Consider the following 57,671-nt stretch of genomic DNA (forward strand, 5'->3'; position numbering starts at 1 on the left):
AGTGATGTTGAAGAGCCTCAAACAAAAACAGAGGAGTAGTGCATTTAATAGCTGGGCTTGGTAATCCTGGTAGTCAATATGAGTTAACTCATCATAATATTGGTTTTATCGTTATTGACGCAATTCACAAATATTGGAATTTTCAGTCATTTTCTAAGAAAGCCGATTACTTGATAACCTCTGGCATAATTAATAATAATAAAATCATGCTGATAAAACCTTATTCATTTATGAATAATTCAGGTATTCCTGTTGCAAAAATAAAAAATTTTTACAAATTATCGCTAGACAATATTGTTGTCATACATGATGATGCTGACTTAAAATTCGGAAGAATAAAAGTAAAAAAAGGCGGTAGCTCTGCTGGACACAATGGACTTAAGTCTATAGATAGCTTTATTGGTAACGATTATTGGCGTTTGAGATTTGGAGTAGGTAGGCCTGAAAATCGGAAAAGCTTAGCAGATTATGTATTATCAAAATTTGAAAATTTTGATAATGTTATCCTCTTAGTGGAAAAAATAGCAAAAAATATACACCTAATGCTACAAGGAGATATCTCAGCTTTCATCAACTCGGTTGAGAGTGAAACTTTAGTATAGCAATTGAATACTGCCTAATACAAGCATCTAGATTAGAATACTGATTCTTCTAGAAGTTGTTCACGCTCCTCTTCTATTGCAATAGAGTTATCGTGATTTTTAAATAAATCTCTGATTTTTGTTTCTATTTCATTTGCAATTTCTTTATTCGCCTTGAGGTAGCTTTTTACATTTTCTCTTCCTTGCCCAAGACGCGTATTGTTATATGAATAATAAGCGCCTGCCTTTTCAAGGACACCAAGTTTTGCTCCTATATCTATTATTTCCCCAAGTTTTGATATGCCTTCATTATACATTATATCAAATTTTGCCTCTCTAAATGGAGGAGCGACTTTATTTTTTACAACTTTAACTCTCGTTTCATTACCCGTAATATTCTCTTTATCCTTTATCGCACCAACTTTTCTTATATCAAGTCTTATAGAAGTATAGAATTTTAACGCATTTCCACCAGTGGTAGTTTCAGGATTTCCATATACTACTCCTATTTTCATACGAATTTGGTTGATAAATATCAATATACAGTTTGCTTTTGAAACTGCAGAGGTGAGCTTTCGTAGCCCATGACTTAGAAGTCTTGCTTGTAGTCCCATGTGCTGGTCGCCCATATCTCCTTCAATTTCAGCTCTTGGAGTTAGTGCTGCAACAGAGTCAATAACTATTACATCAACTGCACCAGAACATACTAAATACTCAACAATATGCAACGCTTGTTCTCCAGTGTCTGGTTGTGAAATCACTAAATCATCGGTGTTTACTCCAAGTTTACGAGCATATATAACATCCAGTGCGTGCTCCGCATCGATAAATGCACATAAACCTCCTTTTTTCTGTGCTTCAGCAATTACATGCAAAGCAAGGGTAGTTTTACCAGAACTCTCAGGGCCAAATATCTCAATTATACGTCCTTTTGGCAATCCCCCAACACCCAGAGCTGAATCAAGTGCAATCGACCCTGTAGATATCGTGTCTATTTTTTCTACAGGGTTTTGCTTTAGCTTCATTATTGCACCTTTACCGAATGCTTTTTCAATTTGACTTATTGCATTATCTAGTGCTTTTTGCTTATCATTATTTCTTTCTTCTGGATTATGTGCCATGGATCATTTATTAACTTGTATAGTCTCCATGGTAATTGAACGCAACCAATCTGCCAAGGGTTTTTTAATAACGAAGAACGTTATACCAAATTCCATTACTAATCGAACAAATAAGAAACATTACAAACTCGTTTAATAGTAGTGCTGGAAATACTGACAATAAAATTACACAGAACATCTGCAAGTAAGCCTATGGTATCGTAGACTCTGTTACGTAAAGTATTGTATTTGATATATTGCCACAACCTCTCAACAGGATTCAGTTCCGGTGAATAAGGAGGCAAGTATATAATGGTAATGTTTTCCTGAAATTTCAAACTTTTTGATCTATGCCAACTTGCACAATCCATTACAAGAAAGGCTTTTTTCGTGCCTAAATCTTTCGACATCTGCTCCAGAAATATATTCATACAATCAGTGTTTACATATGGAGCAAGTAGGCTGATTTTCTTACCACTTCTTGGATTTACCGCACTGTAGATATAGAAATTTTGTCTACCAATTTTCATTTTAACCTGCGTTCTGACCCCTTTTTTAAACCATCCGTGTCCGATTTTTGAATGAGTTCCAAATCGTGATTCATCAAAAAAACATCTCTTTTTCAGGGTGGGAATTGACTATTTTATTGAAGTATTTTTTAAACTCTTCTTGCTTGTTTTTATCTTGTTTATGGTGCATTGGCCTCGGTGTTATATAAGAAAATTTCATCCTTTGTATCTCACGGTGCACTGTTGATTTGCTAATGTTTAGGCCAAATTCCTCTGAGATTTTTATCTGCACTTCCTTAATAGTAATATTTGGATTTCTTTCTACCCATATTTCAATTTGCTCACGTTGATTTTTCTTTAATTTGCTTTTTCTTCGCCGCTGAGACGGGGCAAATAATCTTTCTACTCTACCAAATTTTAGATGCTTTATCCATTCAGTCAAAGCAGTCCTTGAAATTTTACATATTCTTGCCACAGCGCTTATACTACTTTCTTTTCCTGCTATCACCGCTTGTAACTTTTTTGAAACATATGCGTTATTTCTGACCTTTTTTAACATTTCTTTCGCCAAATTTACAACTTTTTCGTCTAATAGTTTTGACCTTAATGCCATTTATACCTCTCTATTTTATCTACTTTATTATCACTTCTTTCCCATTATTGTCTATCTGTTCTTTGCATAGTGGGAATTGGTATTAGTTACCTAAAATTAGATAGATAGACTTTGTAGTGCGATACAAAATAACGATAGAATACAATGGTAGTAGTTTCTCTGGCTGGCAAAAGCAACAACACTCTGCTAACTCAATTCAGGAAACCATAGAAAACGCTATATTTAATTTCAGTGGCGAGAGAGTCTCTTTGCATTGTGGTGGCAGAACTGACACAGGGGTTCATGCTTTAGAGCAAGTTGCTCATTTCAATATGGAAAGGCAATTTGAGCTTTACAGAATAAGAAATGGAATAAACTATCACTTAAAAGCGATTCCTATAGTTGTGCTTAGTGCAGAAGCCGTAGATGATGCATTTCATGCGCGATTTTCAGCAAAAAAAAGATATTATGAATATAGAATAATTAATCGCTACGCTCCTGCAGCTCTGGAAATCGGTTATGTGTGGCAAGTATTTAACCCACTTGACGTAAACATCATGCGTGAAGCTGCTAGACACCTGCTTGGAAAACATAATCTTTCAAGCTTTCGCTCAAAAGATTGTCAAGCTACAAATCCGGTCAGAACAATCGATGATATTGATATAGTACAAAACGGAAGTCACATATACATCAAAATATCTGCGATTTCCTTTTTACATAACCAGGTGAGGATTATTGTTGGTACTTTAGTTGAATTTGGAAAAAATAGAACTAATCCACAAGAAATGCTAAACATATTAAGTCAATGTAAAAGAAACGCTGCTGGAATCACTGCACCGCCTCACGGCTTATACTTAGTAAAGATAGATTACTAGCTTAAGTCCTCATTGGCATTACTATATATAGTGCACTTGGATCATCTTCATCAGTGATAATTGTAGCGCTATTACCATCTGATAAGCTAAATTTACACTTGTTTTCTATACAGGATAAAACATCAAGCAAATAACGAGAATTAAATCCTACTTCCATAAGAGCTCCATCGTAATCCACTTCTATAGACTCAGTTGCATCACTACACTCTTGGGAATTTGAATGTAGAGTTAATAAATTCTCTTGCAATGAAAATTTAATTGATTTTATTTTATCGGACACAACAACGGAAACTCGGTCTATAACACTAGCAAGTTTGCTACTCTCAACAATCATTTGTTTATCTTGAGACGTTGGAATAACGGCTTTGTAATCTGGAAAAGTTCCATCTATCAATTTTGATATTAGAATATACTCACCACATGTAAATTTGATTTTTCTATCTGAAAGTTTTATATTTATCTCATTACAATCATCCAATACTTTCAACAGTTCCATGATAGTTTTACGTGGAATGATCACCCCAAATTCTCCGTTGATATCTTCAGGTTTAGGCCTTTTTATACATGATAAACGGTGGCCATCAGTTGCAACGCAGTACAGAAATTGCTCATCTGTATGCAGATATATCCCATTCAAATTATACCTTGTATCATCTAGCGACACAGCAAACTTCGTTTTAGTCAACAAGTCTACCAAATCTGCACTTAGTAGAGTGAAATCGTATTGATGATCACCTTCTTCAAGAACAGGGAAGTTATTTGAAACTACGTTCGGTAAAGAAAAATTTGCATTTCCACAGGATATCAATAATTTTCCTTGATTATTCATTTCAAAATTGACATCCAAATTAGTTGGCAATTTTTTCACTATATCATGTAAAGTATGTGCTGAGATTTTCACTTCTCCTTCTGCTGATACATTTGCAGTAAGTGAGGCAAATATTGAAATGTCAAGATCAGTAGCCTTCAATTTTATGCTACCATATTGTGCTTTGATATTTATACACGCTAAAACATCTATCGCGTTGCGCCTTTCAACCACTCCACTTACCCTGGATAGCGTATTTAAAAGGCTTGCACGACTTACACTAAAACGCATTTGTTCACACACAGAACTTTGTTCTTTGATTCCTATATCTACAATTTTTGACATATTAATTCTCAAAAATATATTTTAAATGATATTCATATTCTATGTAAAGTGATATCCATATTTTTGTCTGAGAGACAAAACAGCCTATCTTATACTTTAGTGATCAATAATTTACTTTGTATGGCATAAGTCATGCATTTTTTGGTACGCTTTTTGAAAGCCAAGCAAGGAATAAGTATCATCAACATTTGCTGTTTTTACTTTTCCATTAACTACCATTGATAATCCCTGCTTCATTTTTAGAATCAAATCTTGGTCCATTTTTGTATCATCTGTCCACGCAAGACTTCCCTGTATTATTGGCAATTGATATTTAATTTTTTTATCGATATTGAGAACTACAGGCTCATTATTATACTGAAAGCCAGAAGTGACGCTCACCTCATCTGCTTTTTTATCAACGTAACTGACCATTACATACGGCTTGCGATCGGCTGTATAATGTTCACTTTTTTTCTTAGGATGAGATACAATATAACACACTTTTTCACCATCTTCCAATGCAGTATACACAAACCAGTCTTTATATTTTTCGCTCAGTTGTACATTACTAACCGATGCAAGAGTGTCTATTGAAAGAAATATTAGAAATACGAAAAGACTACGCATGTAAACCGAATTTCAAACTCTCTGATTTTATATGTTGTTTTACCTTACTCATCGCTTGCTCAGCCAGCTGTCTTATTCTTTCTCTTGAAACACAATATTTTTTGCTAAGCTCATCCAAAGTCTGAGTATTCTCAGATAAATATCTGCTAATGAAAATGTCTCTTGATCTTTCATTAAGACTTGCCAGCGCATTGCTTAAAATTGTTTCTTTTAATGCCTTTTCTTCATGATTCTGGTAAGCTACTTCTTGACTAACTAAATTACACGGAATCATATCTTGTAACTCCTTTTTAGAGTCATCACCTATTTTTATACAATTATTTAACGACTGATCCTTACAAGCCAGACGATAGCTCATCTGTACAACATCTTCTTCAGATACAGAAAGCTCATTTGATATTGCTTTTATTTCTTCTTTACTCAAAGTTTCTCTGTTTGTGTATTGTAAAATTCTTTTTTTTATTTTACGTAAACTAAAAAACAATCTCCTTTGTGCTTGCGTTGTACCTATTTTTACAAGTGACCAAGATTTTAATATAAAGTCTTTCATTGAAGCTTCAATCCACCATACTGCATAAGTTGAAAAACGAAATCCCAAGTCAGGATTGAACTTTTTCACTGCATGCATTAAACCCATATTTCCTTCCATGACCAGGTCCATCAACAATAGACCGTAATTCTTAAATTTCATTGCAATTTTTACTACCAAATTCAAATGGCTAGTAATCAACCTGTGAGCAGAAGAAATATCCTGGTATTCTTGCCAATTTTTTGCTAATCGCACTTCCTCTTCTTGGGAAAGCATAGGAAATTTTCGCACTTCAGCAATATATTGCATGAGATTAGTGCTACTATTAACACATAAATTTGCTACTGGGGTCAACATAATAACTTAAATTAAAACTCTATACATATAATATATTGATTTTCAGTGAAAAATTCAAGCTTTAATTAAAAAAGCATAACTTTATATCTAGTTGAGATCTTAACAACAGCTACCTAAATGTAGAATTAAAATTGCCAGCGTGTAACGATAAAAGCTACATTAGATAAATAATGTGTTATTCCAGTGCTCAAACACTGGAATTCACATTTCTTTTTTCTAGATCCCAGTGTCATGCTACTTGAATGACAAGAAAAACCCACTGGGATAATAAGACAAAGATAGACTAGAAATTAAACGCTAGTCCAGCTTCTGCACCAAAAGTGCTGTAAACAACATTTTTGATACCAGTATCATCCTTATCTGCCTTATCAAAACTAGCACCATAAGAACCGAAGTAACGAGCTCCAGCAAAGAGTTTGATTTCTGGAGTTACATCATAGCTAACACCAGCCTTTGCTTGATAAGCAAAACCAAATCCTTTTTGATCTTTAACTGAATCAGCTTTTGAAGGATTGCTGATATATGCTGCACCAACACCAACACCAACGTATGGAGTGATAGGCATATCTTCAATCGCTATATCGTAATAAACGTTAACCAATCCTGAAAATGCTGTTAAACTGTCTGCAACATTTGTTTCAGAAGCATTTACTACAGCTGTATCTTTAGCCAATTGTGAGTAAAGCCCTTCAACATCAACTCTAATGTCATCCATTTTATAACCAAATGCACCACCACCAGCTATAAAAGATCTTGTTAAGGGACTATCCTTTTCTTTACCTGTTACATTTTTAATACCATCAACTTTTGTATAAAAAGGTAAAATTTCACCGTTGTATTGTAAACGAACGTAGTAGCTAGTTTCTTCATCACTTATTGGACCAATAGGGTCTGATGAAAAAGCAGAGTTTGATAGGCTTAGCAACGTCACTAAAGCAGCTGCCGAAAAAAACTTTTTATAATGCATAATTGCCCTCGTTAAAAAAATTAAAATTCCACTTTAGCAGTCTAAATAATAACTAAAGTTAAGTCAAGTGCTAACTTAATAACACAAAACCTTCTGTATCTTAACTAACTTTTAGGAAAATACAAAGATTTTATTAATTAATAAATAGAGTTACTCTACTTTTTTTACTCTTGATCTTCTGACACCTATTTCACTAATGTCTTTTTATCTTCTGATCTGCATTCATCATTGTGAATTGCTGCATATTCATGCAGTAATATGAATGTACTTCATGGAAGTACTAGTACAAAAGGAAAACACTTAGTTACTGCATTAAGGCAAACTTCAGTAGTAAATTTAAAAAGGAAGTTTAAATCCAGGTGGTAACCCCATCATACCTGCAAGATCAGAGGTTGCATTTGCCATATCTTCTTCTGCTTTTTTGATGGCATCATTAAACGCTGCTGTCACTAAATCTTCTACTATGTCTTTTTCTTCATTTCTCATAAGCTCTAAGTCTATGTTTACCTTTTTAGCTTTATAGCCACCTATTTTTATAACTTCCACTAATACAGAAACTTTGCCACCACCAGAAATACCTTGAAACTCTTTTCCAATATATTTTTCTTGGGCTTCCGCAAGCTTTTTTTGCATTTCTTGCGCTTGCTTCATTATTTGACTGAAATCCACAACCTACTCCTTATTTTCTATATTAACTACCTTTGCACCTTTAAACGTATTTAATATATCCTTAACTACAGGTGCATAATTTAAATTACTCACTTCCCTATTCATATAACTCGTATCAACTATAATAACCCACTCCTGATTAGTGGCTTGATTTAAGTAACTTTTCAAGTCATTACAAAAATTACTGTTCAAGTTAGATACAGCTTTTAATTTTAAATACCCAAATTTACAATCTATTAATTTTAGATTACTACACAGTTGTTTGTAAAGATAAATTTGGTTACTCCGCCTTAATAGTTGCAAAATCTTATCAAAATCGTAATTTTGTTGTTTATTTTTCACATGGATCCCAGTGTCACGCACTGGGATGACAGAGTGGGGTTTTTCCACATATTTTTTTGGATCCGAGTAGTCAGCTACTTGGATGACAGGGGGGGAAGGTGCAACAGGTCTGCCCTGTCTATTTCCTTGCTCTACATTCTGTGAAAGAATTTTTTTGATCACCTGTTCCGGAGAAGGCAAATCAGAAAGATAACAAAGGCTAATTAATATCATTTCAGCGGCAATTTCATTGCATGTTGAAACCTTTATATCTTGAATACCCTTAAGCAGCACCTTCCACAATCTCGAAAAAAATATTAAAGACTTTTTTGTACTCAAATCTTTTACTTTGCTCTTCTCATATTCTGTATCAATCTCTTTTGTAATTAAAAAACGGCATATTAACTGGATTGTTTGCAGCAGATCTTCAAAAATATTGAGCGGATTTGCTGTTTTTACCACATTGTCGAATACTAACAAAGCCTTCTGTAAATCACTATCTAATACTGCTTCCAGTAGATCAAATATAACGTTTCTATCTACTAGACCAAGTATGTCTGTAACACTTTGAGTGGATATTGTACCATCTTTGCTATATAGCAATGCTTGATTCATCAAAAATAAAGCGTTACGCATTGAATTGCTACAGTGGTGAGCAATTAATTCCGATGCTTCTTTTTCAATAAAATAATTTTCTTTTTGTGCAATATCATTTAAACGCTCCATTATCTTAGCTGAAGGAATGTTATGTAAGTCAAACCTTTGACAACGTGCAATAACAGTTATTGGTATCTTTTTTATTTCTGTAGTTGCTAGAATAAACTTTACGCTAGATGGTGGTTCTTCTAGAGTTTTAAGTAATGCATTAAATGCATTACTGGATAACATGTGTACTTCATCTATAATGTAAACTTTAAATTTAGAACTTATTGGTAAATAGCAAATATCTCCCAAGATCGCTCTAACATCCTCAACACTAGTGTGACTTGCCGCATCGATTTCAACTACATCTGGATGGCTTGAATTTTTTATTGCCAGACAACTTGTACATGATCCACAAGGTTCAAAAGTTGGCCCCAATGAGCAGTTCAAACATAAAGCTATTATTCTTGCAGTGGTGGTTTTACCAATTCCACTGCTACCAGAAAGCAGTATAGATTGTGGAATTTTGTTGAGAGTAAAAGCATTTTCTAGTATACGCACCAATATATCTTGACCTACTAAATCTTTAAAGCTACTAGGACGATATTTTAATGCTATGTTCATAGCCTAGAATAAAACAAATAGTACAAATAGGTATGCAACCCAAAAAGATTCTGATATGGTTGCTTCATTTCTGACCTGACCAAGTTACAGAATTTTTGCCTGCATACCTTATCAAAGGTTATACTTTTTTTTTTTTTTAGCAAGGTATATTCTATATTAGTCTTATAATTTATATGTTAGACCTTTTGCAACATTACTTTGGAGTAAACAGCCGTTACCTAAAATACTCTTCTTCTGTCATCCCAGTGTCCAGACACTGGGATCCAGAAAACTTAATTTTAAATGAATACATTAGGCTGTTGTATAATAAGAACTGGATTCCAGTGTCAATCACTGAAATGACACCCTTCCGGTGGGGATTGCTCTCAAACTACAATGTTCGTACAGTTGTACTGGGATTCAAGTATAAAAATATTTGGAAATTATACAATGGACAATGGATTCTAGGAATATATGTTAAAAGTAATGTCCATAATGAAATAAGCTGGATTCCAATGTCACGTACTGGAATGACAACATATAGGTATTGGAATAACAAAAGAGGAATATTATGATTTTATATCATTTTCCTCTTTGTCCATTTTCACGAAAAGTTAGAGCTCTTCTCAAGGAAAAAAAGCTGAGTTGTGATTTGGTATATGAAAATCCATGGGAAAAGCGGAATGAATTCATGGAGATCAATCCAATCGGACAAGTACCAGTATTAATAGATAATAACTTTGTAATAGCGGATAGTAATGCCATTTGTGAATATATAGAAGAGATTTACAATAGTAACGTCAAATTACTTGGTTCATCAACTATTATTAAGTCTAAAATACGCGCTTTAATCAATTGGTTCGATAGCAAATTTTACAATGAAGTTACTAAGTATATTATGAATGAAAAAGTAATTACTAACCGCAGCCCTGACTCTAGATTTCTTCATGCAGCTCAGCATAACCTGCCTTACCATATGGAATACATCGAACACTTAATTAACAAGAACGTTTGGCTTGCAACCGATAAGTTCACTTTAGCCGATATTACTTTAGCATCACATATTTCTATAATAGACTACGTAAATAGTTTTCCCTGGGAAAAAAGTAAGATTTTAAAAGAATGGTACTCCATTGTTAAATCAAGGCCTTGTTTTCGCGAAATATTATTAGAGAGAGTTTTTGGCTTAACTCCCCCTAGACATTACGCTGACCTTGATTTTTAACTTGCGTTAGTTTTAAAGCTACAGTCATTCCTTCGTCAGTAGGAATCTTACTATTACCCACAAATATAAATGGACATAAAAATAAAGTATTACAACATTAAAGTTTGCAAACATTGAGGGTAAAAAATGGCAAACAGGAATAATGAATGGGCTGAAAATGAATTTGGAGATGCTGTACTTGGAGATAAAAGGTTAACTGACCGATTAGTAAATATTGCTGATAGTTTTACAAGTTTACCTGAAAGCTCAATCAATCAGGCGTGTGGAAGTTGGTCAGAAGCAAAAGCAGCATATCGTTTTTTTCAAAATGAGAACGTGAAAGAAGGCGATATTCTAGCTTCACACGTTGCTAAAACAGTTGAAAGAACAAAAGCCCATAAAAAAATTTTTGTGATCCAAGATACAAGTTATATTTCATACACAGACCATGAAAAAACAAGTGGATTGGGAGTTATTACAAGAAAACATAGTCAAGGTATTATAATGCATACAGCTCTAGCTGTTAGTATAGAAGGTTTGGTACTAGGGATACTAGATCAAAAAATTTATTCAAGACCTGAAGAATCTGAAAACATAAAAAAAAAGAACAATGACAGTATCCGCATTGAAGATAAAGAGAGTATAAAATGGTTAGAAACTTTAAGCAACACAAACAACATTATTGATTCAACTCAAACTGAGACTATAACTATATGCGATAGAGAAGCAGATATATATGAGTTTTTTGAGCTTGCACATAATCTTAATTCGGCAGTGTTAGTTAGAGCTTCCAAAGATAGGGCAGTAAATAGAAAATCTCGATATCCTGAAAAAGGTGAGCAGAAGTTATGGGAATTTATTAAATCCTCTCATTGTGCAGGTACGGTAAAAGTTGAAGTTCCTGCAAAAGATAATAAGCCAAAAAGAACAGCACATTTGGAAGTTAGATTCGGAAAGTTTATTATGCATCCATCTAAGAATAGTATTAGGCATAAGAAAGAAGAATTACTTAAATTACCACACTATGCAGTTTACGTTGTTGAAAAAGACTTTCCTTCTGAAACAAGTCCGCTAGAGTGGATGCTTTTAACAAATCTTCCAGTCAATACCTTTGATGAAGCTGTTGAAAAAGTTAGGTGGTATTGTCTTAGATGGAAAATAGAAATATTACATAAAATTTTAAAATCTGGTCTCAAAGTTGAAGAATGTAGGCTTGGAACAGCAGAAAGGTTGATGCGATATTTAACAGTAATGAGTATTATTGCTTGGAGAATTTTCTTTATTACAACAATTGCAAGAACTGATCCAACATTACCGTGTACTACCTTATTAGCCGAAGAAGAATGGAAAGTTCTATATGTAAAAATACATAGAAAACCATGTTCAAATGCAACTCCTACTATAAAAGAAGCTGTTTCATGGGTTGCTCAACTTGGAGGACATTTGGCTAGAAAAAATGATCTAGAACCAGGACCCATTACTATTTGGAAAGGATGGAGACGTCTCTTTGATCTAGCAGAAGGATGGCGACTTGCTCACGAACTTTATATTTGTGGGTAATAGTAAGGTGTGTATGGATATGGAAGAAACGGGACATCTTGTAACGTAATTTTCAGCCTGTGCCAACGCTCGATCAGCATGTCTGTCTATTGCTTGCCCTGCCTTGAGTTCAATTATAATAGGAACAGAATCCATCAATCGTTGTACACCACGTACAAGAAAAGTAATATCTGTATATCCACCCCCCACAAATAACTCAAGGTAAATACCAGCTGTATGACGATACCTAAAATTCATCAAAAACCCTGACAAAAAACCATGATAGTCGGGAATGTTCAAAAAAGTGTGTCAAACCGAAAAAAAAGTAATAAATTGATATAAAAAATGGAGGTTTGATATGAGTCAAGCAAATAGAACTACTGGTTTGGTAGATTATAAAGAATTAGAAACAAATATCCTGTCATCTATACGAGAAGGAAGACCATTGACAGGAAGAGATGGAGCATTAACACCGTTTATAAAAAGGCTGCTAGAGGCAAGTCTGGAAGGTGAAATAGAAAGCCACATGTCAGCTAAAAGTGAAGAAAATAACCGAAGAAATGGAAGGAATGCAAAAACTTTACGTACAAGTTCAGGCTCATTTGAACTATTAACACCAAGAGACAGAGAAGGAAGCTTTGAACCGCAAATAGTCAAAAAAAGGCAAACAAGCCTACATCCAGAACTTGAAGCAAAGGTCTTAAGTACATACGCCAGTGGCATGGGATACAGAGACATAGCTTCACACGTTGAGGAAATATATGACCATAAAATATCAGCAGCAGAGATATCCAATATTACTGATAAACTGCTACCAATAATCAATGAATGGCGCAGCCGTCCATTGCAATCAGTGTATCCAATAGTGTTCATGGATGGCATGTTTTTTAAGGTCAAGGAGGACGGACATTGCGTAAGTAAATGCATGTATAATATATTGGGTATAAATCAAAATGGCAGAAAAGAAGTATTAGGTTTTTATCTGGCTGAAAGTGAGGGAGCTAACTTCTGGTTGGGAGTTTTAAATGACCTCAAAGAAAGAGGAGTAGAAGATATTCTGATTGCATGTGTAGATGGGCTAAAAAGCTTTCCTGCAGCCATCAACAGTGTATTTCCCAGTGCAGAAGTGCAGCTATGTATAGTACACCAAATAAGAAATTCTCTGAAATATGTATCCAGTAAAGATGTAAAAGTTTTCATGAATGATCTGAAAAAAATATATCGTGCTTCAAGTAAAGAAATTGCTGAGAATTATCTGCTTGAGCTGGAAGAAAAATGGGGAGAAAAGTATCCTTTAGTTATAAAATCCTGGCAGAACAATTGGGAAAACTTATCCAGTTATTTTAAGTATTCTGGGCCAGTTAGGAAGCTGATTTACACCACTAATCCAATTGAGGGGTTGCATAGACAAATCAGGAAATTTACTAAAACTAAGGGTTCATTTACTAGTACAAATGCCTTGTACAAACAGGTATATTGTGCTATAAAAAAGGTAGAGCAAAGGTGGATTATGGCTCTCCCTAATTGGGCTTTAACTATGTCTCAACTTGATATTTTCTTTCCAGATAGATTGAAAATTGAGTTGAACTAAAAATGCGGCTTGACACACTTTTTTGAACGTTCCCTGATAGTCCGACTCCTTGCTATTGAAGTTCAGTTGCTGATTATACCTATTGTAGAGATTAATTATGTACTGCAAAACATCATCAATAGTATCAACAACATCATCTGCATTATTACTTGCCAAGTCTCCTAATAAACCTGACAGAAAACCTTGTTGTATACCAAAGTTCCTGGTGATCTCTTCAAAACCATTGCATGGAGAAGCTGAATTTCCAGTAAATGCATTTCTCTCGCGAATTTTTACACATCTTATTGCTTCCTCCTCTTCATCTTCTCCTTGATTTTCTGCCCACACGAATGTTTTATATTCTTCCCATGCAAATCGTCCTGTCCGTGATATGACACCCTGCTGTAGTAATCTATTTTCTACCCATAACTTCTCTTGTTGACTAAATCTTGAGCCAAAACTATTTTGCCTATCAGCAATAGTGAAACACCTTACAATTCTGAAACCTCTTCTATCTCTGTCATTAGTTAATACAGCAACCTTTAAGTTTCCTTTTCTAGGTTCATTCGGATTGTTGTCAAAATGAAAATAAATTTTTTCATTATCTGCAACATCAGAATCAAACGCAGTAGCAAACATACCAAAAAAGAATGCAGGAAAAAAGCGATCCTTACCCACCGAGTGCAAAAAAGATGGACACTGATCCAAGAAAGATTCAAACCTTTCTACAAACTCTTGGCAATTTCCGTTTAACAAACTTCTAATCAGTCCAATATTTTCACCATTGTTATGCATAAAACACCTCTATTTACTATAACCAGATAAACCGCTAACGCCAGGAGATCCTAACGTAGACTGCGGGTCACCAGAGCCACCAAAGTCACCGCCACCTCTATGAGGAATAGGTAACTTATCTAGCTCAGAAAACAACTCCTCTGCCAGCTTGCCATAATCAACACCACTCTTCATACCAGGTCTACCAACCATTTTTAGGTTGCTAATTAAATAATTTTTAAAATTCACAAAATCCTCCTGTGTACAATACTCTTTTGCAAACTGTAAAATCTCTAACAGCTCGTCTTTTTTTCCAGTATCACCTTCACCTAAAGCACAACCGCGCTCCCAATCTACAATTAATCCAGCGCATGCGTTTGATAGGGACTCTACCATTTGAAAAAACAGCAGCCTTTTTATTCTCATTAAAGCGATTGCACCTCCAAATATCCATAGTAATTGATCTAGCTTGAACACCTGACTCAGGACTTTCTAGCATTACATTTGAAAGTGAGGAAAGAAGGAGTGCATAATCATGATGTGAAAGTATTTTGTCTGCAGGTACTGAAACTTCTTCATAGCACCAGCGCTTCACCATATCTCGAACTGTACCAAGAAAACTCCAACGTATCAAACCATTAAGAAGTGAATATACTCCTTGATCTTTTTCTGACAACTTAAGCAATAGCTCACGTTTCGCTGGATCATCCATTTTATACAGGCAAAAATCTAAAACGGTAGCACGATTATAGTTACATTGAATAGTGGATAAAGTAGTAACCGCATTTATAATTTCTTTTTCTCTTTCTTGCAGGTTTAAACGGTTATAGAAATACTCCACTCCCTCGCTCCATTTAAGATCTACAACTTCCCGGAAACCATCTACGTTACTATATTCTTTTAATGTTCCTGATTCTCTATCAATCCAAAAGCTGAATGCAGGATCGTAACTTCCCATAGAGTCTAGCAAATCGTTTCTTATATACTTGTCATCTACAGGATTACCGTCTATGTCTACTGCACCAGGAGAGACTCTACCTTTGTAAGACTCAAATTGCTCTTGAAAGAGCGGATAAATTTTATCTACCACACAATACCTGCAAGCCATGTTATACCTGCAAAACGGATTCTCTATTTTATCTATTTTTTCCTCAGTTAGCTTCTGTCCTAGGATGTAATTGTTTAATTTTGTATCTGACCAGCAACTCTCATCGCGAAATATACTGTATAAAAACTGCAACTCATTATCTTCCAAATATTCTATTTGTTTAATGTAGGTTTTCACCCATCTTTCAATTGCTAAATGCCTTTCAGCAGCAACCTTAGAATCTGCATGTTGAATAACACTCTTTAACTTAGTAAGTACTGCAGCATGACGATCTGTCTTCCTTGGCATTTTACCCCCTATATAAAAATATTTACTGCATTATGCAAAAGTTAGAATCAAACAGCAACACTAAAATTATCAAGGATAAGAAAATTTTATGAAAAACATTTTTTATATTTAAATATCATCTATTTTGCACTTAACTGATGCGTAGAATTGGTGAAAAAATCAAATAGGCCATAGCGAGAATAGCGGAAGAGTTAGATGTAGGCTTTAATATATTAGACTAATGGATAAAGAAGTATAATAAATTGAAAAGCGCTCTAAGGGAGCTACAGTACTTAAGCTTTTTCCTTGAGCTGTGAAATTTCAGAATGAGAAAAACCTGTAGTTTGTGATATAATGTCAGTAGAGACGCCAGCTTTAAGTAGGTTTTTAGCCACAGCAATTTTAGCTTGTTTGTCGCCTTCTGCTGTTTTTGTAGCCGATGAAGCTAGTGCAGCTGATTTTAGCACATAACAGAATTACCATATAAGAAAGTTCGAACGTATCACTTGGTAGGAAAAGTTGACAAATTGAACTTTATATATAATAATTAAATTATTAATTTAAGCAGTAAAGTATGTTAAAAATTTTTTTTAAGTGGATTGCTGATCACACAGGAATCTCATGGATTGCAAAAAAAGTTTCATCAGGTTGGAATTGGTTGTTTAGTAGTAAAGCAAATACTGCTCAAAAAACTACATCACCAAAGAGACATTCAGATGATAAGCAACATGTAAACGATCAATCAAAAGATAATACATTGTCAGAGCAGATAGATAGACCTAAGGTTTGTCTTGAAGTTGTCAATGATAATACCTCTAATCAATCAATGTCAAGTGAGAATAAGGAATCTGTATCTAAAGCAGATACAAACGTCAAGCTAACAGAAAATTCTCTTAAACCTAATGTTGTTCAACAAAACACAAAGCCAGGGAGTTATTTTAAGTTCAATGATAACAAATTACTATTTTTTACAACAAACGAGAATTATAAAATTCTTGAAGAAAAATGTAAAAATGAAGACGGAAATGGTAAAGTTATACCTGGAGAATTTCGTATATTTGTAGAGTGTGGAAGTGACAAGTTTTGTATTACTGGCCCTCATAGTTCATGTCAAGATGTAGATGATGGAAAGAAATCTGTATCCATAACTTCAGTGAGGAAACAGAATTTCGAAGGAACTGTTTCAAAAGACCCATTGGAAATGATGTATAAAGTAGGTTTGGATGAGAACAAAAAGCTTGTTGAAATAACTAGAATGTCTATAAATCCATTTAAAACTACAACACCTAATCTTAATGCTACTACGATACAACGAACAGTTAACAATGATTCTGAAACAACAACCACTGATCAGCAAAGGGCATTGAGCCAAGAACTTGTTGCTAATGAACCTAAAGCGGTAGGTGAGCTTAAATTTGTTGGTGAAAAGTTATTATTAGTTACAACCTCAGATCAGTTTGAAAAATGTAAGGATTATAGAAATACTCAGAGTGCAAATCCAGATGAACTTCTTATGTTTATAAAATGCGGTGCAAATGAATATCGTATTGTTGGTAATAGTACTGAGGGATCTATATTGATAAAATCAATACTAAGGAAGAGCGAAGGCGATAAGTATATAGATGGCAATATCTTACGTGTTGAAGAAGAGATACGCTCTGTGAAAAAAATGTTAGATGGTGTAACAGAGGTTAAAGTAGATAGTATATCTAATCAGCCGTTTGGAGTTAAAATACCTACTACTACGGCACAACAAACGGTTAATAATACAACTATTGATCAACCAACATCATCGGCAGTGACAAATGAACATAAAGAAACTTTAGTTAATGCACATGAAGAAAAAGATGAACATAATAATGCTGCTAGTAACAGAAAAGTACAACAAGCGGAAGTTGACGCAGAAGTGAAAATTTTAATGGAAGACTTACTTAGTAAAGTTTCAGCACAGGATTTAGATAAGGTAGAGAAAACACCAATCTCTAAGAGATCTGAGGAAGAAGAGTTTTATGATGCAGAAGATAAACAACTAAGCTCAATAACTTCTGATGATGACACACTAGAGTTTCAAGATGCCATAGATGATGGAATTACGCAACCATGCTTAATCACTTCTGACATGGTGGTAGAACAAGTAGAAACACAAAACACCGTCGGCAGAGTGCTAAATAAATCATAATATTGTTATTAACGGTATTGTTATTCCAGAGGGAGCAAAGTTGAAGTGTTTTCCAGAGTTATCTAACTTTTTATCAAAGGCAAGCTCAGAAAGAGAAAAGTTATTTTGCAAGGTGGTACCAAATTCGTTGCTTTTTCAATCAAGAAAAGAAAGAATAGCTATTAATGGTCAATCAGTTGATGCACAATAATTGCAGTAAGCCCTTTAAAAAAAGAGCATCTAAATAGGTGCTTTTTTTCTTTATACGTTTTCCATAGAGGGCTTTGTTGCATCGCTATTTATGAAAGATCAACTATACAAGCAACTTATTGAAAATCTTATTTTTTGCAATCAATCTGATCAAATTTTGGAATAGTAATTTATTGTTTATATTAGTAAATTTAGTTCTACTTAAAATAGCTAAAGCATTGAAATACTTGAATTTTAGCTAAATTGGTGAACGGTAGTAAAATTTCTTTTACTCAAATTCAGATATTTACTGACCTTCCTTACTATAAATGCTAGAATAATAAGCTGCTGATGTCCTCCGTCTTTTTTATTTTTAATCCGTCGTAAATAACGATGTAACAAATCCATCAAGGATTAGCGTATTATAAAATAGGCTGTGAATCAAATCTTTAAGCAGAAGGACCTTCTTTCAATTTTGTCAGCTTTTCTGATGCCTTGAGCTCAGTTAAATTTGTAGCTTTAGTATTTTCCATAGACCAAGTAAGAAAATCTTCGTGTTCAGAATCAAGATACTCATCTATAGTTTTTATAGGTTCTGAATCATCAATTTTTATTATCAAATCTAACGTATGTACTAGTTCTTTAGCAAAATTCATCTGAGAATACAGTTTTTCTTTAAAATATTGTGCTAGATTGAATTTTTCATCATCTTGAGAGACAAATTGTTTTAATTTATTTGAATAAATGAAAGTAATCTTTTTAGATTCATTGTATCTTGGGTTAAAATTTTTATCTGTATATAAATAGAATTTAGTATTCTTGTTTAAATTTTCATTTAATTTACTTGATTTATTTTCTATAACTGAGTTTAATTTTTGTTGATTTTGTTCTAAAATAATTAACATATTTTTTAATTCTGTTGATAATTCTTGTAAGTCTACATTCGCATATTCATTTAAATCTAAAAGATTTCTTAATTCTGCTTTTACTTCAGCATTTGTGTCTAGCCCTTGTCTAGCAAATGTCTTACCAAGATCGATTTTTCCCCATGCAAGTGCAAGGCATTCGCTATCATCTTCGTATGTTTCCATAATTCCAATATTACCTGTATTATTAATATCGCGATCACGTAATATTATTCCTGCTGCTAATATTTTATTATAGCCTTTAACATTTCTAAGTTCCCCTTTTAATTCTTCTTCATCTTTAGGTTCTACCATATCGATAAGTGTCTCATATGTTAAGAATGAAAGTAAAAATTTTGATCCAAGGTAGATTCTATCTTTTTTGCCTTTTTGCGTTATAATAGAAATTTTTGGTGATCTATTATAGAGAAGTAATCGTTGCACATCACCAGCTATGTATTCTCTTATAAGTTCAGCAATGTCATTATCATAATAGTCTTTATCTCCATTATAGAATGATTTTATACAAAATTTTCCTACTGTGCCGTTATTATATCTATACTGAGCAATGTAACCTCTGGTAAAACCTGATACCTTTTTTTCAATTTCTGGAAATTTTGTAATATCATTAGGAATCATATCTTCAAAATGACTTAGCAAATTCTGTTGCACTCTCTTGAAATTAGTGTCTAGAATACTTTGCTCATTAGCATTTTTGCTCATGATAAATATATTAAATAATTTAATTATATCATACAAATGTTAATTTATATTAAAAATAATATTTAATAAGTAAATTATTTAATACTTAAAAGTGAAGTACAGTAATAAAATGATAAGTATGGCAGCTAGGGAATATCTTGGTAACTTGAAAAATAGCAAGAATGTGGAAGAGATAGTACAAACAACAAAAGTATAACTCTTTTTACAATAATCCGAAAAGAACAATAAATTTTATACTTGCTTCTGTTTCCTTTGTTAACATTAGCTAGTCAGAAAGTCAGTTACCAGGGAAGGCAGATTATAAACCTAGAACCTATTTAAATTATCTAATAGTGGATAACCAATTACAAAGATCACTGTAATTTCAGGATATTTCTTTTTTGAGCTGTACAATTTCAGCTTGAGGAAGATCTGTAGTTTGAGAGATGATATCAATGGAAACACCAGCCCTAAGTAGGTTTTTTGCGACTTCAACTTTTTCTTCTTTTCTTCCTTCCTCCCTACCTTTTTCACGGCCAATTTGGATGCCTTCTTGTCTACCTTCTAGTTTAGCATCATCGAGTTTTTGTTCCAAGATAGCAGCTTCTTTCTGTAAATCCATTACCCTTTCTTCATAAGCTACAAGATCTTTCTCATTCCAATGAAACTTATCTAACTCGTCATATGCTAACTTTATTATCGGTGACTTTTCTGCTATTTTTCTCAAATCTTCATCAGTTGTTTCTTCTGCATATTTAAAGAAAAACAGCCAACGATCTACTACATTTTCTAGCTGCTCTTCTCTGTTCTTAGGAAACTTTGGCAACTCAATGAAGATAAATTGAAAATCTTTTAAATCATGCTCATTAGTTTTTTCATCTCTTATGGTATGGCTAGATATATAATCAAGCTTATCAGGAAATAAATTACAATTGGAAATAGCAATAAAGAAAACCTTCTTTAAATCAATGTACTTACCACCTTTATCAGCCTGCCTCGAGTAAGCCTTAGCAGCGTAAAGTTGAGCGCGTTTTTCAAAGCCTTTATCACGAGCGAGTTGCATCTCAATCACGTACCTTGCCCCAGTAGAATCCCTACACAGAACATCAACAATACTCTGCTTATCAGAAGCAATTTCAGGGTCCATAATGGTGCTAAGGAATTCGACTTCTTGTATAGTATTTATTTCAGTAAACCCTAAAATATCATTCAAAAAATGGATAAGGATATTCTTATTTTTTTCAGTACCGAAGATTTTCTTAAATGTTAAATCTAATTTTGGATCGAGAAACTTCGAAAGAGCCATGAGAAAGTAAGATAAAAAGCATTAATAATTATACACAATTGTGAAGAAATATTCAACTAAAATTCAAACATAGAAAGAAGCATCCCTTTTGTATATCTTTATTTGTTAGTATTAACCTGTATAATATTTATGGCAAATATCTCTATAAGGTATCAGATAGAAGAAAAAGTAAGAAATCGTAGATTAGCAAAGGGGTATACTCAAAAAGATTTAGCAAAAAAATCGGAACAACCTATCAGGTAATACTGCAATATGAAAAAGGAACGCGCAGAATTTCAATTAAGAAGTTATATGAATTAGCAGAAGCATTATTAACAATTGCTAGAGATCTAGCTTGCGGACAAGAAGTATCAAATGAGAAAGGGTATGAGGGAGAAGAGGTTAGTAAGAAGACATAGAGAGATTAAGGATCAAGAATTACGTGAAACGTTTTATTTATTAACTAAATTCATCCGTATTAGTGAGGAAGAAAGTGGAAAGGCAGTAAAAATAGAGGTGGCAAAGGGTTTAGTTAAGGAAGGAGTTTCTGCTCATGTTATCTCTCGAACAACAAAAGCTTATGATATAACATGATTTTGGTATTTCTACTCTAGAATTTCCATAGTCAGACCCCAGCAGAGCATTGCTGAGGTGTGATTATAAATTATTAACTAACAGTCTGATTTAGTGCCCTGTCTGAAGTAGCAGATGGTTTATCAATTTCTGTATTTGGGCTCTTTTCACAAATTTTGTCAATACCAATAGCCATTAATGTAACTACTGCTGAAGCTACTAAAACCAATGCAACTATAGATAAATCGAACATAAATGCTGTAACAGCACCAGCTGCAAATAGTGTAACAATGCTTAGAGCTATTTTTCCTTTGTGTTTACTCCAGAAGGTTGCATCGCTCTTTTCCGAAGTATCTATTCTGACAGAAGGTTTAACCTCTTCTGCTGTTTTTGAAGGAGTGGTTAGATAATTTATTATCTTGTCCATGTCTTCTGAATTAGTACTTTCCTTATGCATTTCAGCCCACTGTAATAGAGGACGTCCTGCGCACACTTCTATATTAAAATTAGCTCCTGCATTTTTCAGCTCGTTGAATACCTTTAAATTGGCACGCTCAACGGCTTTTTTTATTGTAAGATTTACACTTTCTTTTCCTTCCTGAACATGAGATGTTAATTTTGGTAATAGTAAATTCAGTATCGATTCTGCCCTTTCCTTATTAGGCGTTTCCTTACCATATAACTTCTCAATAATAATAGTAAAAGGATTATCTTCTCCAGCTATTACGTTAACACTAGCCCCTGTATCTAGTAAAAGCTTTACCACTTCTACATCGAAGTTTTGACAAGCACGTATCAAGAATGCGTTTTCAGTTTTGTGTTCTTCTCCAACTTTAAACACATAATCTAAACTAAAACCACTTTTTTTCCATGCTTCAAATTCAGGTGTGCCTTTTATATTTTGTTCAATTTTGTCATTTATCTGCTCCGTATCTTTGATGCCTTGAGTCAATATTTCCTTTAATTTATTGTATATTTCTGAAAACTGTGAATGGTTCATATCTTACTCCTATAAAAATTAAATTATTACATATATTTATAAATAAGTCAATTTTTATAAAAGAGAAATAAAATGTTAAATAGCTTTTTCTATTCTAATTCCAATACCATCATTGTACAGAGAGTAACTTTACTTTGCTATTCTCTTGCTTTGGTATACTCGTTATTGTTCTATATAATGGGCATTGGTAGCAAATTTATATTACCCTGTATAATATTTATTTCTGTATGGCAAAGTATACTACTATCTCTCTAAGATACCAAATAGCACAAAAAGTAAGGAGCTGGAGGTTAAAACAAAAATATACCCTGAAGGATTTAGTAGGCAAAACAGGCATAAACTATCATACACTGCTAAGATATGAGCAAGGAACATGTGGCATTCCAATTGAAAGGCTAAAAGTGATAGCAGAAGCGTTATCAATTCCTATTAGAAATCTCTTTCCTGGGCGAAGAGTACTAAAAGAAGATAGTTGTTTTGACAAAGCTAAGACCGAGGAAATGTATAATTTCATAGAAAAAACAGGAGGACACAAAGCAATTTATGCATTAACCAAATCTATCCGAGCTGAGGAAGAAAGTAATACAAAAGCAGCAAGAATAAGAATTGCAAGGAATCTAGTTAAGGCAGGGTTTGATAATGACATTATCTACCGAGCAACAGGCTTATCAACCGAAGAATATGCTGATAAAGAGAGATACGAGCCAAACGGAAGACAAGAGATAAAAAAGTGGAGGATAATAAGGGGGTATACGCAAGAAGAATTAGCAAAAAAGCTTAATGTAGGGCCCTCACAGATACATCACTATGAACAAGGTAGCGGTACTCTTTTTAGTGAAAGGTTGTGGGAAATAGCAAGGGAATTATCAGTGGACGCTGAAGATTTGATAAAAGAAGAAGATAATTATGAAGATGGTGAAGGAGAAAATGAATTATTAAGTTTGGCAAGAGAATATAGAAAAATTGACAATCAAGAATCACGAGATGAGCTAAATATATGGGTAGAATTTTTATTGCAAAGAAAGCAAATTTACAAAGAGAAGATTGATAAAGTAGAGGAAATGAAAGTTACAAATAATTTACTTCAGTTAGGTTTTTCTACTGATGTTATTTCTAAAATAATTGATTAACAACAACCTTTTTACATAACTTGAAAATAAATATGTATTAATATCTTTACCTATTCATAAAAAAGTAAGTAAAAAAGATTGAAAAATTGATTTGACTTCACTCGGAAGCTATGGCTCTATGCCAATGCTGATAAAAAACAGCAGTAAATAATTAAAAACAATTTGTTATTAACGAGGAGTATATTTTATGAATAATAGTGAAAAACTTACAGAAGAAATAGAGAGAGTATTACAGAGTGGAGGAGGAAGTGCTCTATTTGATCGTGAAATAGTGTCAGTGCTTCTAGGAGCAGTTCATGACAGAAAGCAAGCACAAGATGTTACTAAAACTCTAATGGATAATTGCCCAGGAATAGGAGAAATTTTAGGACGAGAAATCGATGATCTGAAAATGATAGAAGGAATGACTGAACATGCAGCTGCAGCAATTGAATGTGTAAAAGAAGCTTATAAAAGAGCACTCAGAGAAGGATTAAAGAGAGGCCCGGTAATGGATAGCCAAGAAAAGCTGATAGAGTATGTAAGGGTAAACATAGGCTTTTCAGCAAAAGAAGCTGTCCAGATAATATACTTGGATAAACAGCACCGTCTGATAAGAGATGAAGTGTATTTTGGTACAATAGATGAAGTACACCTGTCTGAAAGGAAAGTGGTAAAAAAGGCATTATCAATGGAAGCAGCGTCAATAATATTAGCTCATAACCATCCAGGAGGGAGTTTAGAACCATCAGAAGATGATAAAGTAATGACTAGAGAATTAGTGTCAGCATGTCAAGGAGTGGGAATTGAACTAGAGGATCACATTATTATGACAGACAAAGGATACTGCAGCTTTAAGGAAAGAGAGCTGTTATAAACCAAATTTCAATTGCTTGAGAAGTTTGGCTACTACACAGTAGCAAAAAAACTTAGTCAAGAATCTGTATTGGAGAATTACAAAATATAAAAGATCTTTGTATAGTTTGTATATTAAGTTGTAATTAAAGAATAAAAGTCCTAAAAATATATTCTTTTATTATAAATAGTTGCAAGATATACAAGATCTTTTTATAATTTGCGTATTAAGTTAATCATAAAGCAATAAGTTGCTCTGTAGACTTGAATAACATGCTTAATAGGAGGCTATATGACTACTAAAAAAACAGTATCATTTGATGATATGGATGGAAATACTTATGAGTTAATCATTGATTCTAAAAAATTACCAAAAGGACTATATAGTGCTATTAGGCGTACTAGCAAAAAAAATCAGCAGCTTATACTTGTAGATGAGACTGATCCGAAAATATTTGATGATAAAAGCAGGTTTGAGAAGCCTGAAGGTGTGCCTTCCCCTAGCGATGTTTCTGAAAAATCAATCAATCTTGGAGAAGGACGTGAGGTTTATAACAAAAAATCTTCAAATCGTCAAAATCCGTTTATTCCAGCCTTAAGCAAGATAGAGCCAAGTGCAAGTGAAAATGCAGAATTAAGATGGTTTAAAAGTAGAGTAGTAAAGGCAAAAAGCGTAGAAGAACTGAACAAGACTATAGACCAAGCACTAAGTGCTGGAATCAGGATAAATGCGTATAGCGAAGGACAGAAGAGTTTTGCTGATACAGTAATATCGAAAATGCCTTTGATTAAATGCAAAGAAAATGAAAAGGAAGACATGATATGTGAATTGATGCTAAATGGAGCAATATTTAGTTACGATCTATTGCAGGATAAGGGAATAAGTGAAATGCATAACAAACTGTATCAAGAGATTCGTCCACAGATAGATGAGTGGCTTAAAGAACTGAGAGAAATCGGTGAAAGTGCCATTGAAAATGAAGGAATCATAGAAGACGTGGAAATGGATAATCAGACGTTTTTTATGAAATTTTCTGAAAATAGTAAGGTAAATATTGCAAGGGTATTGGAAGGTACAAAAAATTTAGGATTAACCACAGGAGAGGTAAAATTAGGAGGTGATGTTATAGAAATAGGAGATAGTAAGGTTGAAGTTAGAAGTGAAAAAGAAGGTGAGAGGAATTACGTTGATGTGTCTGACAATAGTGCTTTTACACTACCGACAATGTTGCAAAAAACATAAAAATAAAACTAGAGAAAACCATTTCTCGAAAACTTCTGTGTCCAGAACCAAGAGTCCGATTTACTTATAGCGCTAATAATCAATTAACCATCGGCTTTAAGGAATGATATGAACATATTATTTCAAGGAAAAGTCATGAGAAACAAGAGATTAGCTATCCAAATTAGCTGTAGCTATGAACCTAATCGGTTAGCAGAACAATGCTTATCAGATGCTTATGAAAAGGTAGTGTCAAAGGAAATAAGTCAAAAAAACTTAAAACATAAAAATGGGATTCAAGGAGGGTCAAATGGTAACAGTATGTTTATATGCGAGAGTTTCTTCGGGGAAACAAGTAGAAGGAAATACGATAGAAAGTCAAATTGCAGCTTTAGAGAAGCAAATTAATCTGGACGGATACAGATTGTTAAGTGAGTATAAATTTATTGATAACGGCTACAGTGGATCTCATTTAGTCCGCCCTGATTTAGAAAAATTACGTGATAAAGTAACAGAAGGTAAAATTGATAAGATTTACATTCATTCTCCTGATCGTTTATCTAGAAAATATGCATATCAAATGGTGCTGATTGAAGAATTTGAAAAAGCAGGAGCAAAAGTGGTTTTTTTAAATTATGAGATTAACGGTAACCCAGAATCTCAATTACTGTTACAAATGCAAGGTATGATAGCAGAATATGAACGTGCGAAAATTATGGAACGAAGTCGTCGTGGTAAAATCTATGCAGCTAACAAAGGCTATGTAAATGTAATGGGAGGAGCTCCTTATGGTTATCGTTATATAGATAAGCATATGGGAGGAGGACAAGCTTTATTTGAGATTAACGAAAAAGAAGCTGATGTCGTTCGTAAAGTATTTTTGTGGATAGGCAGAGAAAGAACAAGTATTGGGGAAGTATGTCGTCGGCTAAATACTATGTCCATTAAGACACAAAAAGGAAAAGAACGCTGGAATAAAGGTACAATTTGGAGTATGTTGAAAAACCCTGCTTACAAAGGACAAGCAGCTTTTGGTAGAAGAAGGTTAGGAGTAAGATTAAAGCAAGTAAGACCACAGAAAGGCTCTTGTGAGCAGCCAAAAAGTAACCACTCTGTCTATCCTGTTGAAAAAGCAAATTGGATTTATATTAAAGTGCCAAATATAGTAGATGAAGATATATTTGATATTGTTCAAGAACAATTAGCTGAAAATAGAAAAGTAGCAAGGACAAGAAAAAGAGGAGCAAAGTACTTACTACAAGGTTTAGTCATATGTAAGCGTTGTAATTACGGATGTTACGGAACTTGCATGAGAAGTAGACGAGAAGAAGAAGGTGGTCATTATGCATATTACCGTTGTAGTGGTAAAGATTCTTACCGTTTTGGTGGTAATAAGATTTGTGACAATAAACCCATTCGCTCAGATGCATTAGAAACAGCTGTGTGGGAAGAGGTTAAGCAGTTATTGAAAAATCCAAACAGGATTTTAGAAGAATACAAGCGTAGGCTTTCAGAACTAAAAAAATCATCATTGGATCAAAAAAGTGACCTGCTAGAGAAACAAGAAAATAAATTAAAACGTGGTATTGCTAGACTTATCGATAGTTATGCTCAAGAATATATCAATCAAGAGGAATTTGAACCACGAATTAAAGCAATGAAACAAAGCTTAAAAACAATTAAAGAAGAGAAGAAAAAGATATTTTATCAAAAGGAATTAGAACAGGAGGTAACTCTGGTTGTGGCCAATTTAGAAGACTTTTCTTCCAATATTACGTTAAACCTTGATAACGCAGACTGGTTAACTAAACGTGATATTATCAGAACATTGGTCAAGAGAATTGAAATTAACCTTGAGGACGTAAATGTGGTATTTCGCGTAAAAGAGCTACCGAACTCTTCTGGACATAATGGAAAGGAAAATAAAAATTTGCAACATTGTCGTAGGTGTATTAATGATAAACCTTGATACTACTTTGCATTGTGCTGCTAAAGGTGGCAACTTAGAAGTAGTTCAAGCTTTATTAGGCAAAGTGGCTAATATTAATGCACAAAACAGTTATAGAGATACTGCTTTGCATATTGCTGCTGGATTTGGTCATTTGGAAGTAGTTCAATTTCTGTTAGAAAAGGGTGCTAGTTTTGAAACACGAAACAACGAAGGATGTACTGCTTTGCATATTGCTGCTGAAACTGGTCACTTAGAAGTAGTTCAAGCTCTGTTAAAAAAAGGGGCTAACATTGAAGCAAAAAGCAAAAATGGCAGTACTGCGTTGCATGAAGCTGCTAGAATGGGTCGCTCAGACATAGTTCAATATCTTGTAGAGGAAAAAAAGGCTACTATTGACGTAAAGGACGTTGATTGTAATACCCCCCTGGATTTAGCTGATAGAAACGGCCACAAAAATATTGTTGAGTATCTTAATTTTCAAGAAAAGAAGCATTCTGAAACTTCAAAAGCAATAAAGACTAGTTTCTCTGTAGGTGTAATAGCCATGTTGACAGTAACTATGGGATGTATTGTTACTCATGTTAGTTTATCAATATTAGTTATTGCTGCATTGATAGTTGGAGCCATTGCTGGTGGCATGACATATACAGTATTAAAGCCTAGTACTAAGCTAAATGAATATGAAGTAGAGAGACAAAGTTTACCAGAAACCGTAATACCTTAATAGTGAATGTTATATAGCAAATTAGATCTTGTCTTTTATGTCGGGTATATAATAATAAAATATGAGGTTTTGAATTGAGGTAGAGTTATGAGCTTTGATAAGTTGGAAGAAATACTAGCTTTTATTGATGCTGACGTTGGTTTAAGTAAGAGTAATGTCGTTGGAAAAATAGAAGAGAAGCTAAAACAAGTAGATACATCTGGCCTATTACAGTTTGCTGTTTTGAAAAACAATAAACGAATGGGGAACGTTCAAAAAAGTGTGTCAAGCCGCATTTTTAGTTCAACTCAATTTTCAATCTATCTGGAAAGAAAATATCAAGTTGAGACATAGTTAAAGCCCAATTAGGGAGAGCCATAATCCACCTTTGCTCTACCTTTTTTATAGCACAATATACCTGTTTGTACAAGGCATTTGTACTAGTAAATGAACCCTTAGTTTTAGTAAATTTCGGGAACGTTCAAAAAAGTGTGTCAAGCCGCATTTTTAGTTCAACTCAATTTTCAATCTATCTGGAAAGAAAATATCAAGTTGAGACATAGTTAAAGCCCAATTAGGGAGAGCCATAATCCACCTTTGCTCTACCTTTTTTATAGCACAATATACCTGTTTGTACAAGGCATTTGTACTAGTAAATGAACCCTTAGTTTTAGTAAATTTCCTGATTTGTCTATGCAACCCCTCAATTGGATTAGTGGTGTAAATCAGCTTCCTAACTGGCCCAGAATACTTAAAATAACTGGATAAGTTTTCCCAATTGTTCTGCCAGGATTTTATAACTAAAGGATACTTTTCTCCCCATTTTTCTTCCAGCTCAAGCAGATAATTCTCAGCAATTTCTTTACTTGAAGCACGATATATTTTTTTCAGATCATTCATGAAAACTTTTACATCTTTACTGGATACATATTTCAGAGAATTTCTTATTTGGTGTACTATACATAGCTGCACTTCTGCACTGGGAAATACACTGTTGATGGCTGCAGGAAAGCTTTTTAGCCCATCTACACATGCAATCAGAATATCTTCTACTCCTCTTTCTTTGAGGTCATTTAAAACTCCCAACCAGAAGTTAGCTCCCTCACTTTCAGCCAGATAAAAACCTAATACTTCTTTTCTGCCATTTTGATTTATACCCAATATATTATACATGCATTTACTTACGCAATGTCCGTCCTCCTTGACCTTAAAAAACATGCCATCCATGAACACTATTGGATACACTGATTGCAATGGACGGCTGCGCCATTCATTGATTATTGGTAGCAGTTTATCAGTAATATTGGATATCTCTGCTGCTGATATTTTATGGTCATATATTTCCTCAACGTGTGAAGCTATGTCTCTGTATCCCATGCCACTGGCGTATGTACTTAAGACCTTTGCTTCAAGTTCTGGATGTAGGCTTGTTTGCCTTTTTTTGACTATTTGCGGTTCAAAGCTTCCTTCTCTGTCTCTTGGTGTTAATAGTTCAAATGAGCCTGAACTTGTACGTAAAGTTTTTGCATTCCTTCCATTTCTTCGGTTATTTTCTTCACTTTTAGCTGACATGTGGCTTTCTATTTCACCTTCCAGACTTGCCTCTAGCAGCCTTTTTATAAACGGTGTTAATGCTCCATCTCTTCCTGTCAATGGTCTTCCTTCTCGTATAGATGACAGGATATTTGTTTCTAATTCTTTATAATCTACCAAACCAGTAGTTCTATTTGCTTGACTCATATCAAACCTCCATTTTTTATATCAATTTATTACTTTTTTTTCGGTTTGACACACTTTTTTGAACATTCCCGCTTGCACTTAACTTGACGCTTATGAACACTACCAAACAAGAAATAATTGAAAGTCTTTTATTATACAATCAGGAAAAGCATGCAAAAACAAAAAATCCCAATCACAGTAATAATAACGATGGTAATACAGACCATAGCAACAATTTGGTGGCTCGCCAAGCTAGACTTACGGGTACACATGCATGATAAATTTATAGAGCAGAACAATGGATTGGCCGTTACGGTATATCGTCTGGAAGAACGGGTAAAGAATCTTTCTGAGGAATTGGATGAACTTAAAGCTGATTTAAAGTAATTATTCTTCTACTTTTGGTGTGTAAGCATCAGATTGAGATTGACGATCCTTCCAGTTTTCGATGTATTGCTCAACTAATTGAGGATCCCCTGTTATAATCAGTAGATTCTCAGCATTTCTTGATTCAGCTGCATAGGTGAAATTAAAAGAGCCAGTTATTATTTTGTTATCATCAATAATCATTATTTTACTATGAGCAATCGCTGGTTTAAAGTCTACCCAAATTGGGATTTTTTGCTCAAACAGCTCATTGATAACACTATACTTTGAGCTAACTTGCGATTCGTCGAGAATAACCATGACATCAACTCCACGCTTTTTAGCTTGAACCAAGGATTCAGCAATAGGCTTCGAGGTAAATTGGTATGCCTGAACCAACACGGATTTTTTAGCATGACCCACAGAATCAATTATTAGATTGGTGCAATTTTCTCTAGGAGTGAAACATACAGTAGTACTTGGACAAGAAACACAACCTGATAAAAGCAAACAAGTTAAAAAAATCAATAAATATCTAAACATGGCCAAATATATTCTTTCAGTCGACGGTGGAGGCATAAGAGGTATTATACCTGCTATTGTTCTAGCTGAAATAGAGTATAGAACAAAAAAGCCAATCTCTCAAATGTTTGACTTAATGGTCGGAACTTCTACAGGTGGTATTATCGTTGCCGGATTATGTAATAAACAATACTCTGCTCTCGACTTAGTTGATCTCTATCAGAAAGACGGGTCACATATCTTTAAGTCTTCATTTTTCAGAAGATCAATATTTTCCTGGCTAAATTGTGCACAGTATTCATGCAAAAATATTGAATGCGTTCTGAATAGATATTTTGGTGATTCTACTCTTGCAGATGCAACAAATAATTTAATGCTTACAAGCTACGATATTAAGAACAATTATCCCTTCTTCTTTAAAAGCTGGAGAGAAGATAGAAATTTTATCAAATTGAAAGATGCATTACGATCTACAACTGCAGCACCTACTTACTTTGCACCTAAATATCTTAAAATCAACCAAAAGGAAATGGTATTAGTGGATGGCGGAGTATTTGCAAATAATCCAGCGGCTTGTGCATATGCAAGTGGTAAGAGGTTATTTCCAAATGATGATATTATAATTTTATCAATTGGTACTGGCAGAACAGATAGAAGCATAGAGTATTTTAATTCAAGGAGATTTGGAAAAATAGGATGGATCAAGCCACTACTACATGTGATGTTTGCTTCAAGTTTAGATGCAGTAAATTACCAACTTGATCAAGTTATAGCTGATAAATATATACGCATACAATCGCAATTGAAAATAGCATCACCTGACATGGATAATATTACATCAAAAAATATCAAATCTCTGCAGGAGGAGGCAAAGGCAATGGTAGAGGACAATCAAAAAGTGATAGAAAAATTCTGTATAGAAATATTAAATATATAACTATTCTCTCTAATATTTTAATATATTATTTATGAGTCAGTAAACTACTGCTGTTTTTAACCCAGATTAAGTTTTGAAAGCATAATTTTCAAGCTCCTCAATAGATAAATCTGTTATTTTAGAAATAGCATCAATAGAAACGTCCAACATACGTAGATTATTCGCAACTTTTATTGCCTCTGCTTTGTAAATCTTTTCTTTATAAATTTGCTTTCTTTGCGATAAAAATTCTACCCATATGCCTAGTTCATCTCGTGATTCTTGATTGTCAATTTTTTTAGACTCTTTCACCCAACTTAATAGCTCGTTTTCTGCTTTGCAATTATCTTCTTCATACTTCTTCATCAGATCTTCAGCATTCACTGATAACTTCTCTGCTATTTCCCATAATCTTTCACTTAAAATAGTAGCACTCCCTTGTTCATAGTGATGTATCTGTGAGGGTCCTACATCTAGCTTTTTTGCTAATTCTTCTTGAGTATACCCTCTTATTATTCTCCATTTTTTTATCTCTTGTCCTTCGTTTGAATGCTCAGAGCCTTTTTCCTCATCATATTCATCAATTGACAAACCAGTTCCCCGATAGATAATATCAGTATCAAACCCTACTTTCGCTAAGTTCTTGGCCATGCTTACCCTTGCAGCTTTTACATTATTTTCCTCTTCAGCTTGAATAAACCCAGTTAAGTCGCGAATCAACTTGCATGATTCTTGTCCCTTTATTTTTGCTATAAAGTTGTACATCCATTCTTTGTTAAAAGAACAACTTTCTCTCAGTACTTTTTGTCTAGGAAATAAGCTACCAATGTGAACTGATAATGCTTCCGCTATGACTTTTAATTTTTCAGTTGGAATGCCACATGTTCCTTGCTCATATCTTAGTAATGTATGATATTTTATGCCTGTTTTCTCTACTAAATCTTTTAGGGTATACTTTTGTTTTAATCTCCAGCTTCTTACTTTTTGTGCTATTTTATATCTTATAGAGATATTTGCCATATCGTAACAATTTTACCGAAATAAACCATCTGTTATTTTACTATAACCTAAAATTTAGCTTATAAAGAAGTTGCAATTTTGTGGTTGTAAGTAAGAAGGGAAGAAAACCCTCCCCTCCTCATTGTTTAAAGTTTCCGGGAAGTTTCTTTACTACCTCCACACACCTTATCAACCCATGATAATGTTTCACTATTACTAATTGCCTTTATTTCTTCTTTTGCCTTTTCTTTATTCCACTTGCCACTCCTAGGGAAACTTCCTTTTTCTACCGCTTCTGTGACTGTCATTCCTCCAAAAAAGCAACCTTTTCCTATATTTTCCCCTTTTTTTTGTAGTTCAGACCACATTTCTTTATCTGCTACTCTGACCTCTACTTGACTGTCATTTTCCGCATTATGGTATACTACAATTTTTAGGCTACCAATACTTGTAGGAAATGTTATCTCAAATACACCTACGACAATGTTGCAAATTTTTATTTTCCTTTCCATTATGTCCAGAAGAGTTCGGTAGCTCTTTTACGCGAAATACCACATTTACGTCCTCAAGGTTAATTTCAATTCTCTTGACCAATGTTCTGATAATATCACGTTTAGTTAACCAGTCTGCGTTATCAAGGTTTAACGTAATATTGGAAGAAAAGTCTTCTAAATTGGCCACAACCAGAGTTACCTCCTGTTCTAATTCCTTTTGATAAAATATCTTTTTCTTCTCTTCTTTAATTGTTTTTAAGCTTTGTTTCATTGCTTTAATTCGTGGTTCAAATTCCTCTTGATTGATATATTCTTGAGCATAACTATCGATAAGTCTAGCAATACCACGTTTTAATTTATTTTCTTGTTTCTCTAGCAGGTCACTTTTTTGATCCAATGATGATTTTTTTAGTTCTGAAAGCCTACGCTTGTATTCTTCTAAAATCCTGTTTGGATTTTTCAATAACTGCTTAACCTCTTCCCACACAGCTGTTTCTAATGCATCTGAGCGAATGGGTTTATTGTCACAAATCTTATTACCACCAAAACGGTAAGAATCTTTACCACTACAACGGTAATATGCATAATGACCACCTTCTTCTTCTCGTCTACTTCTCATGCAAGTTCCGTAACATCCGTAATTACAACGCTTACATATGACTAAACCTTGTAGTAAGTACTTTGCTCCTCTTTTTCTTGTCCTTGCTACTTTTCTATTTTCAGCTAATTGTTCTTGAACAATATCAAATATATCTTCATCTACTATATTTGGCACTTTAATATAAATCCAATTTGCTTTTTCAACAGGATAGACAGAGTGGTTACTTTTTGGCTGCTCACAAGAGCCTTTCTGTGGTCTTACTTGCTTTAATCTTACTCCTAACCTTCTTCTACCAAAAGCTGCTTGTCCTTTGTAAGCAGGGTTTTTCAACATACTCCAAATTGTACCTTTATTCCAGCGTTCTTTTCCTTTTTGTGTCTTAATGGACATAGTATTTAGCCGACGACATACTTCCCCAATACTTGTTCTTTCTCTGCCTATCCACAAAAATACTTTACGAACGACATCAGCTTCTTTTTCGTTAATCTCAAATAAAGCTTGTCCTCCTCCCATATGCTTATCTATATAACGATAACCATAAGGAGCTCCTCCCATTACATTTACATAGCCTTTGTTAGCTGCATAGATTTTACCACGACGACTTCGTTCCATAATTTTCGCACGTTCATATTCTGCTATCATACCTTGCATTTGTAACAGTAATTGAGATTCTGGGTTACCGTTAATCTCATAATTTAAAAAAACCACTTTTGCTCCTGCTTTTTCAAATTCTTCAATCAGCACCATTTGATATGCATATTTTCTAGATAAACGATCAGGAGAATGAATGTAAATCTTATCAATTTTACCTTCTGTTACTTTATCACGTAATTTTTCTAAATCAGGGCGGACTAAATGAGATCCACTGTAGCCGTTATCAATAAATTTATACTCACTTAACAATCTGTATCCGTCCAGATTAATTTGCTTCTCTAAAGCTGCAATTTGACTTTCTATCGTATTTCCTTCTACTTGTTTCCCCGAAGAAACTCTCGCATATAAACATACTGTTACCATTTGACCCTCCTTGAATCCCATTTTTATGTTTTAAGTTTTTTTGACTTATTTCCTTTGACACTACCTTTTCATAAGCATCTGATAAGCATTGTTCTGCTAACCGATTAGGTTCATAGCTACAGCTAATTTGGATAGCTAATCTCTTGTTTCTCATGACTTTTCCTTGAAATAATATGTTCATATCATTCCTTAAAGCCGATGGTTAATTGATTATTAGCGCTATAAGTAAATCGGACTCTTGGTTCTGGACACAGAAGTTTTCGAGAAATGGTTTTCTCTAGTTTTATTTTTATGTTTTTTGCAACATTGTCGGTAGTGTAAACACTCTATTATTTGATACAGTATTTTTAGAATCTCCTCCAAAAGAAGTATCAGAAAAGTCATGGCATGCTATGAGAGAGTTTAACGATAGATTGTCAGATGAAAAAAAATATTTCTCCATATTGATTCCTACTCTTACTATTACCCACAAATATAAAGTTCGTGAGCAAGTCGCCATCCTTCTGCTAGATCAAAGAGACGTCTCCATCCTTTCCAAATAGTAATGGGTCCTGGTTCTAGATCATTTTTTCTAGCCAAATGTCCTCCAAGTTGAGCAACCCATGAAACAGCTTCTTTTATAGTAGGAGTTGCATTTGAACATGGTTTTCTATGTATTTTTACATATAGAACTTTCCATTCTTCTTCGGCTAATAAGGTAGTACACGGTAATGTTGGATCAGTTCTTGCAATTGTTGTAATAAAGAAAATTCTCCAAGCAATAATACTCATTACTGTTAAATATCGCATCAACCTTTCTGCTGTTCCAAGCCTACATTCTTCAACTTTGAGACCAGATTTTAAAATTTTATGTAATATTTCTATTTTCCATCTAAGACAATACCACCTAACTTTTTCAACAGCTTCATCAAAGGTATTGACTGGAAGATTTGTTAAAAGCATCCACTCTAGCGGACTTGTTTCAGAAGGAAAGTCTTTTTCAACAACGTAAACTGCATAGTGTGGTAATTTAAGTAATTCTTCTTTCTTATGCCTAATACTATTCTTAGATGGATGCATAATAAACTTTCCGAATCTAACTTCCAAATGTGCTGTTCTTTTTGGCTTATTATCTTTTGCAGGAACTTCAACTTTTACCGTACCTGCACAATGAGAGGATTTAATAAATTCCCATAACTTCTGCTCACCTTTTTCAGGATATCGAGATTTTCTATTTACTGCCCTATCTTTGGAAGCTCTAACTAACACTGCCGAATTAAGATTATGTGCAAGCTCAAAAAACTCATATATATCTGCTTCTCTATCGCATATAGTTATAGTCTCAGTTTGAGTTGAATCAATAATGTTGTTTGTGTTGCTTAAAGTTTCTAACCATTTTATACTCTCTTTATCTTCAATGCGGATACTGTCATTGTTCTTTTTTTTTATGTTTTCAGATTCTTCAGGTCTTGAATAAATTTTTTGATCTAGTATCCCTAGTACCAAACCTTCTATACTAACAGCTAGAGCTGTATGCATTATAATACCTTGACTATGTTTTCTTGTAATAACTCCCAATCCACTTGTTTTTTCATGGTCTGTGTATGAAATATAACTTGTATCTTGGATCACAAAAATTTTTTTATGGGCTTTTGTTCTTTCAACTGTTTTAGCAACGTGTGAAGCTAGAATATCGCCTTCTTTCACGTTCTCATTTTGAAAAAAACGATATGCTGCTTTTGCTTCTGACCAACTTCCACACGCCTGATTGATTGAGCTTTCAGGTAAACTTGTAAAACTATCAGCAATATTTACTAATCGGTCAGTTAACCTTTTATCTCCAAGTACAGCATCTCCAAATTCATTTTCAGCCCATTCATTATTCCTGTTTGCCATTTTTTACCCTCAATGTTTGCAAACTTTAATGTTGTAATACTTTATTTTTATGTCCATTTATATTTGTGGGTAATAGTAAGATACACACCTCGTCGGAGGATGCTGTTTGTGTAGGGTTAAATTTTGATTTAGACAACAACGAACGTTTGCAGCTTAGCACTCAAAACTTTTTGGAAAGAGAATCTTCTTTAATGGAAAGGCTATTTAATGGGTCTGTGGCCAGAATTCAAGAGAGCGTTAGAGACTATTTACTATATCCAGCCTTCGGTGTACCTGCTGTACCTGGTGTTAGAAATAGGGGTGGTGTTAGTGCTAGAGATAGGAGAATATTCCTCTACACAACTGGGTTTACCTTTGGAAATACCGCATTTGCAAAAAAAAGGATTATGTTAACAAGAGGAAATTGGGTAGATGTAACCAAACACTTATTCCACTATCATGATGACGATGAAATGCTAGATCCGCAAGGAGGGATCACACAGGTAAATGTCGGAGATCGTGCCTTAACTATGGTTTTATATGCATCATTAGGAAGAGAGAAAAGAGTTATTGTACTTAATGTACGTCATATGTTAGCAACTCACCAGTTTCCAGAGCAAGGTCTAGATCTATCACATTGGCCAGACACTAGAGTGTATGAAGTAGTATGTGAATTGGATCCGGCAAGAAGAGCTGAGGATGATCTTGGTTTAACTGTTGGTGTAACACTATTTCACTCACCTGCCCTCTATTTACAAAGTAAAGTAGGTGGATCTTTTCTAGGTGAATTTTCACAGATAGGTGGTGTCAGTAACGTGCACAGCATTGCAGATATAATGATGAATACTGGTTGGCAAGTACAAAATCGTCATGCACAAATGTTTCAAGCAATTTCTAATGTGCTATTTCCGTTAAGCATCGAACAAAATGAATCTGTCAAACCAGGAAGAAACTCATCAATTTAAGTTTCTAGTAGTTTTAAGTATAGTTGTGAAGGAAGCGCCTCATGCAGTTATAACCGGAATCTTCACTGGTGCCATAAGTGCCCGTCGTTTAGCATGGTTTTGGAGGAACGGTCAAATCATTGATGGAGTCCTTAGACTACCTCGGTTAGGAGATTGTATTATATCAACCGTCCCAAGCTGAAGTGTTTCCCTGCTATAAATTATATGAAGGAGTTACCATGAAAAAAACAAAAAGTAAATTAGAAATAATGAACCCTAACGCAGCAGGAATAGATGTTGGTTCAGCTATACATTATGTGTGTGTGCCAGAAGGAAGTGATGAACAGCATATACAAAAATTTAGCTGTTTTACAGAGGATCTTCATAACATAGCAAAATGGCTAAAAAAGTGTGAAGTTACTACAGTAGCCATGGAGTCAACCGGAGTGTACTGGATTCCTTTGTTTCAAGTACTTGAATCATATGGACTTGAAGTAAAACTTGCAAATGCAAGACATGTAAAAAATGTACCTGGAAGAAAGTCAGATGTCCAGGACTGCCAATGGCTTCAACAACTACACAGTTATGGGTTAATCGAAGGATCATTTAGGCCAGATAATCAAATGTGTGTATTGCGTAGTTATGTGCGGCAACGTAAAAACTTAATTGAAAATGCTGCTACACATATTAATCGTATGCAAAAGGTGTTGGTACAAATGAATATTCATTTACATAAAGTAATAAGCGATATCACTGGCGTCACAGGAATGCAAATTATTAAAGCAATAGTAGAAGGTGAAAAGAATCCCGAGAAGCTAGCTGAATTCAGAAGTGTGAATATGAAGAACGATAAAGCTACTATAGCAAAAGCATTAACAGGCGATTATAGAGAAGAACATTTATTTGTACTGAAACAAGAATATACAGCATATACTTTTTTTCAAGAGCAAATAACTGAATGTGATAAAAGCATAGAAAATTACTATAAAACATTTGAAACAAAGTCCGATGAGAGTAAAGAGTTAGGTAAGGAAAAAAACAAGTCTAGAAAAGGCAGACCAAACTTCACCTTGCGTGAGAAATTGTATAGGATAACCGGAATAGATTTTACTAAAATTCCTGGATTTGATATACTAACTGTACAAACTATTATTTCAGAAGTTGGCATTAACCATAATAAGTGGCAATCAGAAAAGCACTTTACTTCATGGTTAGGACTTAGCCCTGCTAACAAGATCACAGGAGAAAAAGTATTTGGGACAAAAACTCGTAAAGTCATTAATCGCGCTACAAATGCCCTGCGAATGGCTGCTTATGCTGTGGGAAATAGCAAAAGTGCATTAGGTGCATATTGTAGGAGATTAAAAAGACGGCTAGGAGCAATAAAAGCAATTACTGCCACAGCAAGAAAATTAGCATGTATTTTTTACCAAATGTTGAAATATGGACAAGAGTATGTGGAAAAAGGAATGAGTTATTATGAAACACGCTACAAAGAGAAAATTGTGAAAAATTTGATCAAAAAAGCGCAGGAGTTTGGCTACACACTAGTTCAACAAGAAGAGTTGATTAATGGAGTTTCTTAGGAGGTGGATAGTAAATAGGGATAACGCTAGAGAGGCTGGATTTCATTCCATACTGCATGGATTATTTTACGCTTGTGATAATCCAGCTAGGGTAATTATTGAATTTCAACTGGGAGGAGGAGAGAGATTAGATCTGGTATTATTACGGTCTCCAGACAGTAGAGATGGTGTTCACCCAATAGGAATAGAGTTGAAGTTTGCTGGTGCTGGTGAATTACAGCGTAAAAAGCGGGAAGCAAATAACCAACTAGATGATTATATGCATTGTAGAGGTTATAAGCGTATTACCGATGGAGACACAGTAGTTTTATCGTATGCCATATGGAATGATCGTGCACAGAGGCCAGATACTCTTATATCAGTTAAGGATGTTCTTCGTATAAAGGACAACTTAGGACACAGTTCTGCAGATGATCTTCCTGGTAGATGAGGATTACTGAGAGTTTATATGTCAAAAATGAACTACTATTAATTCAGCAACATACACCATTAAAAACTTAAGCAATACAACCATTTCTAGCAACCGAAACCAGCTAGCTTGAGAAGAGTTTGTTTTGGGATGCGTTGGTCTACCGCGCGATACATACGAACTTTTTTGTATTCTGACTTTGCTATACGCTAAAACTAGCCATATTAGCCCATTTTATCCATATATACATACGAACTGTTTTGCCTAAGCTTATGGAAATAATTTAAATCTTCTATTTTTATAACCTTATTTTTACGCAACTTGTTCTCAAAAATATACGATCTTTTTTGAAGGAGTAAACAATTGAATTGTTTATAACACTAGCTAGCATGGTATCTTCACTAAAATATTTTTTGAAAAAGTTAATTGACTTATAAATAATTCTCTACTAATACTGGCATGTGTTTGTTTATTCTGCTGAAGTTGCTCCATACAGGTTTGCTGTAAAAACTTCAGCAGTTTCCGTACTCCTTTAAAGCATAATCCATCACGCTCTTAATAATAGTGATATCAAATATAGGTCTTAACTATTTTAATCTATAGTAAAATTAGCTCAAATTTGCAGTCATAAGCAACTTTTAACCTATCTACATACTCCATTGTTACTCACCATAAAAACTTAACAAAAATATGAGTAGTAAAAAGATTGTGTTGAAATTAGCTTGACCAATATTATATATTGTACATAATATATTCTATATCTAGGCTAGGAGGTAGTATGGATACAGAGTCAGTAAAATATGTTGTAGAATCTATCAGTGAACAAAAGCTAGGAGAGGAATTAAATACTGAGCCATGGCATTCAAAAATTGAGTGTAATAGCAATGAGGGACCAACGCCTGAAGATGACATAACAGATTTAGATGATTATAGTTTGTTTGTTCAAGGAATAAGTAATCGTTCGGAATGTTATGACCTTGATCAGAGACATGAAACTAGGGAGGCTGTTGACACATGTGTAAAACATACATTGTCGTATCAGAGTGAAACTGATGATAGTGATTTATATTGGAAAAATTACCCTATTAGTCCAAGAGACTCTGCTTTAATTAAGTTAGATCTACTACTGACTGAAAGTGAGAGAAGTCTAATTGATGAATTTCGTAAAGAGTTAAAAGATGTAGTAACAAAAAATGATCAAGGTTATAGGGATAAGCATGAAAATTTTACAAACACTGCTTTAGAGCGTATAGAGTGCATAACAAATAAATATTTGCAAAAAGGGATAAGACTCAATTCAAAATATAACGATGATAAGTATACTATAACAAGTTTAATTTTTAAGGAAATAAGAAATATCCCTGATAGAATACGACAGCATAAGGGATTACCACCTTATGAGAGTTTATCAGACGATAGTGAGACTATAACAAGTTTAGTTTCTAAGGGAATAAGAGATATTCCTGCCTACGAGGGTGTATCAGATGATAAAAATATAGGTATTATACGCAATATCATGAGTAATTTACTATTAAAAGGTGGAAGAGTAAAATGCAGTTCCTTTTATGATGATAAGTTATTGTATGCAACTTATGGGTTCAGTTATGAGATTTTTGCAGAACGTGAAGAAATCGATAACAAGCTAAAAAGCGTAGCAGATGAAGGTATTATAAACAGTAGTGCCCAAGGCAAAGCTTTACACGTAGAAATGGATAATGGATATTTTTATGTAAAATATTCGCAAGATAGCACTGTTGAGGTTGCAAAAGTTATAAATAATCCAAAAGTGAAAGATTTAAGTTTTAGACATCATATATTTCATGTTGGAAAGAGTATAGTAAGAGTTGAAAATGTAGGAGGAAAAAGAAATTATACAGACGTTTTAGAAGGTGGCATTGAAATGTCTTTTACTACTGAAGTAGGAAAGATTAGTATTCATCTACGTTCTAGTGATAAAGACAACAATAAAATTGAAGTAAAGATAAGTGACGATGACAAGAAGAAACTTGATCAATTAAAAGATAAGGAAGAAATAGGAGAAAATTGCTTACTTGGTGGATATTCAGTACATGATGCGATTAAACGAGGATATTTTGAAAAACATGAAACACTACGTCAATCTTCTGAAAAAATTACCTTATCTAATGAAAAGAAAAAAAATAGTTGGTGTGAGATAGTAACAAATTCAAAACAGACAACAAGCCGTACTGTAGGGTAAATGCTAAACTGCTTGATTGTCTAAAGATCTTATATTACTCACCATAAAAACTTAACAAACGACATAAGTAGTAAAAAGATTATGGTTATTGACTTAATGTTACATATCGCATACAATGTATCATATATCTTAGCTTAGAGGGATAAGTATGGGTGAGTCTACTGGGATAGTAAAATCTATTATCAATCTACTAAAACCAAAATCCAAACCAGAGCCATCTGATTTTGAATATGAATCAATTATAGAACATCTATCATCTAAAGAGCATTTATTAAATGAACTGATGAATGATATGTGGTACTCAGGAGATTTACCATCAGTTAGAAACTATAATGAACCATCATCTTTGATAGATAGCAAACTTGGATTAAGTGAACAGATTTGTGTTTGGTTTGCTCTAGATCATGATCTTACACCAAGTCAAAAAAATTTAAACAAAAAGTTACTTAGTGCTCTAAAATGTTTAGCTTCTAACTGTGGTTCATTTGATAATACTGAGCCCCTTGAAGAATTCTTACATGATAATAAAAACAATAAAGATTTAAAAGTAATTCTTAACCTCAGAAGAGGAGAATCTCAATCAACAGTATTGCATGCAATTGCAGGAGCAAACATTGGTGGATTTCGTCGCACAGGAAATCAGGCTATAGATTTACTCTTAGAAGCAGGCGCAGATCCTAACATACAAGATAATAAAGGAAAAACACCATTATACCTTGCTGCTGCCAAAGGTCACCACGATAATGCAAACTCTCTTCTTTTGAAAGGAGCTAAACCTAATATAACAAGTAGAAAGGGCAAAACTCCACAACAAATAGCAACTAATAAACTCTGCTATAATATAGAAGAATTATTTTTAACTGATAAACAGAAAAAGTTGAATAAGGAATTGTATGACTTACTTGTACTCGATTCAGACTGCACTAAAAATTTAAAGGAGTTTTTAAGTAAGCATAAAAGAGATTCAGACCTAAAAGTAGTGCTAAATATTAGGCAAGGAATGGGTGAATCAAAAGTGTTTTCGTATGTTGATCGTTTTGCTTGGGATAATGAAGATCTTGCTCAAGAGTTAAGAAAAATATTTCTAGAAGCAGGAGCATTAGATTATGGTATAAATATTTATCGTCAGCAAAAGAAAGGACAGGTCAGTAAATTACTCGTTAATTTAACCTCAAATCAAAAGGAAAAGTTAAATGAGTTTTCTGATAAGGTGTTTCAGGCTCAAAACATGGCTGAACTTGAAGAGATTGTAAACGATGCTATAAAGTCTGGTGTACGATTAAACTATTCTCTTTCACAAGATTTCTTTTCAGGTAATGAGTACACTTTTACCGATTATGTGATGAAAAAAATCAGTGAGTTGGAAAAAAATCCTAAAGTTGCTAGTAATATAATATGTCAATTAGTATCAAAAGGGGCAGTGTTTGGTAATACAGTTGATGCTAACACACTGACATCAGAATTTAAAGAGCATAAAACTAACCTAAAAAAAGCTTATAGAGATTATATTAGCAATTCTCATAAGTTTATTGAAATCGCAAAAAGTGCAACCAATAGCGAGCTAAAAGATGCAAGAGTAGACAACTCCGTTTTTTACTTAGAATATTCTAAAGATAGTAAAATAGACATTATAAAGATAACAGATGGGGCAAGGGATTTAGGTCTAACAGATGGAGATGTAAAGTGTGGAAGAAATATAGTAAAGATCGGTAATAGTGAAGTAGAAATTAAAATTGAAGATGGCATAAGGAATTACACAGATCTTACAGAAGGCAGCGATGTAGTATTAACTTTCTATACTAGTTTGGGAGAATTAGAAGTTAGGTTATATCCTGATGAGAAAAATAAAAATTGGATAAAAGTAGAGGTGAGTGAAGAAGGCCTACTTCTACTTGATAAAATAGAAAGTTATAATGAAGCAATAGAAGATTGTAATGAGGGAATAGAAAATTATGAAGAAATAGGACAAAATTGCTTACTGGGAGGTTTATCAGTCATTGAAGCCATAGACCGAGGTGTTTTTGCTAGATCTGGTGGGTTAATGCGTCCTGAATTAATAAGCGAATCCAATAAGCAGAAGGGTTCATGGGTAAAACGTGAAGAATTAAGAAGAGTTTCTGATTCTAGGGAAAAAATTGCTAATTTACCATAAAAGTTGAAAATTATTATTTAAATATAAATTACTACAGTTAATAAATTATTGCAAAGGAGTCGAATCGATATCAATAATCTTTTAAGAATACTCTTTTATGTTGTTTTTCAGGAAAATGAGATGTCATTGTACAGGAGCTGGCCACAAGGTGTATTTTCAGGATATGAGACTGTATTAAAACACGATTGGCTGAGCCGACCTTTTACAGAATTTTTTTTCCAGATCTATAGCTCTTTTCACAATAATCCAAATAAATCATAATATGCTACTGGCCTACTATAGCCATAAACACATATCTTACCCTGTTCGGACTACTATAAGAAAAGCTATACTATTAAAATATGCAGCTAAATTGTATACATTGTCTACCACTGTTGCATCTAGTATGCTAAAATCTTCATCATCTATATTAATATTTTCGCATAATTGATTTTGTAACATCGACTTACATCAATCTCAATATCTTTTGGCATGGCCCTTTGTAGCAGCTCCTTCTTGCACATACTCTTTTCAATCTCCCGTTGCTTTTGTAAATTAAGATGCTAATCCATAAAATTTCTCTAATTGCTCGCTCCACAACATCGGTATTTCTTTCAAATCAGATAGCTTCAAACCTCTTGGCTGTCTCCCATTTACTATGTCTTCCTTAATCTTTGGTGCTAAATAATTCAACCTTAAAATTTGTTGTATACGTCTTGTACCTATATTAATTTTGGCACTCAGCTCTCCTACACTTGCATATTTTCCCTCTTCTAGTTGCCGTTTCCACAGATGGGCTCTTACCACTGCTTTCAGTAGTGCATTGTTTGTTTTGCCTTCTGGCTCAGTTACTGTGCATTTCTTTCCTTTCTTTTTTATTGGTATAAATTCCACCTTATCCTCTAAACTCACCTCTATTCCATCTTCTTTTATCATTACTCCTTTTATTAACTTTTTCACTACTTCTTTCTGCTTTCCAAAACTTAAATTTTTCCATTCTTCTGCTTTTTCTCCCCATTTTTCATATAAATCTTCTGCTCTCTTCATTACTTCTTTTTCTACTTCTCCTGCTATTACATTTCGGCTTCCTGATTCACAACCCTTTCCCCTTAAATGATTGTTGCATACGTAATATCGATATCTCTTATTCTCTTTTTTTGAGTATGTCAGCGTCATATTTACATCACAGCTCTTACATTTAATTATTCCCTTTAGTAGCGCTTCCTCATATTTTACTCCTCGATACGGTTGATTACTTATCAATTCTTGTGCTTTTTTCCACTTTTCCTCTTCTATTATCGCATCGTGCTTTCCCTCATACTGTTTGTCATAATGTCTTATCTTTCCCACATATATTGGATTTGTTATTATTCTTCTCACCGTTGCTTTTTTAAAGATATCCGTTTTTGCTTTTGTTCGGTATCCTTCCCTGTTTAACTCTCTTGCCAACTCTGCCATTGACTTCAGCTCCAAATATCTTTCAAATATATGCTGCACTGTTTTTGCTTCTTTTTCATTTATTATTAATTCCTTATCTTTTACATCATACCCAAGCGGTAAAGTTCCTCCCATCCATAAACCTTGTTCTTTTGATGTTGCTATTTTATTTTTTACTCTCTCTACTATCATCTCTCTTTCTAGTTGTGCTGCTCCTGATAATACTGTCTGTACGAATTTTCCCATTGGCGTATTATTGTCAAATATCTGTGTTACTGCTACAAAATTTACTCGGTGCCTTCTAAAAAATGACGTTACTTCTATGCTGTCTTTTGTTTCTCTTGATAACCTATCTAGTGTATATACTACTACACAGTCTATCTCTCCTCCTCTGACATCTTCAAATAATTCCTTTATCGCTGGTCTTTCTAAATTTTTTCCTGAATATCCTCCATCATCGTACTTTTTTGCCAATGCTACCCAGCCTTCTTTGCTCTTTATATACTTTTCACATGCTACTCGCTGGGCATCAAGGCTATTAAACTTCTGCTCGAGACCATCCTCATTTGATTTTCTTGTATATATCGCACATCTTACCTCTTTCAGCATTCTTTCTCCTTATCTCTCATTCCAAATAGAAGCGGCCCATTGTAGCTCATTCCCATTATTTTTCCTGCTACTGCTGACAATGACGTGAAAAATTCTTCTCGGTAGATTAAACCCTTATCTGTCACCATTACCGCATGCGTCTCTTCTCCTCTCTCTAGTATTAATTCTGTTCCTTCTACTGGTAATTTATCGCTACTTATTCTTTTTCCCTTCTCTAGCCGATCTGCCAGATACTCTAGTCTTTTTGTCCCCTTTCTTGACATTTCTCCATACGCTTTTTCCTGCATTCTATAAGCTAATCTTGGTATCAGATATTTCTTTGAGTATCTAGGTGCTTCTTCCACAAATACCTTCTTCCATATTTTTCTCAGCTCATTCAAAGGTTTTTTCTCTAAATTCATTACTTTCTTTTCTATTTCTTTCTCCATATTTTTAGCCCTTCATAAATAGCTTCTCAATTCTGTCTGTTTCTTTCTTTAATACCTCGGTTATCTTTTTGCTATTTTTCGCATAATCCATCGCTGTCATTCCAAATTTATCCGCTTGCTCTATTTCTCCTCCAGCTTTCACTAGCTCCTCCACTATTTCTTTTTCACCTACCATGCACGCAAGGTGTAGAGGTATGCATTTATTTCCATATTCCTCAGCATTTACGTCTGCTCCTGATTTTATCAATTCCCTCACGATTTCTAGACGTTTCTCCGTTACCGCTAGGTGCAGTGCTGTGTGTCCTTCTATATCTTTAGCATTCACATTCGCTCCTTTTTCGACTAATAACTTCACTGTTTTTGCGTCTACCGCATAATGCAGTTCCTTCTCGTCTCTTGCATAAATATTTTCATGTGAGTTCTCTAATAATTCTTCTGCTGACTTATTAAATTTGCCAAACTTTAACATAATTTACCTCACCTTTTCTTTGACCTTTTTTTTAAGCTTTCCTTCTCACCACCTCATCTATCATTTCATTTATCTGGCTTATTATTTTGCTTGCTAAATTTTCACATTCTTCCTTTATTAGTGATTTGTCTCTCTTTCTTATTTCTTCTATCTCTATTATTTTTAGCTCCGGCATGTAGCTTCCATTCAACATGTCTGCTATTTCTCCCACTAGCCCCTCTATTCCATAGCACGTCAGTTCTCTACTTTTTGTTACTCCTCCTTTTTCTCTCAAAAATTTACTTGCCTTTTCACTCTCTTTGCTATCACATAGACGATACTTTTCACTTTCCCAGATGTAATACATTGGTGTTGCACCGTACTTATTCAGTTGATTAACTTCAGCTCCAGCCTTTACCAGCTCTTTTATTATTTCAACTCCTGCTCCTCCTATTTTGCACGCAGAGTGCAGTGGCGTACATCCAGTAACATATTGAGTAGCATTTACTTCTGCTCCTTCTCTTAGCAGCACTTTTACATTTTCTAAACTTTTTGCGAATACTGCACAGTGTAGTGGTGTATAACCATTCTTATCTCTTGCATTTACCTCTGCCCCTTTTTTTATTAATAACCTCACTGTTTTGTAATCAGAGATTTCTACTGCTTGGTGTAATATCGTCTCTCCTTCTTCATTTCTTTTATTAATATCGTTACTTGATACTTCTTTAAAAAACTTACTCTTGCTAAAACTCATTTCATACCTCACAAAATTAGCTTTTCTAGCGTTAGATAAATTTCTTATATTTACCTGCTGCTATTCAAGTCATGTCCGTTTTAGCATGAGAAAGCAAGTCCTTTTCTTTTTATTTCATACACTTTAAACTATTATTAATATAATATATGAGGATCTAAATATAAGTATTTAACTTATTACACATATTGCTTGACTATTTTTCCAACTTCTGTGCAAATGTCGATGTTCGTGCCATTTCAGTACTCCCGGGTAAAACACTAAAATGTGCTTTTCTAATTCGTGTATTGAGTCTTTTTGCTCTGAATATAAGTCGTTTTTATAGTAAATGTTGTGTTCTGCTAAAACATATTTTCTGACCTTCTGATCTGTATAATTTTCTATTTTGTAGTGGTGAGTAACGCTAAACCTTTCTAAAATTGGCTTGTGTTTTAAATTCCAACGTTGCCCTGAAAGTTTATCGTTTCCCAATACAAATTTATTTCCTTCTTCTTCTATTCTACCAACCGGAAAACAGCTATTTATTTCTCCTAATTTCCAGCTATCTGACAGTACAATCTGCGCTTTTGCAAATTTAATCGACGGTAATAAGCTTTGAGTTAGAGGATACAGGGCTTTTAAGTTATACCACTGATGACTTCTTTCATAAATGCCTTTGTAATCCTTTGTGTGAGGCTCTGTTTCCCCAAGCACTGCTACATTCAACCGATATATGTCATTACTAAATGCTTGCTCATAATGAATCCGAAAAGTGCTAAACTTAAAATTTGGATTTAAGCTTTTTAGCTCAAATGTGTTCTTTCTACCGAATGACAGTACTGGTCCATCTTTTTCAATTTTTATCCCCGAGTAATCCGATAACAAACTTCCAAAAAAGCTTTCATCTAAAATAAACCTATCAATGTTGTAGTGGTCATTGAAAATCCTCATTAGCCTTGATCTTGCTGGTAATACCAATTCCCACTATGCAAAGAACAGATAGACAATAATGGGAAAGAAGTGATAATAAAGTAGATAAAATAGAGAGGTATAAATGGCATTAAGGTCAAAACTATTAGACGAAAAAGTTGTAAATTTGGCGAAAGAAATGTTAAAAAAGGTCAGAAATAACGCATATGTTTCAAAAAAGTTACAAGCGGTGATAGCAGGAAAAGAAAGTAGTATAAGCGCTGTGGCAAGAATATGTAAAATTTCAAGGACTGCTTTGACTGAATGGATAAAGCATCTAAAATTTGGTAGAGTAGAAAGATTATTTGCCCCGTCTCAGCGGCGAAGAAAAAGCAAATTAAAGAAAAATCAACGTGAGCAAATTGAAATATGGGTAGAAAGAAATCCAAATATTACTATTAAGGAAGTGCAGATAAAAATCTCAGAGGAATTTGGCCTAAACATTAGCAAATCAACAGTGCACCGTGAGATACAAAGGATGAAATTTTCTTATATAACACCGAGGCCAATGCACCATAAACAAGATAAAAACAAGCAAGAAGAGTTTAAAAAATACTTCAATAAAATAGTCAATTCCCACCCTGAAAAAGAGGTGTTTTTTTGATGAATCACGATTTGGAACTCATTCAAAAATCGGACACGGATGGTTTAAAAAAGGGGTCAGAACGCAGGTTAAAATGAAAATTGGTAGACAAAATTTCTATATCTACAGTGCGGTAAATCCAAGAAGTGGTAAGAAAATCAGCCTACTTGCTCCATATGTAAACACTGATTGTATGAATATATTTCTGGAGCAGATGTCGAAAGATTTAGGCACGAAAAAAGCCTTTCTTGTAATGGATTGTGCAAGTTGGCATAGATCAAAAAGTTTGAAATTTCAGGAAAACATTACCATTATATACTTGCCTCCTTATTCACCGGAACTGAATCCTGTTGAGAGGTTGTGGCAATATATCAAATACAATACTTTACGTAACAGAGTCTACGATACCATAGGCTTACTTGCAGATGTTCTGTGTAATTTTATTGTCAGTATTTCCAGCACTACTATTAAACGAGTTTGTAATGTTTCTTATTTGTTCGATTAGTAATGGAATTTGGTATAATGACAGCTTTGCCAATTCTACAACTGCATCTACAAAAAAGTCATTTGGCACATCCTTTATTCCAATTTGCAGCTCAAAAAAATGTTTTCCAGGTGGTTCTTCGATAATTGGGGAATGTTCAAAAAAGTGTGTCAAACCGAAAAAAAAGTAATAAATTGATATAAAAAATGGAGGTTTGATATGAGTCAAGCAAATAGAACTACTGGTTTGGTAGATTATAAAGAATTAGAAACAAATATCCTGTCATCTATACGAGAAGGAAGACCATTGACAGGAAGAGATGGAGCATTAACACCGTTTATAAAAAGGCTGCTAGAGGCAAGTCTGGAAGGTGAAATAGAAAGCCACATGTCAGCTAAAAGTGAAGAAAATAACCGAAGAAATGGAAGGAATGCAAAAACTTTACGTACAAGTTCAGGCTCATTTGAACTATTAACACCAAGAGACAGAGAAGGAAGCTTTGAACCGCAAATAGTCAAAAAAAGGCAAACAAGCCTACATCCAGAACTTGAAGCAAAGGTCTTAAGTACATACGCCAGTGGCATGGGATACAGAGACATAGCTTCACACGTTGAGGAAATATATGACCATAAAATATCAGCAGCAGAGATATCCAATATTACTGATAAACTGCTACCAATAATCAATGAATGGCGCAGCCGTCCATTGGGGAATGTTCAAAAAAGTGTGTCAAACCGAAAAAAAAGTAATAAATTGATATAAAAAATGGAGGTTTGATATGAGTCAAGCAAATAGAACTACTGGTTTGGTAGATTATAAAGAATTAGAAACAAATATCCTGTCATCTATACGAGAAGGAAGACCATTGACAGGAAGAGATGGAGCATTAACACCGTTTATAAAAAGGCTGCTAGAGGCAAGTCTGGAAGGTGAAATAGAAAGCCACATGTCAGCTAAAAGTGAAGAAAATAACCGAAGAAATGGAAGGAATGCAAAAACTTTACGTACAAGTTCAGGCTCATTTGAACTATTAACACCAAGAGACAGAGAAGGAAGCTTTGAACCGCAAATAGTCAAAAAAAGGCAAACAAGCCTACATCCAGAACTTGAAGCAAAGGTCTTAAGTACATACGCCAGTGGCATGGGATACAGAGACATAGCTTCACACGTTGAGGAAATATATGACCATAAAATATCAGCAGCAGAGATATCCAATATTACTGATAAACTGCTACCAATAATCAATGAATGGCGCAGCCGTCCATTGGGGAATGTTCAAAAAAGTGTGTCAAACCGAAAAAAAAGTAATAAATTGATATAAAAAATGGAGGTTTGATATGAGTCAAGCAAATAGAACTACTGGTTTGGTAGATTATAAAGAATTAGAAACAAATATCCTGTCATCTATACGAGAAGGAAGACCATTGACAGGAAGAGATGGAGCATTAACACCGTTTATAAAAAGGCTGCTAGAGGCAAGTCTGGAAGGTGAAATAGAAAGCCACATGTCAGCTAAAAGTGAAGAAAATAACCGAAGAAATGGAAGGAATGCAAAAACTTTACGTACAAGTTCAGGCTCATTTGAACTATTAACACCAAGAGACAGAGAAGGAAGCTTTGAACCGCAAATAGTCAAAAAAAGGCAAACAAGCCTACATCCAGAACTTGAAGCAAAGGTCTTAAGTACATACGCCAGTGGCATGGGATACAGAGACATAGCTTCACACGTTGAGGAAATATATGACCATAAAATATCAGCAGCAGAGATATCCAATATTACTGATAAACTGCTACCAATAATCAATGAATGGCGCAGCCGTCCATTGCAATCAGTGTATCCAATAGTGTTCATGGATGGCATGTTTTTTAAGGTCAAGGAGGACGGACATTGCGTAAGTAAATGCATGTATAATATATTGGGTATAAATCAAAATGGCAGAAAAGAAGTATTAGGTTTTTATCTGGCTGAAAGTGAGGGAGCTAACTTCTGGTTGGGAGTTTTAAATGACCTCAAAGAAAGAGGAGTAGAAGATATTCTGATTGCATGTGTAGATGGGCTAAAAAGCTTTCCTGCAGCCATCAACAGTGTATTTCCCAGTGCAGAAGTGCAGCTATGTATAGTACACCAAATAAGAAATTCTCTGAAATATGTATCCAGTAAAGATGTAAAAGTTTTCATGAATGATCTGAAAAAAATATATCGTGCTTCAAGTAAAGAAATTGCTGAGAATTATCTGCTTGAGCTGGAAGAAAAATGGGGAGAAAAGTATCCTTTAGTTATAAAATCCTGGCAGAACAATTGGGAAAACTTATCCAGTTATTTTAAGTATTCTGGGCCAGTTAGGAAGCTGATTTACACCACTAATCCAATTGAGGGGTTGCATAGACAAATCAGGAAATTTACTAAAACTAAGGGTTCATTTACTAGTACAAATGCCTTGTACAAACAGGTATATTGTGCTATAAAAAAGGTAGAGCAAAGGTGGATTATGGCTCTCCCTAATTGGGCTTTAACTATGTCTCAACTTGATATTTTCTTTCCAGATAGATTGAAAATTGAGTTGAACTAAAAATGCGGCTTGACACACTTTTTTGAACGTTCCCGAGCAATTAGAGAAATTTTATGGATTAGCATCTTAATTTACAAAAGCAACGGGAGATTGAAAAGAGTATGTGCAAGAAGGAGCTGCTACAAAGGGCCATGCCAAAAGATATTGAGATTGATGTAAGTCGATGTTACAAAATCAATTATGCGAAAATATTAATATAGATGATGAAGATTTTAGCATACTAGATGCAACAGTGGTAGACAATGTATACAATTTAGCTGCATATTTTAATAGTATAGCTTTTCTTATAGTAGTCCGAACAGGGTAAGATATGTGTTTATGGCTATAGTAGGCCAGTAGCATATTATGATTTATTTGGATTATTGTGAAAAGAGCTATAGATCTGGAAAAAAAATTCTGTAAAAGGTCGGCTCAGCCAATCGTGTTTTAATACAGTCTCATATCCTGAAAATACACCTTGTGGCCAGCTCCTGTACAATGACATCTCATTTTCCTGAAAAACAACATAAAAGAGTATTCTTAAAAGATTATTGATATCGATTCGACTCCTTTGCAATAATTTATTAACTGTAGTAATTTATATTTAAATAATAATTTTCAACTTTTATGGTAAATTAGCAATTTTTTCCCTAGAATCAGAAACTCTTCTTAATTCTTCACGTTTTACCCATGAACCCTTCTGCTTATTGGATTCGCTTATTAATTCAGGACGCATTAACCCACCAGATCTAGCAAAAACACCTCGGTCTATGGCTTCAATGACTGATAAACCTCCCAGTAAGCAATTTTGTCCTATTTCTTCATAATTTTCTATTCCCTCATTACAATCTTCTATTGCTTCATTATAACTTTCTATTTTATCAAGTAGAAGTAGGCCTTCTTCACTCACCTCTACTTTTATCCAATTTTTATTTTTCTCATCAGGATATAACCTAACTTCTAATTCTCCCAAACTAGTATAGAAAGTTAATACTACATCGCTGCCTTCTGTAAGATCTGTGTAATTCCTTATGCCATCTTCAATTTTAATTTCTACTTCACTATTACCGATCTTTACTATATTTCTTCCACACTTTACATCTCCATCTGTTAGACCTAAATCCCTTGCCCCATCTGTTATCTTTATAATGTCTATTTTACTATCTTTAGAATATTCTAAGTAAAAAACGGAGTTGTCTACTCTTGCATCTTTTAGCTCGCTATTGGTTGCACTTTTTGCGATTTCAATAAACTTATGAGAATTGCTAATATAATCTCTATAAGCTTTTTTTAGGTTAGTTTTATGCTCTTTAAATTCTGATGTCAGTGTGTTAGCATCAACTGTATTACCAAACACTGCCCCTTTTGATACTAATTGACATATTATATTACTAGCAACTTTAGGATTTTTTTCCAACTCACTGATTTTTTTCATCACATAATCGGTAAAAGTGTACTCATTACCTGAAAAGAAATCTTGTGAAAGAGAATAGTTTAATCGTACACCAGACTTTATAGCATCGTTTACAATCTCTTCAAGTTCAGCCATGTTTTGAGCCTGAAACACCTTATCAGAAAACTCATTTAACTTTTCCTTTTGATTTGAGGTTAAATTAACGAGTAATTTACTGACCTGTCCTTTCTTTTGCTGACGATAAATATTTATACCATAATCTAATGCTCCTGCTTCTAGAAATATTTTTCTTAACTCTTGAGCAAGATCTTCATTATCCCAAGCAAAACGATCAACATACGAAAACACTTTTGATTCACCCATTCCTTGCCTAATATTTAGCACTACTTTTAGGTCTGAATCTCTTTTATGCTTACTTAAAAACTCCTTTAAATTTTTAGTGCAGTCTGAATCGAGTACAAGTAAGTCATACAATTCCTTATTCAACTTTTTCTGTTTATCAGTTAAAAATAATTCTTCTATATTATAGCAGAGTTTATTAGTTGCTATTTGTTGTGGAGTTTTGCCCTTTCTACTTGTTATATTAGGTTTAGCTCCTTTCAAAAGAAGAGAGTTTGCATTATCGTGGTGACCTTTGGCAGCAGCAAGGTATAATGGTGTTTTTCCTTTATTATCTTGTATGTTAGGATCTGCGCCTGCTTCTAAGAGTAAATCTATAGCCTGATTTCCTGTGCGACGAAATCCACCAATGTTTGCTCCTGCAATTGCATGCAATACTGTTGATTGAGATTCTCCTCTTCTGAGGTTAAGAATTACTTTTAAATCTTTATTGTTTTTATTATCATGTAAGAATTCTTCAAGGGGCTCAGTATTATCAAATGAACCACAGTTAGAAGCTAAACATTTTAGAGCACTAAGTAACTTTTTGTTTAAATTTTTTTGACTTGGTGTAAGATCATGATCTAGAGCAAACCAAACACAAATCTGTTCACTTAATCCAAGTTTGCTATCTATCAAAGATGATGGTTCATTATAGTTTCTAACTGATGGTAAATCTCCTGAGTACCACATATCATTCATCAGTTCATTTAATAAATGCTCTTTAGATGATAGATGTTCTATAATTGATTCATATTCAAAATCAGATGGCTCTGGTTTGGATTTTGGTTTTAGTAGATTGATAATAGATTTTACTATCCCAGTAGACTCACCCATACTTATCCCTCTAAGCTAAGATATATGATACATTGTATGCGATATGTAACATTAAGTCAATAACCATAATCTTTTTACTACTTATGTCGTTTGTTAAGTTTTTATGGTGAGTAATATAAGATCTTTAGACAATCAAGCAGTTTAGCATTTACCCTACAGTACGGCTTGTTGTCTGTTTTGAATTTGTTACTATCTCACACCAACTATTTTTTTTCTTTTCATTAGATAAGGTAATTTTTTCAGAAGATTGACGTAGTGTTTCATGTTTTTCAAAATATCCTCGTTTAATCGCATCATGTACTGAATATCCACCAAGTAAGCAATTTTCTCCTATTTCTTCCTTATCTTTTAATTGATCAAGTTTCTTCTTGTCATCGTCACTTATCTTTACTTCAATTTTATTGTTGTCTTTATCACTAGAACGTAGATGAATACTAATCTTTCCTACTTCAGTAGTAAAAGACATTTCAATGCCACCTTCTAAAACGTCTGTATAATTTCTTTTTCCTCCTACATTTTCAACTCTTACTATACTCTTTCCAACATGAAATATATGATGTCTAAAACTTAAATCTTTCACTTTTGGATTATTTATAACTTTTGCAACCTCAACAGTGCTATCTTGCGAATATTTTACATAAAAATATCCATTATCCATTTCTACGTGTAAAGCTTTGCCTTGGGCACTACTGTTTATAATACCTTCATCTGCTACGCTTTTTAGCTTGTTATCGATTTCTTCACGTTCTGCAAAAATCTCATAACTGAACCCATAAGTTGCATACAATAACTTATCATCATAAAAGGAACTGCATTTTACTCTTCCACCTTTTAATAGTAAATTACTCATGATATTGCGTATAATACCTATATTTTTATCATCTGATACACCCTCGTAGGCAGGAATATCTCTTATTCCCTTAGAAACTAAACTTGTTATAGTCTCACTATCGTCTGATAAACTCTCATAAGGTGGTAATCCCTTATGCTGTCGTATTCTATCAGGGATATTTCTTATTTCCTTAAAAATTAAACTTGTTATAGTATACTTATCATCGTTATATTTTGAATTGAGTCTTATCCCTTTTTGCAAATATTTATTTGTTATGCACTCTATACGCTCTAAAGCAGTGTTTGTAAAATTTTCATGCTTATCCCTATAACCTTGATCATTTTTTGTTACTACATCTTTTAACTCTTTACGAAATTCATCAATTAGACTTCTCTCACTTTCAGTCAGTAGTAGATCTAACTTAATTAAAGCAGAGTCTCTTGGACTAATAGGGTAATTTTTCCAATATAAATCACTATCATCAGTTTCACTCTGATACGACAATGTATGTTTTACACATGTGTCAACAGCCTCCCTAGTTTCATGTCTCTGATCAAGGTCATAACATTCCGAACGATTACTTATTCCTTGAACAAACAAACTATAATCATCTAAATCTGTTATGTCATCTTCAGGCGTTGGTCCCTCATTGCTATTACACTCAATTTTTGAATGCCATGGCTCAGTATTTAATTCCTCTCCTAGCTTTTGTTCACTGATAGATTCTACAACATATTTTACTGACTCTGTATCCATACTACCTCCTAGCCTAGATATAGAATATATTATGTACAATATATAATATTGGTCAAGCTAATTTCAACACAATCTTTTTACTACTCATATTTTTGTTAAGTTTTTATGGTGAGTAACAATGGAGTATGTAGATAGGTTAAAAGTTGCTTATGACTGCAAATTTGAGCTAATTTTACTATAGATTAAAATAGTTAAGACCTATATTTGATATCACTATTATTAAGAGCGTGATGGATTATGCTTTAAAGGAGTACGGAAACTGCTGAAGTTTTTACAGCAAACCTGTATGGAGCAACTTCAGCAGAATAAACAAACACATGCCAGTATTAGTAGAGAATTATTTATAAGTCAATTAACTTTTTCAAAAAATATTTTAGTGAAGATACCATGCTAGCTAGTGTTATAAACAATTCAATTGTTTACTCCTTCAAAAAAGATCGTATATTTTTGAGAACAAGTTGCGTAAAAATAAGGTTATAAAAATAGAAGATTTAAATTATTTCCATAAGCTTAGGCAAAACAGTTCGTATGTATATATGGATAAAATGGGCTAATATGGCTAGTTTTAGCGTATAGCAAAGTCAGAATACAAAAAAGTTCGTATGTATCGCGCGGTAGACCAACGCATCCCAAAACAAACTCTTCTCAAGCTAGCTGGTTTCGGTTGCTAGAAATGGTTGTATTGCTTAAGTTTTTAATGGTGTATGTTGCTGAATTAATAGTAGTTCATTTTTGACATATAAACTCTCAGTAATCCTCATCTACCAGGAAGATCATCTGCAGAACTGTGTCCTAAGTTGTCCTTTATACGAAGAACATC

51 protein-coding genes, 1 other RNA gene and 9 pseudogenes (2 of these 61 only partly in view) are annotated in these 57,671 nt (G+C 33.9%); 28 read left to right on the plus strand and 33 right to left on the minus strand.

Going from position 1 to position 57,671, the window contains the following annotated elements; all coding sequences use genetic code 11:
* A protein-coding gene (locus OPR35_RS06575) for a 50S ribosomal protein L25/general stress protein Ctc (protein WP_265024813.1) crosses the window boundary here: on the plus strand, window positions 1-39 show its 3' end. It extends 573 nt beyond the left edge of the window; 39 of the gene's 612 nt are visible here — the last part of the coding sequence; its start codon lies off the left edge, out of view; it ends in the stop codon at window positions 37-39.
* Window positions 39-602 carry an aminoacyl-tRNA hydrolase gene (gene pth, locus OPR35_RS06580; RefSeq protein WP_264684881.1) on the plus strand — a complete coding sequence of 188 codons (564 nt, stop codon included), beginning with the start codon at window positions 39-41 and terminating at the stop codon, window positions 600-602. The genes OPR35_RS06575 and pth overlap by 1 nt, the downstream gene beginning before the upstream one ends.
* A 32-nt stretch (window positions 603-634) precedes the next feature.
* Here pth and recA read toward each other — a convergent pair whose 3' ends face one another.
* Window positions 635-1,702, minus strand: a complete 1,068-nt coding sequence (gene recA / locus OPR35_RS06585) for a recombinase RecA (RefSeq protein ID WP_052265013.1) — start codon at window positions 1,700-1,702, stop codon at window positions 635-637.
* 98 nt (window positions 1,703-1,800) lie between these two features.
* Window positions 1,801-2,803 (minus strand): IS630 family transposase gene (locus OPR35_RS06590; protein ID WP_265024814.1). Its coding sequence is split into 2 segments (ribosomal slippage): window positions 1,801-2,292 and window positions 2,294-2,803, totalling 1,002 coding nucleotides; the frame shifts between segments, so codons are not numbered across the junction.
* A 116-nt stretch (window positions 2,804-2,919) separates the two neighbouring features.
* On the opposite strand from OPR35_RS06590, the gene truA reads away from it, so the two are divergent.
* On the plus strand, window positions 2,920-3,657 hold the full coding sequence (gene truA, locus OPR35_RS06595; protein ID WP_264685524.1) for a tRNA pseudouridine(38-40) synthase TruA: 738 nt from the start codon (window positions 2,920-2,922) through the stop codon (window positions 3,655-3,657).
* Window position 3,658: 1 nt separating this feature from the next.
* Here the strand turns inward: truA and dnaN are convergent, their stop codons facing one another.
* From dnaN to ffs, 7 genes are all read right to left on the minus strand, one after another.
* Window positions 3,659-4,810, minus strand: coding sequence for a DNA polymerase III subunit beta (gene dnaN, locus OPR35_RS06600; protein WP_007302325.1), 1,152 nt, complete (start codon window positions 4,808-4,810; stop codon window positions 3,659-3,661).
* 111 nt (window positions 4,811-4,921) lie between these two features.
* Window positions 4,922-5,419, minus strand: a complete 498-nt coding sequence (locus OPR35_RS06605; protein ID WP_019078627.1) for an invasion associated locus B family protein — start codon at window positions 5,417-5,419, stop codon at window positions 4,922-4,924.
* The gene (locus OPR35_RS06610) at window positions 5,412-6,305 is read right to left on the minus strand and encodes an RNA polymerase factor sigma-32 (protein ID WP_012481951.1); all 894 of its coding nucleotides are present in this window, start codon (window positions 6,303-6,305) and stop codon (window positions 5,412-5,414) included. Before OPR35_RS06610 ends, OPR35_RS06605 begins: the two co-directional genes overlap by 8 nt.
* A gap of 283 nt (window positions 6,306-6,588) precedes the next feature.
* Window positions 6,589-7,272: a P44/Msp2 family outer membrane protein gene (locus OPR35_RS06615; RefSeq protein WP_149168754.1), complete on the minus strand. Its 684-nt coding sequence runs from the start codon at window positions 7,270-7,272 to the stop codon at window positions 6,589-6,591.
* 336 nt (window positions 7,273-7,608) lie between these two features.
* A complete protein-coding gene (locus OPR35_RS06620) occupies window positions 7,609-7,923 on the minus strand; it encodes a YbaB/EbfC family nucleoid-associated protein (protein ID WP_006013488.1) in 315 nt (104 codons plus the stop codon).
* Between the two features lie 21 nt (window positions 7,924-7,944).
* Window positions 7,945-9,528, minus strand: a complete 1,584-nt coding sequence (dnaX, locus tag OPR35_RS06625) for a DNA polymerase III subunit gamma/tau (RefSeq protein ID WP_265024815.1) — start codon at window positions 9,526-9,528, stop codon at window positions 7,945-7,947.
* 16 nt (window positions 9,529-9,544) lie between these two features.
* An RNA gene (gene ffs / locus OPR35_RS06630) (signal recognition particle sRNA small type) lies at window positions 9,545-9,643 on the minus strand.
* Between the two features lie 109 nt (window positions 9,644-9,752).
* Here ffs and OPR35_RS07470 point away from each other — a divergent pair.
* The 4 genes and pseudogenes from OPR35_RS07470 to OPR35_RS06650 all read left to right on the plus strand — a co-directional run.
* Window positions 9,753-9,875, plus strand: a pseudogene (locus OPR35_RS07470) (WPE palindromic element domain-containing protein); the annotation flags it as partial.
* Between the two features lie 203 nt (window positions 9,876-10,078).
* Window positions 10,079-10,732, plus strand: coding sequence for a glutathione S-transferase family protein (locus OPR35_RS06640; protein WP_007302332.1), 654 nt, complete (start codon window positions 10,079-10,081; stop codon window positions 10,730-10,732).
* 126 nt (window positions 10,733-10,858) lie between these two features.
* Window positions 10,859-12,271 (plus strand): IS4-like element ISWosp2 family transposase, encoded by a 1,413-nt coding sequence (locus OPR35_RS06645; RefSeq protein WP_264686125.1) that lies wholly within the window; start codon window positions 10,859-10,861, stop codon window positions 12,269-12,271.
* A 337-nt stretch (window positions 12,272-12,608) separates the two neighbouring features.
* On the plus strand, window positions 12,609-13,841 hold the full coding sequence (locus tag OPR35_RS06650) for an IS256 family transposase (RefSeq protein ID WP_265024688.1): 1,233 nt from the start codon (window positions 12,609-12,611) through the stop codon (window positions 13,839-13,841).
* Here the strand turns inward: OPR35_RS06650 and OPR35_RS06655 are convergent.
* The 4 genes and pseudogenes from OPR35_RS06655 to OPR35_RS06670 form a co-directional block, all read right to left on the minus strand.
* Window positions 13,782-14,615 carry a hypothetical protein gene (locus OPR35_RS06655; protein WP_265024816.1) on the minus strand — a complete coding sequence of 278 codons (834 nt, stop codon included), beginning with the start codon at window positions 14,613-14,615 and terminating at the stop codon, window positions 13,782-13,784. The two genes, OPR35_RS06650 and OPR35_RS06655, sit on opposite strands and share 60 nt — an antisense overlap.
* 9 nt (window positions 14,616-14,624) lie before the next feature.
* Window positions 14,625-14,990 (minus strand): hypothetical protein, encoded by a 366-nt coding sequence (locus OPR35_RS06660; RefSeq protein WP_265024817.1) that lies wholly within the window; start codon window positions 14,988-14,990, stop codon window positions 14,625-14,627.
* Window positions 14,920-15,990: a hypothetical protein gene (locus OPR35_RS06665; protein ID WP_265024818.1), complete on the minus strand. Its 1,071-nt coding sequence runs from the start codon at window positions 15,988-15,990 to the stop codon at window positions 14,920-14,922. The genes OPR35_RS06660 and OPR35_RS06665 overlap by 71 nt, the downstream gene beginning before the upstream one ends.
* A 272-nt stretch (window positions 15,991-16,262) precedes the next feature.
* Window positions 16,263-16,391, minus strand: a pseudogene (locus OPR35_RS06670) (Rpn family recombination-promoting nuclease/putative transposase); the annotation flags it as partial.
* A gap of 152 nt (window positions 16,392-16,543) precedes the next feature.
* Here OPR35_RS06670 and OPR35_RS06675 point away from each other — a divergent pair.
* Window positions 16,544-18,148: a hypothetical protein gene (locus tag OPR35_RS06675; RefSeq protein WP_265024819.1), complete on the plus strand. Its 1,605-nt coding sequence runs from the start codon at window positions 16,544-16,546 to the stop codon at window positions 18,146-18,148.
* 40 nt (window positions 18,149-18,188) lie between these two features.
* Window positions 18,189-18,338 (plus strand): hypothetical protein, encoded by a 150-nt coding sequence (locus OPR35_RS06680; protein ID WP_226080540.1) that lies wholly within the window; start codon window positions 18,189-18,191, stop codon window positions 18,336-18,338.
* Window positions 18,339-18,765: 427 nt separating this feature from the next.
* On the opposite strand, the gene OPR35_RS06685 is transcribed toward OPR35_RS06680, so the two are convergent.
* A complete protein-coding gene (locus OPR35_RS06685) occupies window positions 18,766-19,944 on the minus strand; it encodes a hypothetical protein (RefSeq protein WP_226080541.1) in 1,179 nt (392 codons plus the stop codon).
* A gap of 364 nt (window positions 19,945-20,308) precedes the next feature.
* Complete coding sequence (locus tag OPR35_RS06690; protein WP_265024820.1) at window positions 20,309-21,229, minus strand: Rpn family recombination-promoting nuclease/putative transposase; 921 nt, start codon at window positions 21,227-21,229, stop codon at window positions 20,309-20,311.
* Between the two features lie 129 nt (window positions 21,230-21,358).
* Between OPR35_RS06690 and OPR35_RS06695 the strand changes: the two are divergent.
* A pseudogene (locus tag OPR35_RS06695) lies at window positions 21,359-21,781 on the plus strand (helix-turn-helix domain-containing protein); the annotation flags it as partial.
* 94 nt (window positions 21,782-21,875) lie between these two features.
* On the opposite strand, the gene OPR35_RS06700 reads toward OPR35_RS06695, so the two are convergent.
* On the minus strand, window positions 21,876-22,781 hold the full coding sequence (locus tag OPR35_RS06700; protein ID WP_264730442.1) for a hypothetical protein: 906 nt from the start codon (window positions 22,779-22,781) through the stop codon (window positions 21,876-21,878).
* A gap of 227 nt (window positions 22,782-23,008) precedes the next feature.
* Between OPR35_RS06700 and wmk (OPR35_RS06705) the strand changes: the two genes are divergently transcribed.
* The 5 genes from wmk (OPR35_RS06705) (at window position 23,009) to OPR35_RS06725 (ending at window position 28,642) form a co-directional block, all read left to right on the plus strand.
* Window positions 23,009-23,911 carry a WO male-killing family protein Wmk gene (gene wmk / locus OPR35_RS06705; protein ID WP_264730440.1) on the plus strand — a complete coding sequence of 301 codons (903 nt, stop codon included), beginning with the start codon at window positions 23,009-23,011 and terminating at the stop codon, window positions 23,909-23,911.
* Between the two features lie 187 nt (window positions 23,912-24,098).
* On the plus strand, window positions 24,099-24,767 hold the full coding sequence (locus OPR35_RS06710) for a JAB domain-containing protein (RefSeq protein ID WP_264730438.1): 669 nt from the start codon (window positions 24,099-24,101) through the stop codon (window positions 24,765-24,767).
* Between the two features lie 270 nt (window positions 24,768-25,037).
* Window positions 25,038-25,988 (plus strand): hypothetical protein, encoded by a 951-nt coding sequence (locus OPR35_RS06715; protein ID WP_265024821.1) that lies wholly within the window; start codon window positions 25,038-25,040, stop codon window positions 25,986-25,988.
* Between the two features lie 268 nt (window positions 25,989-26,256).
* The gene (locus OPR35_RS06720; protein WP_265024822.1) at window positions 26,257-27,936 is read left to right on the plus strand and encodes a recombinase family protein; all 1,680 of its coding nucleotides are present in this window, start codon (window positions 26,257-26,259) and stop codon (window positions 27,934-27,936) included.
* Window positions 27,923-28,642 carry an ankyrin repeat domain-containing protein gene (locus tag OPR35_RS06725; RefSeq protein ID WP_265024823.1) on the plus strand — a complete coding sequence of 240 codons (720 nt, stop codon included), beginning with the start codon at window positions 27,923-27,925 and terminating at the stop codon, window positions 28,640-28,642. The genes OPR35_RS06720 and OPR35_RS06725 overlap by 14 nt, the downstream gene beginning before the upstream one ends.
* Before the next feature lie 277 nt (window positions 28,643-28,919).
* Here the strand turns inward: OPR35_RS06725 and OPR35_RS06730 are convergent.
* Window positions 28,920-29,093, minus strand: a pseudogene (locus tag OPR35_RS06730) (IS256 family transposase); the annotation flags it as partial.
* A gap of 35 nt (window positions 29,094-29,128) precedes the next feature.
* A complete protein-coding gene (locus OPR35_RS06735; RefSeq protein ID WP_265024688.1) occupies window positions 29,129-30,361 on the minus strand; it encodes an IS256 family transposase in 1,233 nt (410 codons plus the stop codon).
* 150 nt (window positions 30,362-30,511) lie between these two features.
* Here OPR35_RS06735 and OPR35_RS06740 point away from each other — a divergent pair, with 150 nt between their 5' ends.
* Complete coding sequence (locus OPR35_RS06740; RefSeq protein WP_264730428.1) at window positions 30,512-30,727, plus strand: hypothetical protein; 216 nt, start codon at window positions 30,512-30,514, stop codon at window positions 30,725-30,727.
* On the opposite strand, the gene OPR35_RS06745 is transcribed toward OPR35_RS06740, so the two are convergent.
* Window positions 30,728-31,249: a phospholipase D family nuclease gene (locus tag OPR35_RS06745; protein WP_264730430.1), complete on the minus strand. Its 522-nt coding sequence runs from the start codon at window positions 31,247-31,249 to the stop codon at window positions 30,728-30,730.
* Here OPR35_RS06745 and OPR35_RS06750 point away from each other — a divergent pair.
* Window positions 31,248-32,165: a patatin-like phospholipase family protein gene (locus OPR35_RS06750; RefSeq protein ID WP_264730432.1), complete on the plus strand. Its 918-nt coding sequence runs from the start codon at window positions 31,248-31,250 to the stop codon at window positions 32,163-32,165. The two genes, OPR35_RS06745 and OPR35_RS06750, sit on opposite strands and share 2 nt — an antisense overlap.
* 66 nt (window positions 32,166-32,231) lie before the next feature.
* On the opposite strand, the gene wmk (OPR35_RS06755) is transcribed toward OPR35_RS06750, so the two are convergent.
* The 3 genes from wmk (OPR35_RS06755) to OPR35_RS06765 form a co-directional block, all read right to left on the minus strand.
* Complete coding sequence (wmk, locus tag OPR35_RS06755; RefSeq protein ID WP_264730434.1) at window positions 32,232-33,164, minus strand: WO male-killing family protein Wmk; 933 nt, start codon at window positions 33,162-33,164, stop codon at window positions 32,232-32,234.
* Window positions 33,165-33,289: 125 nt separating this feature from the next.
* Window positions 33,290-33,655: a hypothetical protein gene (locus tag OPR35_RS06760; protein WP_265024824.1), complete on the minus strand. Its 366-nt coding sequence runs from the start codon at window positions 33,653-33,655 to the stop codon at window positions 33,290-33,292.
* Complete coding sequence (locus tag OPR35_RS06765; protein ID WP_264704331.1) at window positions 33,609-35,276, minus strand: recombinase family protein; 1,668 nt, start codon at window positions 35,274-35,276, stop codon at window positions 33,609-33,611. Before OPR35_RS06765 ends, OPR35_RS06760 begins: the two co-directional genes overlap by 47 nt.
* A 299-nt stretch (window positions 35,277-35,575) precedes the next feature.
* Here OPR35_RS06765 and OPR35_RS07405 point away from each other — a divergent pair.
* Window positions 35,576-35,797 (plus strand): annotated as a pseudogene (locus tag OPR35_RS07405) (hypothetical protein); the annotation flags it as partial.
* Here the strand turns inward: OPR35_RS07405 and OPR35_RS06770 are convergent.
* Window positions 35,718-37,130: an IS4-like element ISWosp2 family transposase gene (locus OPR35_RS06770; protein WP_264686125.1), complete on the minus strand. Its 1,413-nt coding sequence runs from the start codon at window positions 37,128-37,130 to the stop codon at window positions 35,718-35,720. The pseudogene OPR35_RS07405 and the gene OPR35_RS06770 sit on opposite strands and share 80 nt — an antisense overlap.
* Window positions 37,131-37,195: 65 nt before the next feature.
* Here OPR35_RS06770 and OPR35_RS06775 point away from each other — a divergent pair, with 65 nt between their 5' ends.
* The 5 genes from OPR35_RS06775 (at window position 37,196) to OPR35_RS06795 (ending at window position 44,418) form a co-directional block, all read left to right on the plus strand.
* A complete protein-coding gene (locus OPR35_RS06775; protein ID WP_265024825.1) occupies window positions 37,196-38,074 on the plus strand; it encodes a hypothetical protein in 879 nt (292 codons plus the stop codon).
* A 218-nt stretch (window positions 38,075-38,292) separates the two neighbouring features.
* Window positions 38,293-39,639 (plus strand): IS110 family RNA-guided transposase, encoded by a 1,347-nt coding sequence (locus OPR35_RS06780; RefSeq protein WP_265024826.1) that lies wholly within the window; start codon window positions 38,293-38,295, stop codon window positions 39,637-39,639.
* Window positions 39,626-40,069, plus strand: a complete 444-nt coding sequence (locus OPR35_RS06785) for a hypothetical protein (RefSeq protein WP_265024827.1) — start codon at window positions 39,626-39,628, stop codon at window positions 40,067-40,069. The genes OPR35_RS06780 and OPR35_RS06785 overlap by 14 nt, the downstream gene beginning before the upstream one ends.
* A gap of 757 nt (window positions 40,070-40,826) precedes the next feature.
* Window positions 40,827-42,266, plus strand: a complete 1,440-nt coding sequence (locus OPR35_RS06790) for a hypothetical protein (RefSeq protein ID WP_230609244.1) — start codon at window positions 40,827-40,829, stop codon at window positions 42,264-42,266.
* A gap of 148 nt (window positions 42,267-42,414) precedes the next feature.
* Window positions 42,415-44,418: an ankyrin repeat domain-containing protein gene (locus OPR35_RS06795; protein WP_264683879.1), complete on the plus strand. Its 2,004-nt coding sequence runs from the start codon at window positions 42,415-42,417 to the stop codon at window positions 44,416-44,418.
* Between the two features lie 297 nt (window positions 44,419-44,715).
* On the opposite strand, the gene OPR35_RS06800 is transcribed toward OPR35_RS06795, so the two are convergent.
* The 6 genes and pseudogenes from OPR35_RS06800 to OPR35_RS06825 form a co-directional block, all read right to left on the minus strand.
* Window positions 44,716-44,859: a hypothetical protein gene (locus tag OPR35_RS06800; RefSeq protein ID WP_230609241.1), complete on the minus strand. Its 144-nt coding sequence runs from the start codon at window positions 44,857-44,859 to the stop codon at window positions 44,716-44,718.
* Between the two features lie 93 nt (window positions 44,860-44,952).
* Complete coding sequence (locus tag OPR35_RS06805; RefSeq protein WP_230609239.1) at window positions 44,953-46,443, minus strand: recombinase family protein; 1,491 nt, start codon at window positions 46,441-46,443, stop codon at window positions 44,953-44,955.
* Window positions 46,437-46,871 carry a DUF2924 domain-containing protein gene (locus OPR35_RS06810; RefSeq protein ID WP_230609237.1) on the minus strand — a complete coding sequence of 145 codons (435 nt, stop codon included), beginning with the start codon at window positions 46,869-46,871 and terminating at the stop codon, window positions 46,437-46,439. Before OPR35_RS06810 ends, OPR35_RS06805 begins: the two co-directional genes overlap by 7 nt.
* Window positions 46,872-46,875: 4 nt before the next feature.
* Window positions 46,876-47,340, minus strand: a complete 465-nt coding sequence (locus tag OPR35_RS06815) for an ankyrin repeat domain-containing protein (protein ID WP_264375263.1) — start codon at window positions 47,338-47,340, stop codon at window positions 46,876-46,878.
* A gap of 31 nt (window positions 47,341-47,371) precedes the next feature.
* A complete protein-coding gene (locus OPR35_RS06820) occupies window positions 47,372-48,073 on the minus strand; it encodes an ankyrin repeat domain-containing protein (RefSeq protein WP_230609234.1) in 702 nt (233 codons plus the stop codon).
* A gap of 168 nt (window positions 48,074-48,241) precedes the next feature.
* Window positions 48,242-49,030, minus strand: a pseudogene (locus OPR35_RS06825) (phage tail protein); the annotation flags it as partial.
* A gap of 73 nt (window positions 49,031-49,103) precedes the next feature.
* Between OPR35_RS06825 and OPR35_RS06830 the strand changes: the two are divergent.
* Window positions 49,104-50,106 (plus strand): IS630 family transposase gene (locus OPR35_RS06830; RefSeq protein WP_230608967.1). Its coding sequence is split into 2 segments (ribosomal slippage): window positions 49,104-49,613 and window positions 49,615-50,106, totalling 1,002 coding nucleotides; the frame shifts between segments, so codons are not numbered across the junction.
* 15 nt (window positions 50,107-50,121) lie between these two features.
* Here OPR35_RS06830 and OPR35_RS06835 read toward each other — a convergent pair.
* Window positions 50,122-50,244 (minus strand): annotated as a pseudogene (locus OPR35_RS06835) (phage tail protein); the annotation flags it as partial.
* 60 nt (window positions 50,245-50,304) lie between these two features.
* Between OPR35_RS06835 and OPR35_RS06840 the strand changes: the two are divergent.
* The 4 genes and pseudogenes from OPR35_RS06840 to OPR35_RS06855 form a co-directional block, all read left to right on the plus strand.
* A pseudogene (locus OPR35_RS06840) lies at window positions 50,305-50,802 on the plus strand (transposase); the annotation flags it as partial.
* A 61-nt stretch (window positions 50,803-50,863) separates the two neighbouring features.
* Window positions 50,864-51,361 (plus strand): annotated as a pseudogene (locus OPR35_RS06845) (transposase); the annotation flags it as partial.
* Window positions 51,362-51,422: 61 nt separating this feature from the next.
* Entirely contained in the window at window positions 51,423-52,655 is a 1,233-nt protein-coding gene (locus tag OPR35_RS06850) for an IS256 family transposase (protein WP_265024688.1), read from the plus strand.
* A gap of 163 nt (window positions 52,656-52,818) precedes the next feature.
* The gene (locus OPR35_RS06855; protein WP_230609241.1) at window positions 52,819-52,962 is read left to right on the plus strand and encodes a hypothetical protein; all 144 of its coding nucleotides are present in this window, start codon (window positions 52,819-52,821) and stop codon (window positions 52,960-52,962) included.
* 297 nt (window positions 52,963-53,259) lie between these two features.
* Here the strand turns inward: OPR35_RS06855 and OPR35_RS06860 are convergent, their stop codons facing one another.
* The 3 genes from OPR35_RS06860 to OPR35_RS06870 form a co-directional block, all read right to left on the minus strand.
* A complete protein-coding gene (locus tag OPR35_RS06860) occupies window positions 53,260-55,263 on the minus strand; it encodes an ankyrin repeat domain-containing protein (RefSeq protein WP_264683879.1) in 2,004 nt (667 codons plus the stop codon).
* Between the two features lie 148 nt (window positions 55,264-55,411).
* Window positions 55,412-56,851 (minus strand): hypothetical protein, encoded by a 1,440-nt coding sequence (locus tag OPR35_RS06865; RefSeq protein WP_230609244.1) that lies wholly within the window; start codon window positions 56,849-56,851, stop codon window positions 55,412-55,414.
* Window positions 56,852-57,608: 757 nt separating this feature from the next.
* Window positions 57,609-57,671: the end of a hypothetical protein gene (locus OPR35_RS06870; RefSeq protein WP_265024827.1), read on the minus strand. It continues 381 nt past the right edge of the window; the window shows 63 of its 444 coding nt (coding positions 382-444); the start codon falls outside the window, past its right edge; the stop codon is at window positions 57,609-57,611.

The sequence above is a fragment of the Wolbachia endosymbiont (group B) of Protocalliphora azurea genome, from assembly GCF_947251865.1.
In the GTDB taxonomy this organism is placed as follows: Bacteria; Pseudomonadota; Alphaproteobacteria; order Rickettsiales; family Anaplasmataceae; genus Wolbachia.

What these genes read in the sequence shown, in the direction of transcription:
- recA (WP_052265013.1), bottom strand. Translation starts at nt 1,702, where the DNA reads ATGGCACATAATCCAGAAGAAAGAAATAATGATAAGCAAAAAGCACTA.
- dnaN (WP_007302325.1), bottom strand. Translation starts at nt 4,810, where the DNA reads ATGTCAAAAATTGTAGATATAGGAATCAAAGAACAAAGTTCTGTGTGT.
- OPR35_RS06605 (WP_019078627.1), bottom strand. Translation starts at nt 5,419, where the DNA reads ATGCGTAGTCTTTTCGTATTTCTAATATTTCTTTCAATAGACACTCTT.
- OPR35_RS06610 (WP_012481951.1), bottom strand. Translation starts at nt 6,305, where the DNA reads ATGTTGACCCCAGTAGCAAATTTATGTGTTAATAGTAGCACTAATCTC.
- OPR35_RS06615 (WP_149168754.1), bottom strand. Translation starts at nt 7,272, where the DNA reads ATGCATTATAAAAAGTTTTTTTCGGCAGCTGCTTTAGTGACGTTGCTA.
- OPR35_RS06620 (WP_006013488.1), bottom strand. Translation starts at nt 7,923, where the DNA reads ATGAAGCAAGCGCAAGAAATGCAAAAAAAGCTTGCGGAAGCCCAAGAA.
- dnaX (WP_265024815.1), bottom strand. Translation starts at nt 9,528, where the DNA reads ATGAACATAGCATTAAAATATCGTCCTAGTAGCTTTAAAGATTTAGTA.
- OPR35_RS06640 (WP_007302332.1), top strand. Translation starts at nt 10,079, where the DNA reads ATGATTTTATATCATTTTCCTCTTTGTCCATTTTCACGAAAAGTTAGA.
- OPR35_RS06645 (WP_264686125.1), top strand. Translation starts at nt 10,859, where the DNA reads ATGGCAAACAGGAATAATGAATGGGCTGAAAATGAATTTGGAGATGCT.
- OPR35_RS06650 (WP_265024688.1), top strand. Translation starts at nt 12,609, where the DNA reads ATGAGTCAAGCAAATAGAACTACTGGTTTGGTAGATTATAAAGAATTA.
- OPR35_RS06655 (WP_265024816.1), bottom strand. Translation starts at nt 14,615, where the DNA reads ATGCATAACAATGGTGAAAATATTGGACTGATTAGAAGTTTGTTAAAC.
- OPR35_RS06660 (WP_265024817.1), bottom strand. Translation starts at nt 14,990, where the DNA reads ATGGTAGAGTCCCTATCAAACGCATGCGCTGGATTAATTGTAGATTGG.
- OPR35_RS06665 (WP_265024818.1), bottom strand. Translation starts at nt 15,990, where the DNA reads ATGCCAAGGAAGACAGATCGTCATGCTGCAGTACTTACTAAGTTAAAG.
- OPR35_RS06675 (WP_265024819.1), top strand. Translation starts at nt 16,544, where the DNA reads ATGTTAAAAATTTTTTTTAAGTGGATTGCTGATCACACAGGAATCTCA.
- OPR35_RS06685 (WP_226080541.1), bottom strand. Translation starts at nt 19,944, where the DNA reads ATGAGCAAAAATGCTAATGAGCAAAGTATTCTAGACACTAATTTCAAG.
- OPR35_RS06690 (WP_265024820.1), bottom strand. Translation starts at nt 21,229, where the DNA reads ATGGCTCTTTCGAAGTTTCTCGATCCAAAATTAGATTTAACATTTAAG.
- OPR35_RS06700 (WP_264730442.1), bottom strand. Translation starts at nt 22,781, where the DNA reads ATGAACCATTCACAGTTTTCAGAAATATACAATAAATTAAAGGAAATA.
- wmk (WP_264730440.1), top strand. Translation starts at nt 23,009, where the DNA reads ATGGCAAAGTATACTACTATCTCTCTAAGATACCAAATAGCACAAAAA.
- OPR35_RS06710 (WP_264730438.1), top strand. Translation starts at nt 24,099, where the DNA reads ATGAATAATAGTGAAAAACTTACAGAAGAAATAGAGAGAGTATTACAG.
- OPR35_RS06715 (WP_265024821.1), top strand. Translation starts at nt 25,038, where the DNA reads ATGACTACTAAAAAAACAGTATCATTTGATGATATGGATGGAAATACT.
- OPR35_RS06720 (WP_265024822.1), top strand. Translation starts at nt 26,257, where the DNA reads ATGGGATTCAAGGAGGGTCAAATGGTAACAGTATGTTTATATGCGAGA.
- OPR35_RS06725 (WP_265024823.1), top strand. Translation starts at nt 27,923, where the DNA reads ATGATAAACCTTGATACTACTTTGCATTGTGCTGCTAAAGGTGGCAAC.
- OPR35_RS06735 (WP_265024688.1), bottom strand. Translation starts at nt 30,361, where the DNA reads ATGAGTCAAGCAAATAGAACTACTGGTTTGGTAGATTATAAAGAATTA.
- OPR35_RS06740 (WP_264730428.1), top strand. Translation starts at nt 30,512, where the DNA reads ATGCAAAAACAAAAAATCCCAATCACAGTAATAATAACGATGGTAATA.
- OPR35_RS06750 (WP_264730432.1), top strand. Translation starts at nt 31,248, where the DNA reads ATGGCCAAATATATTCTTTCAGTCGACGGTGGAGGCATAAGAGGTATT.
- OPR35_RS06745 (WP_264730430.1), bottom strand. Translation starts at nt 31,249, where the DNA reads ATGTTTAGATATTTATTGATTTTTTTAACTTGTTTGCTTTTATCAGGT.
- wmk (WP_264730434.1), bottom strand. Translation starts at nt 33,164, where the DNA reads ATGGCAAATATCTCTATAAGATATAAAATAGCACAAAAAGTAAGAAGC.
- OPR35_RS06760 (WP_265024824.1), bottom strand. Translation starts at nt 33,655, where the DNA reads ATGGAAAGGAAAATAAAAATTTGCAACATTGTCGTAGGTGTATTTGAG.
- OPR35_RS06765 (WP_264704331.1), bottom strand. Translation starts at nt 35,276, where the DNA reads ATGGGATTCAAGGAGGGTCAAATGGTAACAGTATGTTTATATGCGAGA.
- OPR35_RS06770 (WP_264686125.1), bottom strand. Translation starts at nt 37,130, where the DNA reads ATGGCAAACAGGAATAATGAATGGGCTGAAAATGAATTTGGAGATGCT.
- OPR35_RS06780 (WP_265024826.1), top strand. Translation starts at nt 38,293, where the DNA reads ATGAAAAAAACAAAAAGTAAATTAGAAATAATGAACCCTAACGCAGCA.
- OPR35_RS06785 (WP_265024827.1), top strand. Translation starts at nt 39,626, where the DNA reads ATGGAGTTTCTTAGGAGGTGGATAGTAAATAGGGATAACGCTAGAGAG.
- OPR35_RS06790 (WP_230609244.1), top strand. Translation starts at nt 40,827, where the DNA reads ATGGATACAGAGTCAGTAAAATATGTTGTAGAATCTATCAGTGAACAA.
- OPR35_RS06795 (WP_264683879.1), top strand. Translation starts at nt 42,415, where the DNA reads ATGGGTGAGTCTACTGGGATAGTAAAATCTATTATCAATCTACTAAAA.
- OPR35_RS06800 (WP_230609241.1), bottom strand. Translation starts at nt 44,859, where the DNA reads ATGTTACAAAATCAATTATGCGAAAATATTAATATAGATGATGAAGAT.
- OPR35_RS06805 (WP_230609239.1), bottom strand. Translation starts at nt 46,443, where the DNA reads ATGCTGAAAGAGGTAAGATGTGCGATATATACAAGAAAATCAAATGAG.
- OPR35_RS06810 (WP_230609237.1), bottom strand. Translation starts at nt 46,871, where the DNA reads ATGGAGAAAGAAATAGAAAAGAAAGTAATGAATTTAGAGAAAAAACCT.
- OPR35_RS06815 (WP_264375263.1), bottom strand. Translation starts at nt 47,340, where the DNA reads ATGTTAAAGTTTGGCAAATTTAATAAGTCAGCAGAAGAATTATTAGAG.
- OPR35_RS06820 (WP_230609234.1), bottom strand. Translation starts at nt 48,073, where the DNA reads ATGAGTTTTAGCAAGAGTAAGTTTTTTAAAGAAGTATCAAGTAACGAT.
- OPR35_RS06850 (WP_265024688.1), top strand. Translation starts at nt 51,423, where the DNA reads ATGAGTCAAGCAAATAGAACTACTGGTTTGGTAGATTATAAAGAATTA.
- OPR35_RS06855 (WP_230609241.1), top strand. Translation starts at nt 52,819, where the DNA reads ATGTTACAAAATCAATTATGCGAAAATATTAATATAGATGATGAAGAT.
- OPR35_RS06860 (WP_264683879.1), bottom strand. Translation starts at nt 55,263, where the DNA reads ATGGGTGAGTCTACTGGGATAGTAAAATCTATTATCAATCTACTAAAA.
- OPR35_RS06865 (WP_230609244.1), bottom strand. Translation starts at nt 56,851, where the DNA reads ATGGATACAGAGTCAGTAAAATATGTTGTAGAATCTATCAGTGAACAA.